Origin of the sequence: Marinospirillum insulare DSM 21763, assembly GCF_000686905.1 — a bacterium.
Lineage (GTDB): Bacteria > Pseudomonadota > Gammaproteobacteria > Pseudomonadales > Halomonadaceae > Marinospirillum > Marinospirillum insulare.
In genome coordinates, this window is sequence record NZ_JMLW01000016.1 from 1 (window position 1) to 55305 (window position 55305).

The 55305-nt window shown below is 43.3% G+C and carries 60 protein-coding genes (1 of these 60 only partly in view); 33 read left to right on the forward strand and 27 right to left on the reverse strand.

Annotation, left to right across the window (positions count from 1 at the left end):
- Positions 1 to 184, forward strand: a 184-nt coding sequence (locus BP27_RS15645) for a transposase (RefSeq protein ID WP_036239762.1), incomplete at its 5' end; no start/stop codon positions are given.
- A gap of 142 nt (positions 185 to 326) precedes the next feature.
- Here BP27_RS15645 and fliB read toward each other — a convergent pair.
- Positions 327 to 1415 (reverse strand): flagellin lysine-N-methylase, encoded by a 1089-nt coding sequence (gene fliB / locus BP27_RS0107760; RefSeq protein WP_027851070.1) that lies wholly within the window; start codon positions 1413 to 1415, stop codon positions 327 to 329.
- A gap of 297 nt (positions 1416 to 1712) precedes the next feature.
- On the opposite strand from fliB, the gene BP27_RS0107765 reads away from it, so the two are divergent.
- The 6 genes from BP27_RS0107765 to bfr (BP27_RS0107790) all read left to right on the forward strand — a co-directional run bounded on the left by BP27_RS0107765 (position 1713) and on the right by bfr (BP27_RS0107790) (position 5720).
- Positions 1713 to 1958 carry a type II toxin-antitoxin system CcdA family antitoxin gene (locus tag BP27_RS0107765; RefSeq protein WP_027851071.1) on the forward strand — a complete coding sequence of 82 codons (246 nt, stop codon included), beginning with the start codon at positions 1713 to 1715 and terminating at the stop codon, positions 1956 to 1958.
- Positions 1958 to 2275 (forward strand): CcdB family protein, encoded by a 318-nt coding sequence (locus BP27_RS0107770; RefSeq protein WP_027851072.1) that lies wholly within the window; start codon positions 1958 to 1960, stop codon positions 2273 to 2275. The genes BP27_RS0107765 and BP27_RS0107770 overlap by 1 nt, the downstream gene beginning before the upstream one ends.
- Positions 2276 to 2556: 281 nt before the next feature.
- Positions 2557 to 4284 carry a DEAD/DEAH box helicase gene (locus BP27_RS0107775; protein ID WP_027851073.1) on the forward strand — a complete coding sequence of 576 codons (1728 nt, stop codon included), beginning with the start codon at positions 2557 to 2559 and terminating at the stop codon, positions 4282 to 4284.
- 183 nt (positions 4285 to 4467) lie between these two features.
- Entirely contained in the window at positions 4468 to 4665 is a 198-nt protein-coding gene (locus BP27_RS0107780; protein WP_027851074.1) for a bacterioferritin-associated ferredoxin, read from the forward strand.
- 101 nt (positions 4666 to 4766) lie between these two features.
- The gene (bfr, locus tag BP27_RS0107785; RefSeq protein ID WP_027851075.1) at positions 4767 to 5249 is read left to right on the forward strand and encodes a bacterioferritin; all 483 of its coding nucleotides are present in this window, start codon (positions 4767 to 4769) and stop codon (positions 5247 to 5249) included.
- Positions 5250 to 5252: 3 nt separating this feature from the next.
- Entirely contained in the window at positions 5253 to 5720 is a 468-nt protein-coding gene (gene bfr / locus BP27_RS0107790; RefSeq protein WP_027851076.1) for a bacterioferritin, read from the forward strand.
- A 192-nt stretch (positions 5721 to 5912) separates the two neighbouring features.
- On the opposite strand, the gene BP27_RS0107800 is transcribed toward bfr (BP27_RS0107790), so the two are convergent.
- The 6 genes from BP27_RS0107800 to serB form a co-directional block, all read right to left on the reverse strand.
- Positions 5913 to 6527, reverse strand: coding sequence for a hypothetical protein (locus BP27_RS0107800; protein ID WP_027851077.1), 615 nt, complete (start codon positions 6525 to 6527; stop codon positions 5913 to 5915).
- Positions 6528 to 6619: 92 nt separating this feature from the next.
- A complete protein-coding gene (gene hemP, locus BP27_RS16970; protein WP_084324545.1) occupies positions 6620 to 6766 on the reverse strand; it encodes a hemin uptake protein HemP in 147 nt (48 codons plus the stop codon).
- Positions 6767 to 6862: 96 nt separating this feature from the next.
- Positions 6863 to 8059 carry a BaiN/RdsA family NAD(P)/FAD-dependent oxidoreductase gene (locus tag BP27_RS0107810; RefSeq protein ID WP_027851078.1) on the reverse strand — a complete coding sequence of 399 codons (1197 nt, stop codon included), beginning with the start codon at positions 8057 to 8059 and terminating at the stop codon, positions 6863 to 6865.
- 94 nt (positions 8060 to 8153) lie between these two features.
- Positions 8154 to 8357 (reverse strand): cold-shock protein, encoded by a 204-nt coding sequence (locus BP27_RS0107815; protein ID WP_027849391.1) that lies wholly within the window; start codon positions 8355 to 8357, stop codon positions 8154 to 8156.
- 251 nt (positions 8358 to 8608) lie between these two features.
- Positions 8609 to 8899, reverse strand: coding sequence for a GIY-YIG nuclease family protein (locus BP27_RS0107820; protein WP_036239765.1), 291 nt, complete (start codon positions 8897 to 8899; stop codon positions 8609 to 8611).
- Positions 8892 to 10136, reverse strand: a complete 1245-nt coding sequence (gene serB / locus BP27_RS0107825) for a phosphoserine phosphatase SerB (RefSeq protein WP_027851080.1) — start codon at positions 10134 to 10136, stop codon at positions 8892 to 8894. The genes BP27_RS0107820 and serB overlap by 8 nt, the downstream gene beginning before the upstream one ends.
- A gap of 163 nt (positions 10137 to 10299) precedes the next feature.
- Between serB and BP27_RS0107830 the strand changes: the two genes are divergently transcribed.
- From BP27_RS0107830 to rsgA, 3 genes are all read left to right on the forward strand, one after another.
- Positions 10300 to 10761 carry a GAF domain-containing protein gene (locus BP27_RS0107830; RefSeq protein ID WP_027851081.1) on the forward strand — a complete coding sequence of 154 codons (462 nt, stop codon included), beginning with the start codon at positions 10300 to 10302 and terminating at the stop codon, positions 10759 to 10761.
- A gap of 63 nt (positions 10762 to 10824) precedes the next feature.
- Entirely contained in the window at positions 10825 to 11412 is a 588-nt protein-coding gene (orn, locus tag BP27_RS0107835; RefSeq protein WP_036239768.1) for an oligoribonuclease, read from the forward strand.
- Positions 11409 to 12452 (forward strand): small ribosomal subunit biogenesis GTPase RsgA, encoded by a 1044-nt coding sequence (gene rsgA / locus BP27_RS0107840; protein ID WP_027851083.1) that lies wholly within the window; start codon positions 11409 to 11411, stop codon positions 12450 to 12452. Before orn ends, rsgA begins: the two co-directional genes overlap by 4 nt.
- Here the strand turns inward: rsgA and BP27_RS0107845 are convergent.
- The 3 genes from BP27_RS0107845 to BP27_RS0107855 form a co-directional block, all read right to left on the reverse strand.
- Positions 12449 to 13465, reverse strand: coding sequence for a hypothetical protein (locus BP27_RS0107845; RefSeq protein WP_027851084.1), 1017 nt, complete (start codon positions 13463 to 13465; stop codon positions 12449 to 12451). The genes rsgA and BP27_RS0107845 overlap by 4 nt on opposite strands.
- Positions 13466 to 13718: 253 nt before the next feature.
- Positions 13719 to 14465: a metallophosphoesterase gene (locus BP27_RS15650; RefSeq protein WP_051610451.1), complete on the reverse strand. Its 747-nt coding sequence runs from the start codon at positions 14463 to 14465 to the stop codon at positions 13719 to 13721.
- Between the two features lie 23 nt (positions 14466 to 14488).
- Entirely contained in the window at positions 14489 to 15133 is a 645-nt protein-coding gene (locus BP27_RS0107855) for an NUDIX domain-containing protein (RefSeq protein WP_027851085.1), read from the reverse strand.
- Positions 15134 to 15177: 44 nt separating this feature from the next.
- On the opposite strand from BP27_RS0107855, the gene greB reads away from it, so the two are divergent.
- Positions 15178 to 15708, forward strand: a complete 531-nt coding sequence (gene greB, locus BP27_RS0107860) for a transcription elongation factor GreB (protein ID WP_084324546.1) — start codon at positions 15178 to 15180, stop codon at positions 15706 to 15708.
- A gap of 1 nt (position 15709) precedes the next feature.
- On the opposite strand, the gene BP27_RS0107865 is transcribed toward greB, so the two are convergent.
- From BP27_RS0107865 to BP27_RS0107875, 3 genes are all read right to left on the reverse strand, one after another.
- Positions 15710 to 17302: a methyl-accepting chemotaxis protein gene (locus BP27_RS0107865; protein ID WP_027851087.1), complete on the reverse strand. Its 1593-nt coding sequence runs from the start codon at positions 17300 to 17302 to the stop codon at positions 15710 to 15712.
- A 207-nt stretch (positions 17303 to 17509) separates the two neighbouring features.
- Positions 17510 to 18457 carry a chemotaxis protein CheV gene (locus BP27_RS15655; RefSeq protein WP_051610452.1) on the reverse strand — a complete coding sequence of 316 codons (948 nt, stop codon included), beginning with the start codon at positions 18455 to 18457 and terminating at the stop codon, positions 17510 to 17512.
- A 26-nt stretch (positions 18458 to 18483) separates the two neighbouring features.
- Positions 18484 to 19509 (reverse strand): quinone-dependent dihydroorotate dehydrogenase, encoded by a 1026-nt coding sequence (locus BP27_RS0107875; RefSeq protein ID WP_027851088.1) that lies wholly within the window; start codon positions 19507 to 19509, stop codon positions 18484 to 18486.
- A 198-nt stretch (positions 19510 to 19707) separates the two neighbouring features.
- Between BP27_RS0107875 and exaC the strand changes: the two genes are divergently transcribed.
- Positions 19708 to 21228 (forward strand): acetaldehyde dehydrogenase ExaC, encoded by a 1521-nt coding sequence (gene exaC, locus BP27_RS0107880; protein ID WP_027851089.1) that lies wholly within the window; start codon positions 19708 to 19710, stop codon positions 21226 to 21228.
- A gap of 113 nt (positions 21229 to 21341) precedes the next feature.
- Here exaC and BP27_RS17395 read toward each other — a convergent pair whose 3' ends face one another.
- From BP27_RS17395 to BP27_RS0107895, 3 genes are read right to left on the reverse strand one after another with little or no spacing between them, the layout of a single operon-like run.
- Positions 21342 to 21521, reverse strand: a complete 180-nt coding sequence (locus tag BP27_RS17395; protein ID WP_342665796.1) for a type II toxin-antitoxin system mRNA interferase toxin, RelE/StbE family — start codon at positions 21519 to 21521, stop codon at positions 21342 to 21344.
- Between the two features lie 3 nt (positions 21522 to 21524).
- A complete protein-coding gene (locus BP27_RS17400; protein ID WP_245597826.1) occupies positions 21525 to 21623 on the reverse strand; it encodes a type II toxin-antitoxin system YafQ family toxin in 99 nt (32 codons plus the stop codon).
- Between the two features lie 3 nt (positions 21624 to 21626).
- Positions 21627 to 21887, reverse strand: coding sequence for a type II toxin-antitoxin system RelB/DinJ family antitoxin (locus BP27_RS0107895; protein ID WP_027851090.1), 261 nt, complete (start codon positions 21885 to 21887; stop codon positions 21627 to 21629).
- A gap of 263 nt (positions 21888 to 22150) precedes the next feature.
- Between BP27_RS0107895 and BP27_RS0107900 the strand changes: the two genes are divergently transcribed.
- Positions 22151 to 22444, forward strand: a complete 294-nt coding sequence (locus BP27_RS0107900) for a helix-turn-helix domain-containing protein (RefSeq protein WP_027851091.1) — start codon at positions 22151 to 22153, stop codon at positions 22442 to 22444.
- Positions 22445 to 23056: 612 nt separating this feature from the next.
- Here the strand turns inward: BP27_RS0107900 and BP27_RS0107905 are convergent.
- A complete protein-coding gene (locus BP27_RS0107905; RefSeq protein WP_036239770.1) occupies positions 23057 to 23362 on the reverse strand; it encodes a helix-turn-helix domain-containing protein in 306 nt (101 codons plus the stop codon).
- Between the two features lie 111 nt (positions 23363 to 23473).
- On the opposite strand from BP27_RS0107905, the gene BP27_RS0107910 reads away from it, so the two are divergent.
- A complete protein-coding gene (locus BP27_RS0107910; RefSeq protein ID WP_051610453.1) occupies positions 23474 to 23989 on the forward strand; it encodes a hypothetical protein in 516 nt (171 codons plus the stop codon).
- A gap of 48 nt (positions 23990 to 24037) precedes the next feature.
- On the forward strand, positions 24038 to 24631 hold the full coding sequence (locus BP27_RS0107915; RefSeq protein ID WP_027851094.1) for an outer membrane beta-barrel protein: 594 nt from the start codon (positions 24038 to 24040) through the stop codon (positions 24629 to 24631).
- A gap of 380 nt (positions 24632 to 25011) precedes the next feature.
- On the opposite strand, the gene BP27_RS0107920 is transcribed toward BP27_RS0107915, so the two are convergent.
- Together BP27_RS0107920 and BP27_RS15665 are read right to left on the reverse strand one after the other, a co-directional pair.
- Positions 25012 to 25236, reverse strand: coding sequence for a DUF2835 family protein (locus BP27_RS0107920; RefSeq protein WP_027851095.1), 225 nt, complete (start codon positions 25234 to 25236; stop codon positions 25012 to 25014).
- Between the two features lie 18 nt (positions 25237 to 25254).
- Positions 25255 to 29601 (reverse strand): NAD-glutamate dehydrogenase, encoded by a 4347-nt coding sequence (locus tag BP27_RS15665; RefSeq protein WP_051610454.1) that lies wholly within the window; start codon positions 29599 to 29601, stop codon positions 25255 to 25257.
- Between the two features lie 91 nt (positions 29602 to 29692).
- Here BP27_RS15665 and BP27_RS0107930 point away from each other — a divergent pair, with 91 nt between their 5' ends.
- The 6 genes from BP27_RS0107930 to BP27_RS0107955 are packed head-to-tail and all read left to right on the forward strand — an operon-like array spanning position 29693 to position 36004.
- Positions 29693 to 30655 (forward strand): AAA family ATPase, encoded by a 963-nt coding sequence (locus BP27_RS0107930; protein WP_036239773.1) that lies wholly within the window; start codon positions 29693 to 29695, stop codon positions 30653 to 30655.
- Positions 30652 to 31569, forward strand: a complete 918-nt coding sequence (locus BP27_RS16745) for a DUF58 domain-containing protein (RefSeq protein ID WP_051610455.1) — start codon at positions 30652 to 30654, stop codon at positions 31567 to 31569. Before BP27_RS0107930 ends, BP27_RS16745 begins: the two co-directional genes overlap by 4 nt.
- Positions 31570 to 31619: 50 nt before the next feature.
- Positions 31620 to 32105, forward strand: coding sequence for a DUF4381 domain-containing protein (locus BP27_RS15675; protein ID WP_084324549.1), 486 nt, complete (start codon positions 31620 to 31622; stop codon positions 32103 to 32105).
- On the forward strand, positions 32084 to 33076 hold the full coding sequence (locus tag BP27_RS0107945) for a VWA domain-containing protein (RefSeq protein ID WP_027851097.1): 993 nt from the start codon (positions 32084 to 32086) through the stop codon (positions 33074 to 33076). The genes BP27_RS15675 and BP27_RS0107945 overlap by 22 nt, the downstream gene beginning before the upstream one ends.
- Positions 33069 to 34658: a vWA domain-containing protein gene (locus BP27_RS0107950; protein ID WP_027851098.1), complete on the forward strand. Its 1590-nt coding sequence runs from the start codon at positions 33069 to 33071 to the stop codon at positions 34656 to 34658. The genes BP27_RS0107945 and BP27_RS0107950 overlap by 8 nt, the downstream gene beginning before the upstream one ends.
- On the forward strand, positions 34655 to 36004 hold the full coding sequence (locus BP27_RS0107955) for a BatD family protein (protein WP_027851099.1): 1350 nt from the start codon (positions 34655 to 34657) through the stop codon (positions 36002 to 36004). Before BP27_RS0107950 ends, BP27_RS0107955 begins: the two co-directional genes overlap by 4 nt.
- Before the next feature lie 18 nt (positions 36005 to 36022).
- On the opposite strand, the gene BP27_RS17505 is transcribed toward BP27_RS0107955, so the two are convergent.
- Positions 36023 to 37165: a methyl-accepting chemotaxis protein gene (locus tag BP27_RS17505; RefSeq protein WP_027851100.1), complete on the reverse strand. Its 1143-nt coding sequence runs from the start codon at positions 37163 to 37165 to the stop codon at positions 36023 to 36025.
- A 169-nt stretch (positions 37166 to 37334) separates the two neighbouring features.
- Between BP27_RS17505 and norR the strand changes: the two genes are divergently transcribed.
- A complete protein-coding gene (gene norR, locus BP27_RS0107965; protein WP_027851101.1) occupies positions 37335 to 38855 on the forward strand; it encodes a nitric oxide reductase transcriptional regulator NorR in 1521 nt (506 codons plus the stop codon).
- Positions 38856 to 38914: 59 nt separating this feature from the next.
- Here norR and BP27_RS0107970 read toward each other — a convergent pair whose 3' ends face one another.
- The 3 genes from BP27_RS0107970 to BP27_RS0107980 all read right to left on the reverse strand — a co-directional run bounded on the left by BP27_RS0107970 (position 38915) and on the right by BP27_RS0107980 (position 42137).
- Positions 38915 to 39190, reverse strand: coding sequence for a hypothetical protein (locus BP27_RS0107970; protein ID WP_027851102.1), 276 nt, complete (start codon positions 39188 to 39190; stop codon positions 38915 to 38917).
- Between the two features lie 83 nt (positions 39191 to 39273).
- Positions 39274 to 41196, reverse strand: a complete 1923-nt coding sequence (locus tag BP27_RS0107975; RefSeq protein WP_027851103.1) for an ATP-binding cassette domain-containing protein — start codon at positions 41194 to 41196, stop codon at positions 39274 to 39276.
- Positions 41193 to 42137, reverse strand: coding sequence for a chemotaxis protein CheV (locus tag BP27_RS0107980; protein WP_027851104.1), 945 nt, complete (start codon positions 42135 to 42137; stop codon positions 41193 to 41195). Before BP27_RS0107980 ends, BP27_RS0107975 begins: the two co-directional genes overlap by 4 nt.
- A gap of 145 nt (positions 42138 to 42282) precedes the next feature.
- Between BP27_RS0107980 and BP27_RS15680 the strand changes: the two genes are divergently transcribed.
- Genes BP27_RS15680 through ung form a run of 5 tightly spaced genes read left to right on the forward strand, consistent with a single transcriptional unit; the run spans position 42283 to position 45579 of the window.
- Positions 42283 to 43167 (forward strand): TatD family hydrolase, encoded by an 885-nt coding sequence (locus BP27_RS15680; protein ID WP_051610456.1) that lies wholly within the window; start codon positions 42283 to 42285, stop codon positions 43165 to 43167.
- Positions 43168 to 43169: 2 nt separating this feature from the next.
- Positions 43170 to 43652, forward strand: coding sequence for a hypothetical protein (locus BP27_RS0107990; RefSeq protein WP_027851105.1), 483 nt, complete (start codon positions 43170 to 43172; stop codon positions 43650 to 43652).
- A 41-nt stretch (positions 43653 to 43693) separates the two neighbouring features.
- Positions 43694 to 44272, forward strand: a complete 579-nt coding sequence (locus BP27_RS15685) for a 2-hydroxychromene-2-carboxylate isomerase (RefSeq protein ID WP_051610457.1) — start codon at positions 43694 to 43696, stop codon at positions 44270 to 44272.
- Positions 44273 to 44276: 4 nt separating this feature from the next.
- Entirely contained in the window at positions 44277 to 44891 is a 615-nt protein-coding gene (locus BP27_RS0108000) for a riboflavin synthase (RefSeq protein ID WP_027851106.1), read from the forward strand.
- On the forward strand, positions 44881 to 45579 hold the full coding sequence (gene ung, locus BP27_RS0108005; RefSeq protein ID WP_281172140.1) for a uracil-DNA glycosylase: 699 nt from the start codon (positions 44881 to 44883) through the stop codon (positions 45577 to 45579). Before BP27_RS0108000 ends, ung begins: the two co-directional genes overlap by 11 nt.
- Positions 45580 to 45584: 5 nt before the next feature.
- On the opposite strand, the gene BP27_RS0108010 is transcribed toward ung, so the two are convergent.
- Entirely contained in the window at positions 45585 to 47282 is a 1698-nt protein-coding gene (locus BP27_RS0108010; RefSeq protein WP_027851108.1) for a flagellar assembly protein A, read from the reverse strand.
- A 225-nt stretch (positions 47283 to 47507) separates the two neighbouring features.
- Between BP27_RS0108010 and BP27_RS0108015 the strand changes: the two genes are divergently transcribed.
- From BP27_RS0108015 to BP27_RS15690, 3 genes are read left to right on the forward strand one after another with little or no spacing between them, the layout of a single operon-like run.
- On the forward strand, positions 47508 to 47837 hold the full coding sequence (locus BP27_RS0108015; RefSeq protein ID WP_027851109.1) for a hypothetical protein: 330 nt from the start codon (positions 47508 to 47510) through the stop codon (positions 47835 to 47837).
- A 32-nt stretch (positions 47838 to 47869) separates the two neighbouring features.
- Positions 47870 to 48670, forward strand: a complete 801-nt coding sequence (locus tag BP27_RS0108020) for a response regulator (protein WP_036239777.1) — start codon at positions 47870 to 47872, stop codon at positions 48668 to 48670.
- 38 nt (positions 48671 to 48708) lie between these two features.
- Entirely contained in the window at positions 48709 to 51321 is a 2613-nt protein-coding gene (locus BP27_RS15690; protein ID WP_150112033.1) for an EAL domain-containing protein, read from the forward strand.
- Between the two features lie 19 nt (positions 51322 to 51340).
- On the opposite strand, the gene BP27_RS0108030 is transcribed toward BP27_RS15690, so the two are convergent.
- On the reverse strand, positions 51341 to 51538 hold the full coding sequence (locus BP27_RS0108030) for a DUF2788 domain-containing protein (protein ID WP_027851111.1): 198 nt from the start codon (positions 51536 to 51538) through the stop codon (positions 51341 to 51343).
- Positions 51539 to 51641: 103 nt separating this feature from the next.
- Here BP27_RS0108030 and BP27_RS0108035 point away from each other — a divergent pair, with 103 nt between their 5' ends.
- Positions 51642 to 52106 (forward strand): flavodoxin domain-containing protein, encoded by a 465-nt coding sequence (locus tag BP27_RS0108035; RefSeq protein WP_027851112.1) that lies wholly within the window; start codon positions 51642 to 51644, stop codon positions 52104 to 52106.
- Here BP27_RS0108035 and BP27_RS0108040 read toward each other — a convergent pair.
- Both BP27_RS0108040 and ppnN read right to left on the reverse strand, forming a co-directional pair.
- Positions 52090 to 52383, reverse strand: a complete 294-nt coding sequence (locus tag BP27_RS0108040; RefSeq protein ID WP_027851113.1) for a hypothetical protein — start codon at positions 52381 to 52383, stop codon at positions 52090 to 52092. The genes BP27_RS0108035 and BP27_RS0108040 overlap by 17 nt on opposite strands.
- Positions 52384 to 52524: 141 nt before the next feature.
- Complete coding sequence (gene ppnN, locus BP27_RS0108045; RefSeq protein WP_027851114.1) at positions 52525 to 53904, reverse strand: nucleotide 5'-monophosphate nucleosidase PpnN; 1380 nt, start codon at positions 53902 to 53904, stop codon at positions 52525 to 52527.
- A 311-nt stretch (positions 53905 to 54215) separates the two neighbouring features.
- Between ppnN and BP27_RS0108050 the strand changes: the two genes are divergently transcribed.
- Positions 54216 to 54629 (forward strand): hypothetical protein, encoded by a 414-nt coding sequence (locus BP27_RS0108050; protein ID WP_027851115.1) that lies wholly within the window; start codon positions 54216 to 54218, stop codon positions 54627 to 54629.
- Between the two features lie 108 nt (positions 54630 to 54737).
- On the forward strand, positions 54738 to 55305 hold the 5' portion of the coding sequence (locus BP27_RS0108055) for a LysR family transcriptional regulator (RefSeq protein WP_027851116.1). It continues 323 nt past the right edge of the window; 568 of the gene's 891 nt are visible here — the first part of the coding sequence; it begins with the start codon at positions 54738 to 54740; its stop codon lies off the right edge, out of view.

The window sequence follows — 55305 nt, forward strand, 5'->3', positions numbered from 1 at the left end:
GATTGAAACGGTAAAAAGCCAGATACGCTCCAAGGTTGAGCATCCCTTCTACTGGCTGAAAGTACAATTTGGTCACCGCAAAGCTCGTTACCGTGGTTTAGAGAAAAACACCGCGCAGCTCTATAGCTTATTTGCATTAGCCAATCTATTTTTATCGAGGCGATGCATGCCTAAGGCGGGATAAATCCGCCTAAAAAACGGGCTTATGCCCTAAAAGCAGCAAAAACCGAGTCAATATACCCATAATTAGGCTTTTTTTTGTAAAAAACAGAAATCTCAGCGCAAATATAGAAAATTAGTGAATTAGCTCATTTTAAAGCTTTTGTTCAGAGGCTCCCTAGTTTTTTCTGTTCTGCACCTATGGCACTTAGTAAGGTTCTAAGCAGCAGGTAACGCGCCATAAGATTAGTCCAGCCATCCATAAGGTTGGTATTTTTAATCGGGAAAAGGCTGCCTAGTAGCCAATTAACCAGTAGGTTTTCTAGTGAGTGTGGGTGCTTTTTCTCAAAGTTGGTTAGGTACTTTTTGCGTGCTTTATCTAGCTGATTTAAATGGCTTATATCTAACTGGGTTTTGTCGGTAATGTTTAAGCCTTTTAATGCTCGGCTTAGTTCTTCATTAAAAGCAGCATTATTTTGTTTTTTCTCGCGTCTTAGGGTGCCAAGAATAACTAAGCCTAGGCTTCCATCGCTTTTTTTGTTGAGTGCTTTGGCTTGCTCTTCAAAATAACCTTCGTTTACTAGGCTGTAAAATAGCCCCAAGGTTTCTTCTAGTTTTTCTTCTAATTGGTCTGTTGGGCTTTTATCAAAGAGTGGCTGTATTTTTTGAATGAGTAGCCCGCATATAAATAGACGCATTTCTAAGCTTTGTTCACGGTGGCGCAGCAGTGTAAGCAAGCCTTGTAGTAGTTGGTAGCGGGCATTAAACGCATTGGGTGCATCTACGCTAGTTGCTAAGGGGTTGGGCGGAATGGCCACGGGTGCAAAGTCGAGTTCTAGTGCATCGGGTTGGGTAATCAGCGATTTAGCAGCAACAGGGCAGGAATCACTTAGGGTTATAAGTAGGTCATCACCTAGTTGTTGAATGCTACGCGGGTAGGTGGTGCAAGTTTGGCAAAGGGCGTTAGGACCAAAGTTTTTAACTAGCTGGCAAAGTCCGCTGGTATCTTGCAGGCTGCAACGGTTGGTTTTGGGGTCCATCTTAAAAAAACCAGGGGTTATATCTTTGGTTGTTAGGTCGTGGTTTTCTGCAATTTTATCTTCTACTAAAGGGATAACTGCTGGGTTGGTTCGGTAGCCACGGTAGGTTTCTGCATCAATTGCAACTTGCCAAGTATGACAGCAGTTATCTGGGCATTTACTGCCAGTACAACTAAAGTTGCGTACATAACGTGGGGCTAGGGCATCGCGTTGCATGAGCTGATCCTGAATTTAGAAGAAATGTATATTTTAAACACGCTACCGCCCCAGGATTTAAGTGCATTCCTGAGGACTTGTAGAAATTTAAAAGACGCTGTGGTGCTAGCCAAGAGCCTAAACTATCGGCTGGTAAGACAAAAACTTAATTAAAGTTAAGGTCGGGATTGTAGCAGGAAAAGAGAAGGGGTTTTTATATGGGATTACGAAAAGATTGCCAAGTCGTTTCACTCCTAGTAAAAACTTATTATGTGTTGCTATACTAATGCGCATACCGATACGCATGGAGTTATAACAATGCAGACTTTATACAACTATGATGCTCCTAAAAAAGCCACTAACCTTAGTATAAACAGTGACTTACTAAGTAAAAGTAAGGCTTTAAACATAAACTTATCAGCAACACTAGAGCAAGTGCTTAAAACAAAACTAGCTGAAACCAAAGCCGATGCTTGGAAAAAAGAGAATAAGGGAGCGATATTGGCCTATAACGATATGGTTGAAGAACAGGGTTTATTTGCAGATGAGCATAGGCAGTTTTAATGGCTCAATTTGATATTTACAACAACCCGAGTAAAACCACACAGAAAGCCTACCCCTATATATTAGAGCTGCAAAGCGCTGTAATTTCGGAAATCGCCACCCGGATTGTTGTACCCTTAGCTGACTATAAGTATATGCGTAATGAAGAGTTTGAACGGTTAACACCGAAGGTTAGCTATGATGGCAAAGAGTTATTAGTGCTTGTGCCACAGATAGCCTCAATGAGCACTAAATTATTGCAAAACCCTATCGGCTCACTCTCTCACCTACGTGATGAAATAATATCTGCGCTAGACTTTGCCATTACAGGCATTTAATACTTTATTGGCAGGTAAAACCTAGCCTCAGAGTGCGTGCCTTCTGTAAGCAATTCGATAGTAGCTGCAGCTTGGGTTGGCAGGTGTGTTCGATCAGTTTTGATAAGCTGCTCTAATTTTAAATTTTATTTTCTAGCACTAGCTTAAGTTTTCTGCTATACTCTGCGCTCAAATTTCGGCACGCTGTGTGCGTGTTCCCTGCATTGGCTGACGTTGCCCCTTCTGTTGTGTATCGGGCCCACGCCCGCCCCTGCGTTTCTTAAGTACCACAGGTATTATTAATGTCTAATGACGTGACTTTACCAGCTTTTAGCGAGCTGGGTCTTCCTGATTTTCTTCTTTCTGCAGTTGAATATCCTACTCCTTCTCCTATCCAAGCACAGACCATTCCTTTGTTATTGGAAGGTTGTGACATGATTGGTCAAGCGCAAACAGGTACCGGTAAAACTGCTGCTTTTGCCTTGCCTTTGCTTGCTCGTTTAAATTTATCCGCCAAATTACCTCAGGTTTTGGTTTTAGCACCTACGCGTGAATTAGCGATGCAGGTTGCTGAATCCGTTGAAAAATACGGCGCCAATATGAAGGGCGTTAAAGTAGCTAACTTGTATGGTGGTGCAGAGTACCGTGACCAAATTCGTGCGCTACGCTCGGGTGCTCAGGTGGTTGTAGGTACCCCTGGCCGTGTTATGGATCACATGCGCCGTGGCAGCCTCGATATTTCTGCTTTGCAAACTTTGGTTTTAGATGAAGCCGATGAAATGCTGCGTATGGGCTTTATTGATGACGTTGAATGGATTCTTGAACAAACCCCAGCTGAGCGTCAGGTGGTTTTATTTTCTGCCACCATGCCAGACGTTATTCGTCGCATTGCTCAGCGCCATTTAAAAAACCCAAAAGAAGTACGCATTGCTGCGAAGGCGCGTACTGCTGATACTGTAAGCCAGCGTGTGTGGATGGTGGCTGGTTTACCTAAGCCTGAAGCTTTGGTGCGTATTTTAGAAGCCGAAGAAAGTGATGGCATCATTATTTTTACCCGTACCAAGGCAACCAGTGCCGATTTGGCTGACTTCTTAAATAAGCGTGGTTTGCGTGCTTGTGCACTGCATGGTGATATGGCGCAAAATCAGCGTGAACAAGCGGTTGATCGCCTGAAAAAAGGCAGCCTAGATATTTTAGTGGCTACCGATGTGGCAGCGCGTGGCTTAGATGTTGAGCGCATTAGTCACGTTATTAACTATGATCCACCTCATGACAGCGAGTCTTATGTACACCGTATTGGTCGTACCGGGCGTGCTGGTCGTAGTGGTCAAGCCATTTTGTTTGTGGGTCACCGTGAAAAGCGTTTGTTATTTAACCTAGAGCGCAGCACTGGCCAGCGTATTGAGCCTATGGAATTACCTAAGGCTGAAGTGATCAACGCTAAGCGTAGTGAGAAGTTTAAAGAGCAGGTTGTTCACTCTATGCAAGCGCGTGATATAGAGCAGTACGAAAAGCTTTTGAAAGAAATTCAAGCTGAAACAGAAGCTGATCCACTACGCATTGCGGCTGCCTTGGCTAAAATGTACCAGGGTAATACACCTTTATGGGTTGAAGACGTTAAAGTGCGCGCACCGCGTGGTCGTGGTGAGCGTTCAGACTTTGGCGGTGATCGTCCTCGTCGTGAAGGTGGTCGTGGTCGTTCGCGTGAGCTAGAAGCAGGCATGAAGCGTTACCGTATGCCAATTGGCCGCACTCACGGTGTTAAGCCAGCGAACATTGTTGGCGCTATTGCTAACGAAGCGAATATTTCTAGTCGTAATATCGGTCGTATCGATATTCAGCAAGACTTTAGCACCGTTGATTTGCCAGAAAGCATGACTAAGTCTGTTTTCCAGGCTTTAGCACGCGTTAGGGTATGTGGTGTGCCTATGAACCTAACTAGCAGCAACTCACCTTCGGGTTCTTCTAGATCAGGCAATGATGAAGCGGGTCGTCGCCCTTTGCGTCGTAGAGCGCCTGCTTCTGCTTAATTCTGGTTGCCTAAGCAGCTAGTTTAAAGCTAACCGCTAGTGGTTAATCTGTTAGCGGTTTTTTTGTACCTAAATCTTTACAAATAATAATAGTTCGCACTTGTTTTTTGGTGTTGATCAAGCTAATCTTACTGAGAATTGTTAGTGTTCGCACTGGCTTAAATTGACTCTAGGATTAATGCCATGTTTGTTTGTATTTGCAAAGGTATTACTGAAAAACAAATTAAAGCTTCCGTTGCTGAAGGGGCTTCTAGTGTGCGAGATTTATACCGTGAACTAGAGCTAGGCAGCCAATGTGGCAAGTGTGTAGGTTTTGCTAGAGAGGTTTTAACCAGTGAACAAGCAATGTGTGACTATTACGATGCTGCCAGTTTTGCTTAATTAGTTTTAAGCCGTTATTATTAACCCTGAGATTGCCAGCCAGCCCTCCTAGGCAAGCCAGCTCCCATGCAACTGCAACTCTCTTTCAGGGTGCTTTTCTTATGCAAGGTAACACAAGTATTTTAACTCAGCTTAACAAGGTTCTAACCCTTGAGCTAACGTCTATCAATCAGTATTTTCTTCATGCACGTATGTGTGGTAATTGGGGTTTTGAAAAGCTTAATCAGGTGGCTTATAAAAAATCCATTAAAGACATGAAGCAAGCCGATAAACTAATCGAGCGTATTCTTTTCTTAGAAGGCCTTCCTAATCTTCAGCATTTAGAGCGTCTGCGCATTGGTGAAAATGCCGCAGAGGTATTTGTGTGTGATGCTGAACTTCAGCAGGTTCAATTAAAGCTTCTGCGTGAATCCATTGCTTTGTGTGAAGTTGAGCAAGACTACATTAGTCGCCAGCTTCTAGAAGATATTTTGGAATATGAAGAAGAACATTTAGATTGGATAGGCACGCAGCAGCATTTAATGGCTGAAATCGGTATCGGAAAATACTTACAGACCACCCTTAATACGGGTAATGGAGACTAGACAATGCAAGGTAATCAACGCGTTATTGCTGGCTTAAATAAGTTATTGGCGGGCGAATTAACCGCAATGGATCAATACTTTATTCATTCTGCTATGTATGAAGATTGGGGTTTAGGTAAGTTGCACGAGCGTATTGCGCATGAGTTTGACGATGAAAAACAACACGCCAATATGTTGATTCAGCGTATTTTGTTTTTAGAAGGTACGCCCGATATGGTCACCCGTGAGCCTATTAATGTAGGTAAAGACGTAAAAGAAATGCTGAATAATGATTTGCAGCTAGAGTATTCTGTCACGGCTTTACTGAAAGAAATTATGGCTTTGTGTGAAGAAGAGCAAGATTACCAAACCCGTGAAATTTTACGCATTATGCTCGATGATACAGAGATGGATCATGCTTACTGGCTAGAAAAGCAGTTAGGTTTAATAGAGCGTCTTGGTCTTCAGAATTATCAGCAGGCTATGATGTAGTTTTATACTCTGTTTAAATAAATCCTGCTTGAATAAACCCTAGTAACCGTTTGGCTGCTAGGGTTTTTTATTGGGCCAGCACTAGCTTTAATAGGCGCTGATCAGTAATTGTGCCATTAGGCTTAAAAATATGGCTAGTAGTGATAATTGTAACCAGAGCTTGTCTTGCATTCTATTACTCCTGTTTACTGGCTAAACCAATGAGCTAAATATTTCGCGTAGTTTTAAATTTTCTGCCTGTTGATCTTCACAAGAGCCTTGAATTTGTAGCAGTAATTCGCCATCAGCTCCGAATATTTCTAATGAGTTAATCCAGCCACAACCATCGCTACAAGGTACACGGCTTATAAAGGCGAATTCGAATTGGCTAGGTTCAAGTTCTGCATGGCCTTCTTGCCAGTTTAAGCAAAGGCAGTTCTTTTTTATCTGCTTTGAAATAATCGCTTGGTGGGTGGTGTGTTTGCTGCCTTTACAAAATAACGTAAGGCTAAGGGGCAGGCCTGCTGCTTTAGCTTGAGTAATAAGCTGCTCAAAACTGTTTAAGGAAACCGAGCGAGCTAACCTAGGGCTAAAAGAGCAGAGGGCAGCAAAGTAAGTTGTTTCATGCTGGTTTAGTAAAATGGGTATTTGTTTAACGTGAGTAATGGCTAACCATTCTTCTTCTAGTTTTTTAAGGTTTTTTGCTACCCTGTGTTCTGCTTGCAACTCGAACAGATGCGTTCCAAACAGGGTGTTTTCGAAAAAGCTGTTTTCAAAAAATGACCTTAAAAAAATTTCTTTCTCTTGCATCTTTGCCAAAGCATTCATTCTTAACTCCTTGGAATTTCCTTTAGAAAAAAATACGCTGGCTGGCTTTAACTGAGTTTGGCTTGCTGGGCGCTTATTTTATTGGGTGTTAATTACTTGGTTAGAATTAACTTGCCACGGCTGGTAATACGCAGTGTGTAGGTTTCACCTTGATGGTGAATAAAAATTTGTCGCTTTTCACCAAATAGCTGATCACTGGTTATGCAAGGGGGTTGTTCGTTTGTAATAGGGCTGCTCATAACCTGTCACTCTTTAACTGTTTGGTGGGTGCATTAAGTTTGAGTGATTAGCTTAGTTGCAAATGATAATGATTGTCAAGTGTGTTCGTGTTTAACTTAAAGACTTCTAGCACATGCCACGGCTGATGCCCAAGCCCACTGAAAATTATAGCCACCCAGTTGGCCGGTAACATCTAAGACTTCACCAATAAAGCGTACCTGTTCTAAGTTTTTAACGGCAAAGGTTTGTGAAGAAATTTGCTGGGTATTAATGCCACCTAGGGTTACTTCTGCAGTTCGGTAGCCTTCTGTACCTGCTGGTTTAAATGTCCAGTTTTCTAAGGCGTAAGCCAGAGCTTCTAACTGGTTATTGCTGGCATCGGCATTGCGTTCGGGTAAAAGTATGCCTTGTTCTTTAAGTAGGCTGACTAAAACAGTGGCTAGGCGCTTGGGGAGTTGTTCTGCCAGCCAACTACTAAAATGAGTACGGGGCTGTTCTTGGCGGAGCTTGGCTAGGGTTGTTTTCAGGTTGAATTGCGGCAGCCAGTTAATGCTGAGTTCATCACCTGCTTGCCAGTAGCTAGAAATTTGTAACATGGCGGGGCCAGATAAACCTCGATGGGTGATTAGCATGGGTTCGGTAAAGGTTTGGCCGTTACAGCTAACGCTAACATCACAACTTAAGCCGGAAAGGGGGGCTAGTTGTGCTTTCAGTTCTGGGTGGAGGGTGAAAGGTACTAGGCCTGCTTGGGTAGGTAAAACTTCTAAACCCAGTTGTTGGGCTAGGTCATAACCAAAACCTGTAGCGCCCAAGGTAGGAATGGATAAACCACCCGTAGCAACCACTAGGGCGCCTGCATCTATTTTACCTAGGCTGGTGGTGAGTTGAACCCTGTCTGCGGTGGTGCTTACTTTTTCTATGCTGGTGTTCATTTGCAGATCAACACCTGCCCAGTCGGCTTCGGTTAATAATAGCTGTTGAATGTCTTTGCTGGTGTTGGCACAAAATAGTTGCCCAGGCGCTTTTTCTACATAGTCGATGCCATGACGTTCAACTAGTTCTAAAAAATCTTGGGGTGTATAGCGTTTTAATGCAGAAATACAAAAATGTGGATTAGCCGATAAAAAATTAGCAGGGGTGGTATTAAGGTTAGTAAAGTTGCAGCGTCCACCACCTGACATAAGCACTTTTTTGGCAGGCTTATTGCTGTGATCTAAAAGTAATACGCTTTTGCCTTGGTAGCCTGCGGTGGCGGCACACATTAAGCCAGCAGCTCCAGCGCCAATAATCACTACGTCTGCTGTTTTGCTCATCTATTTAAGTATCTCTTTTGGTTTGTCTTTAAGATAGAACGAAAAAACCCACCTTTCGGTGGGTCTTTTTAGCTTCTTAACAACCTAGGGTTGATTAGATAGCTTCAATTTTCGCAGCTTGCTTGCCTTTAGGGCCAGTAGTCACTTCGAAAGATACTTTCTGGTTCTCTTGTAGAGATTTGAAGCCTGAAGCTTGAATCTCAGAGAAGTGAGCAAAAAGATCGTCGCCACCATCGTCTGGAGTGATGAAGCCGAAACCTTTAGTGTCGTTGAACCATTTAACGGTACCAGTTGCCATATCAAAAATTCCTATATTTCTGTTTAGTATTTTTGAGTCTATCTGTTGATTTATCGATAAATCGCCTAGATTTTGACTCGGTGTTGCGGGAATCAAGATAGTACGAATGACGAACCTACTGTTACCGATATTTCGATTACAACTGCGTTACGACACTTCTTTCTTGCTACCTTGCTGCCTACGAATCCTAGACTGCGTCATATTGAGTGGTTAGTCAAGTGCTTTTAGTTTTATTAGTGCTTTAAAGTATTTTAATCAAGATTTGAGAGGTCAAATTCACCAGAAATAATTGCAAGCTTCTTATTTCTAGGCAGTTTTTTTATTTTGTATTCTAATTTCAAGGCTTGGCTATGACTCGCTACAGGGCAGGAAAAAACTAACTTCAGTGGCCCTTTGCCTCTTAGGCTACGCGCCGTTTTATGGTTATTGGCTTGGTGTTCAGCAAAGCGCCGCTCAAGATCACGGGTAATACCTGTGTAGAGCGCTCCAGACGCTTGCTCTACCAGGTATAAATACCAGTTAGCTTTTGCTTGGCTAGGCATCCTGATCTTGATTTTGGTCTAGGTCGCGATCTGAAAAACCGATGAGGTAAAGAATGGCATCTAGCCCTAGGGTTGAAAGTGCATGGCGTGCATTCTCTCTGACCACTGGCTTAGCGCGGAAAGCAATACCTAGGCCAGCTAAACCCAACATGGGTAGATCGTTAGCACCATCTCCGACGGCTATGGCTTGTTCTAAGTCTATGCCTTCTTTATTGGCTATTTCTTGCAACAACTGTGCTTTACGTTCGCCATCTACCACCTGGCCAACCACTCGCCCTGTTACCTTGCCATCTTCAACTTCTAGCTGGTTAGCATGTACTTCATCTATACCTAGTTTGTTTTGTAGGTATTCACCAAAGTAGCTAAAGCCACCTGAGAGAATGGCTGTACGGTAGCCAAGGCGTTTAAGTGTGCTGACTAGCTTTTCTGCACCTTCAGTCACGGGTAGGCGTTCAGCTACCTTGGCAAGAACCGAAGCATCTAGGCCTTTTAGTAGGGCAACACGCGCACGGAAGCTTTCGCTAAAATCTAGCTCACCACACATAGCACGCTCAGTAATGGCTGCCACTTGATCACCTACACCTGCTTCTATGGCTAGTTCATCTATCACTTCGGCTTCTATCAGAGTGGAGTCCATATCAAAAACCACTAGGCGGCGATTGCGACGGTAGATATTGTCTTCTTGTACGGCTATATCTACTTCTAGTTCGCCAGCTAAAGCTAAAAAGTGACGGCGTAACTCGGCGGTGTCTAGGGTGTCACCGCGTACAGAAAACTCAACACAGGCACGGCCTTGTTGTTCAATATGCGACATGCTGACCCGTCCAGATAGGCGGTGAATGCGGTCAATGTTTAAGCCGTTTTCTGCCACGGTTCGGGTGACACGGGCAATTTGTTCCGCAGTAATACGACGGCCTAAAAGGGTCACTATGTAACGACCTTTACCCTGCCCCCCTACCCAGTGTTCATAACTGGTTTCTGAAACGGGAGAAAAACGAATTTGCATACCCCATTCGTGGGCTTTAAAAAGTAATTCTTGCAACACGGGGGAGTTTTGGGCTGAAACGGGTAGGTGAGCTAGCAACCCAAGCGCAAGGGTGTCGTGAATAACTGCCTGGCCAATGTCTAGGATATCCACACCATAGCTAGCAAGAATTTCACTAATGGCTGAGGTTATGCCCGGGCGATCATGTCCGGAAAGATTGATCAAAACAATACTGCGATCCTGGGTTTTCATCGAGTGCCTGTAAAATAGTTCTTAAATCACTAAGCAAAGTTGTTAAGACTTTCTATACTTAGCAGGAAATAAACAGAGTGGTTAGTTACTTGGGGCGATTATAACGCTCCTTAGGCCTAGCTTGCACCTTTGTAAAAGCTTATATACCAGTGGGAACCTAAATATGTCTTTTTACCCTAAATATAATCTTGATGATTTAACTCCCCACCTAGGGCGTTTGTGTGCGCCTAACTTCCATAATACCGCTAGCGAATGTCGGCAGATTTTTAGCGTGCCAGTTGCGGCGGTGGGTTTACGTGAAGGGCGGCATGTTCGGCTTTTTTATTCAGGTGAAGCCAGCCAAAAGCTGTTAATAGATGATGCTCTCTGCGCCTTGCCCTTGTGTGTACCAGGTGAACAAATTTTAGTGTCAGATTTAAACGAGGTCGATGAAGCTCTTTTACCACCCCTAGCTTTAGCTTTAGGAATGCGAAGCTATGCAGGGGTACCTATTTTTGCTGCTCGGCAACTGGTGGGTAGTTTAAGTTTAGCTGACCGTAAACCAAGGATATTTAGCCATTTTGAAATACAAAACCTACAAATAATGGCCGCTAAAATGGGCGCTTTGATGGAACAGTATTTATAGCAAGGTGTGTTAATATCTAGGAAATGATTTTTTAGCCACTCACTCGCAGGAAGTAAATTGAGTATGACTGAAGTTACCACCAACAAAGCAGCCAAAAAGCCGTCTAACCTAATCTGGATAGATTTAGAAATGACCGGCCTAGACCCCAACAAAGAACGCATTATTGAAATAGCCACCATCGTTACAGACTGTGATTTAAACGTTATTGAAGAGGGGCCTGTATTAGCGATTAACCAGCCAACAGCCTTACTCGATGCTATGGATGAATGGTGTACTCGCACGCATGGCGCTTCAGGCTTAACTCAAAGAGTTAAAGACAGCAAAGTCACTGTTGCTGAGGCTGAAGCAGCAACGCTAGATTTTCTACGTCGCCACATAGAAGAAGGAGCTAGCCCCATGTGTGGTAATAGCGTTCACCAAGATAGGCGTTTTATGGTGAATGAAATGCCAGAGCTAGAAGCTTTTTTCCATTACCGAAACTTAGACGTTTCTACCCTTAAAGAGCTGGCAGTGCGTTGGCACCCAGAGCTGCCTAAAAAATTCAAAAAAGCCGGCACGCATTTGGCTTTAGATGATATTCGTGAATCCATTGCTGAACTGCGTTTTTACCGCGATGAGTTTATTCGTTTACCAGAAACGCCTAATGCATGAGTAGCCGTAAGCTAACCCGCCAGCAGCAGTGGCGTATTACCAAAGTTCAAGAAGAACGCAATGCGCGAGCCCTGCGAAAAGATGAGCGGCTAGATGCCAGCCAGCAAGAAGGCCTAGCAACCGAGGCTCAGCAGGGTTTGATCACCGCGCATTTTGGCCGTCAGGTTGAAGTTGAAGCGCAGGAGGGTGCTTTAAAAGGGCAGCGGCAGCGTTGCCATGTAAGGGCCAATGTCGAAAACCTAGTTACGGGTGACTATGTTAGCTGGCGACCCAACCAAAACCCTAATGAAGAAGGGGTGGTAGAGTCGCGCCAAGCTAGGCGTAGCTTGTTAGCCCGCCCTGACATGCGTGGGGTAATGAAACCCATAGCTGCCAATGTTGATCAGCTTTTGCTGGTGATTGCTCCAGAGCCCCAACCTCATGCTAATTTAATCGATCGTTACCTAGTGGCTGCTGAACATACGGGTATAGAGCCTGTAGTAGTTATCAATAAATGGGATTTATTAGAAAAGGGTGCTTTAACGCCAGAACAAGAAGCACTAATAAAAGGATTGTTAGCAACCTATCAGCAGTTAGGTTATCGAGTGTTAATTAGTTCGGCCTATCAAGAAAAAGACTTAACAGAATTACAAAAGCAATTAAAAGATAAGGTGAGTGTTTTTGTTGGTCAGTCGGGTGTAGGTAAGTCATCACTCATTAATTACCTGTTACCTGGTGTGGATTTGCGGGTTGCTAGTCTTTCTGAAGATACGCGTAAGGGGAGACACACCACCACTACGGCAAGGTTGTTTCATTTTCCTTTGGGTGGTCAGTTAATTGATTCGCCAGGGGTGAGAGAGTTTTCTTTAGGCTATTTACAGCCAGAGCAAATAGCCCAAGGCTTTCTTGAATTTCGACCCTTTTTAGGTCTGTGTCGTTTTCGAGACTGTAAGCATCAACAAGACCCAGGCTGTGCTTTAAAAGAGGCCGTGGCAGAGGGCAAAATAGCTGCAACTCGCTTTGCAAGTTACCACCACCTAGTTAATAGTTTAGACAGCTAGTCCATTAGTTTGCGCATTTCTTCGTGTAGCCGAGCATCAAATAATAAAGGTGCTTGGGCTAACCAGCGGTCACTGGTCATTAACTCTTTTAATAAAGCGACCGATAAAACTGGCCCACGCCAAGCAGCGCCCTTGCTGTTTTTCTTGTCATGGGTGTTGGCTGAAAAGTGTTCTAAGTAATCTTGCCAAAAGCTAGGAATAAATCGGCGCACGGGGCGTTGGCTATAAAGTGCTAACCGCTCGGCAATAACTAAACCTTGATGGTCTAGGTCGCCAAAATGCACATGCGGCACAAACTGCGGTAAAAAACGTAAAAAGTCACCTGCTAACTCTAGGTGTTCAGGTGCAACCCAAATAGCGAGTAGGTTAGCTGGCAGGTCTATATCTAAAAACACCCCTCGGTCTTCAATGGTCATCACTAGGTAAGGCAGCTCGCCTTCTAGCTCTTTTATTTGATGAAAGTCTCTTTCGGGTAGCACGGCTTCACTTAGCTGGCGCCAAATCTTTTTTAATTCAATGGCAGAGCCATGTTTGCGCGTTAGTTTTAAATCGATATTGCCACGCAAGTGCAAGCAACGGTCTTCACTTAAGGTAACTGCTGGCAGCTCTTCTAATAGGTGTTCAGGAAGTTCAGTATGACGCTTGCCCAATAAAGCCAGTTGTAGGCTATTTTTATTCAGTATTCTGGGTAGGTCTGCTCTTAGCTGGTCTTTTAAATAACCCCAGCGTTGGTCAAAAACTTCGGTAGTTAATAACCGGTCACCTTCAAGCACTTCTTGCCAATCTCGCCAGTCGGGAAGGCGCAAATCTAGCAGTTCAACTAAACCAGCCCGACCACGCGCACTGAGCATAAACCCATCTTCCGTTTCTTCGGGTAATAACCAGTTGCTAGTGACGAGTTCATCAACTAGGGGAGCATTGGCAGGCTTGCGATCTATTCGCTCATGTTTATAGAGGGTGAGTGCGGCTTCGCGTATGGCGAGTGCCTGCCAGTTAATCTGAGCTTCAAACATGCAGAATCCTTGTATCCTCGCTCATCAGTTGCTTAGTCGTTTAGGTATTGCTTTATAACTGCTCACTTTATCACCTCTAGCCTAGCCTTGTGTAGAATTGTGTAGCCAGCAGGCTGGTTATAATTTAACCAAGTCTCTGTAAGCTAGCTTGGCTAGGTCGCATAAAAACTTGTACTAAAGTTATCCACATGCCTATCCACTCCGGGTGTGGATAACCGCTTGGCTTTTAGCCTACTAACTTAGACCAAATGAATTATTCATAATGAATTAAACGGCTAGAAAATTGGCCCTCTGGCTTTAAGCGGATAAGTCTAAGGGCTGCAGGTGCAGAGGCATTAACTGAAAACTTATTAGTGTTGGCTGTAAACTGAATTGATGTTGCAGGCGTGGCAAGGTTAAGGCTGTGGTGTTTATAACAGCTAAAGGCTTGATGCACATGCCCAAACACTACCAATTTTGCTTGTGGCTGATCTTTTAATAATTCCCAAAAATCCTCAGCATTCTGTAAAGCCAAAGCATCTTTCCACTGGCTACCCACCTCAACTGGTGGGTGGTGTAAAGCAATAAGTAACGGCTTGGGATTGTTTAACGCTTGTTCGATTAGCCTAAGCTGCTGTTTGTCTAACCTGCCTTGGGTTGCCCCAGCTAGGTGACTATTTAACCCTAATAGCTGCCAATCTTGGGTTTGTTGATGAAAGTTTACAGGGCTAAATTTGGCCATTACAGCAGGCTGGTCATGGTTGCCAGCCAGCCATTGCCAAGCTAGTCCACTTGCCTCGAGTTGTTGATAAAGCCAAGTATAGGTTGCTTCTTGTTGGTCTTCGGCTAGGTCGCCTGTTAATAACAAAAGGTCTGGATTAAGACGGCCCGCTAGTTTGAGGCTTTTCAAAAAGCTAGCGCGGGTGTTTTTACCACGGTATTTTTCTTTAGGGCCGGCTAGCAGGTGCAAATCAGTTAGCTGCACCAGGCGAAAAGTATTTGGCTGTTTTTGGTTAAGCATCAATTTTATAGCTGTTTTAAGGGTTAGACTGGTTTTGGGGCTGGGTGTTTAGACCAAGCCTTCTTTAGCTGCTGGTGGTTTAAAGCTAACCACTGTAAAGCAATAAGGCTCATTGAATTGGCCGCTCTACCTTGAGTTGCTTCTTTTAATGCGGCTTCTCTGGAAAGTAATCTTACTCTTAGGTCTTCATTTTCAGTGGCTAAACCGCAAAGGGTGCCATCTTTAACTTGGCTAGAATCAACAATGCCTAGGTAAAGTAGAATTTGTTCATCGCTTCCACCTGGGCTGGAATAGTAGGTATAAAGGTGTTCTAAGTGTAAAATTGTTAAGCCAGCTTCTTCTTGTGTTTCACGGTGAGCAACACCTTCAGCTTCTTCACCTGCTTCTATCATGCCAGCAATCACTTCGAGTAACCAAGGGCTAGTGGGGTCTTGTAAAGCACCAACCCGAAACTGTTCTACCATAACCACTTGGTCTAGCCAGGGATCGTAGGCTAGCAAACCAACGGCTTGGCCGCGTATAAAAAGTTCACGGTTAATACTAGGCGTCCAGCCACCAGCAAATAGCTTGTGCTTTAGCCGGAGTTTAGCCAGTGAAAAGAAACCTTGGTAGGCAGTCTGTTCTTCTAGCAGTGTATAATCAGCCTTAGTAAAAGCTGTGTTAGTCATGGCTAATCCTTATTGAATGAATGTTTTATCAAGTGGTATTGATTATGAAAGGACGAAATATGTCACGCTGGCGCGATCCTGCCACTGACCCTCGTGCTGAAGAAAAAACTAACTTAATAACCCCTGAAGGCCATGCAAGGCTGCAATCGACTCGTGACTTTTTATGGCAAGTACGCCACCCAGAATTAGCAGTTAAGGTGCGCGAAGCAGCGGCACAAGGCGATCGCTCTGAAAATGCAGATTATACCTACAATAAGCGGGAGTTAAATCGCACTTTATCGCGTATTCGTTTTTTAGATCAGCGTTTAGATGTTCTAAAAGTGGTGGATCGTATGCCAGCAGATACGCAGCGGGTATTTTTTGGTGCTTGGGTTACCTTAGAAGATGAAGAAGGCGAAGAAGAAACTTTTCGTATTGTTGGCCCAGATGAATCGGATGCCTCTACTAACTTAATCAGTATTGATGCACCCCGCTCACGACTCTTATTAGGTAAAAGTTTAGATGATGAAGTTGAGTTACCCACCACAGAAGGGTTGAAGCCCTTCATCATCACTGAGATTCGTTACCAGGTTTAAACTAGCTACTGCTTTGTTTGTTAAGACTAAAAATAAAGTTAGCGGCTAGTAGATGTAGGTTGCCTACTTGCATGTCTAACTTGTTAGATTGGTCAGCCGCTGCCTTGCCAGCGGTTACTGAATGTTTGGCTAGTTCTGAAAGCTCGGTCACCTGCTGGCTGGTTTGTTCGCTTAACACAGATTGATGATTGGTCATGTTAGCTACTTCGGCTGCTAGCTGGTTAATTTCTGCTACGGCTAATAAAATTTCTTCAAGAGAAACACGCATGGTTTCAGCTAGCTCTACTGTTGCCTGCGAAGCGACTACGCCTCTATCTATAGCAGCGACTGAGGCGTGAGTATTTTCTCTAAGCTGCTCTATTATGCTGCGTACTTGTAGGGTTGAATCATGGGTACGCTGTGCTAAGCCGCGCACTTCATCGGCTACTACTGCAAAGCCGCGCCCTGCTTCACCTGCTCTAGCTGCTTCTATAGCCGCATTAAGTGCAAGCAGGTTGGTTTGTTCGGCTACATTGGTAATAACATCAATGACGGTACCAATTTGCTCACTACTCGCTGCTAAACTAGCTACTTGTTGTTTGGCTGCTTCTAACTCAGATGACTGGTGAGCTATGGCTTGGCTGACTTCTTCAATTTTTTGCTGCCCAACTTGGGTTGCAACTTGTGACTGATTGGCCGCGGTTGCCGTGCGTTGTGTGCTACCTAATACCTGTTCAAGACTAGCAAGCTGTGTTTGCATGGCTTGTTGAATTTCTGCAACACGGCTGTCTTGGCGATTTATGTAGCCAAAGGCGGCTTCTAAGCATTCATCTGAACGAGTTTTACTGCGTTGTAAGTAGCCGCTGTTGTTAAATAATCGTGCAACTACAGCGCGTAATTCTGAGCTGCGGGTACGGAGTGCAAAAGAAATAGTGCCTAGCTCATCTTGGCGGCCTGTATAAATATAGGTCATAACACGGTTGTAATTAACTTTGCTGGCTGCGGTTTCTAATTGTTTTAAACCACAAAGCTGAACACGCGTAAGGCCGGTGGTCAGTAGTCCTGCTAACAGAGGTGTTAGGCAAGCCAACCAACTAAAATTTAGTGAAAATAAAATAAGGCTTGCTAAGCTGGCTGGAAGAAGTCCGGCTAACATTAGTTTGCTAGTTAGCGAAAGCCTAGGTCTTTGTAAAAAGCTGGGTAGCTTACCTTTTAGCCAGCTTGCATACACCTTTTCTGCTCTACCAATCGCTTCTTTGGAAGCAAGGGTTCTTACTGACTGGTACTCTACAATTTTGCCATCGCGTTGAATGGGGGTGACATAGGCATCGACCCAGTAAAAATCACCGTTTTTACAGCGGTTTTTTACTAGCCCCTTCCAAGATTTTTTACCTTGCACTGTTTGCCATAAGTTTTCAAAAGCACCGGGTGGCATATCTGGATGGCGTATTAGGTTGTGGTTTTGACCGATTAGCTCATCTCGCGCAAAACCTGAGACTTTTACAAAGTCATCATTAGCAAAGGTAATAATGCCTCGTAGGTCTGTGGTTGTTATAAGTTGAGTGTTGCTATCAAAGGTATGTTCTTTATTAGTGACGGGCTGGTTAATGCGCATGCAGTAGCTCCTTGATTTTTTTTGTTCTTATCCTTAGCAATAACCCTTCTAATAAAAATTGAAGACTGTAAAGGACTGACTTATATCAAAGTTAACTTGCTATTGGCTTGAGTGCTATTGATGCAGATCAATTTAAGCTAATAAAGTTTGTGCTAATCATGCGATTAAATAGCATCTTTTATGCTGAATGCGACTTAAAAGAAGGGTTTATTGCGGGGTAGGTAAACTGCGTTTACGGAAGTGATCAAGCACTGCTTGGGCTAGATCGTCAGCATCAAACTTAGCAATAAAGTTATCTGCTCCAACACGGGTAACCATGCTTTTATTAAAGACACCCGATAAAGACGTGTGTAGCAAAATATAAATGTCTTTTAAGCTAGGGTCTTCTTTTACTTTACGGGTGAAGGTGTAGCCATCCATTTCAGGCATTTCTATATCTGAAATAACCATCAGGTATTCTTCGTTTAGTTTTTTGCCATCTTTAACTAGTTCTTGCAAATGCTCTAAGGCTTGTTTGCCATCTTTCAGCAATACAGACTCTAACTGAACCTCTGCAAGGCAGCGTTTAATTTGATTGCGCGCTACTACTGAGTCGTCAACAACCAGTACCGTACGAGGGGTGGTTGACTGACTTAATTCTGCAAAGCCATCGGTTAGTTCGCTACTCATGGTTTCTGAGGTGGGGGTGACTTCGGCAATAACTTTTTCAACATCAATAATTTCTACTAGCTGGTTATCTATGCGGGTAATGGCAGTTAAATAGTGGCTATGGCCTATGCCTTTGGGTGGCAATAAAATATCGCTCCATTGCATATTCACTATGCTTTCTATTTTGTCGACCAAAAAGCCTTGCTGGCGGCGATTGTATTCACACACAATCACGCTTTGTTTGCTAGGGTTGCTGACCCTGCCAGATTGAATAGCACTGAGTAGATCAAGAATGGGTAGTGGGCCTTCAGCCGTATTAGCTACCCCCACTACATTAGGATGATGATAAGGCAGTTGGGTCATGGGTGGGCAGGGAATGATTCTTTTAACTTTAAAGACGTTAATACCATACAACTGACCATTTTGTAGCCTAAAGAGCAGCAGTTCTAAACGGTTCTCACCGGCAAGCTGAGTGCGTTGGTTGACGTTGTGAAGTAAGCTGCTCATCTACACTACCTTTTATTGTTAGTTTTTTAGCTGGTTTTTATACTTGCGATAGCTTCCGCGCATTCATTAATAAGGCTAGGGCCACGGTAAATAAAGCCGCTGTAAAGCTGAATTAAACTAGCACCTGCTTGAATACGTTCAACTGCATCTTCAGCAGAGAAAATTCCCCCTACACCTATAATAGGTAGGTCACCTTCTAAAGCATCGGCTAATTGGTGCGTAATTTCATTAGCCTTTTCGGTTAAGGGGCGACCCGATAAACCACCCGCTTCATCACCAAAGCGTAAACCTTCTACCGCTGATTTATCTAAGGTGGTATTAGTGGCTATAACACCATCTAACTTAAGCTGACGTAGGCAAGCGGCAAGACTTTGCAGTTCATCTTCATCCATATCGGGCGCTACTTTCACCACCAAAGGCACATAGCGTTGGTGCTGGTCTGCTAAACGTTTCTGGGCTTCTTTTAAGGGCTGTAATAAGTCTTTTAAGGCTTCACCGTATTGTAAGTTACGCAGGCCCGGGGTGTTAGGTGAAGATATATTAACCGTGACATAATCGGCAGATTGATAAACACCTTCTAGGCCAAGTAAGTAATCACTCGCTGCTTCTTCAACGGGTGTGGTTAAGTTTTTACCTAGGTTAATACCCAATAAACCCTGGATAGAGCTTTGCTTAACTTGCGCCACTAGGTGGTCTAAGCCTTTGTTGTTAAAACCCATGCGATTGATAATGGCTTCTTGTTCAGGAATGCGAAATAAACGTGGCTTAGGGTTGCCTGGTTGCGGCTGGGGCGTAACGGTGCCTACTTCAATAAATCCAAAACCTAAACTATCTAAGCCAAATAAATGGTCGGCATTTTTATCTAGGCCTGCCGCTAGGCCAACGGCATTAGGAAACTCTAACCCCATTACTTTTACAGGTGCTTGCAATCTTTTACTGACAAAAGGTTTGGTTAAACGCAACCTTGCTGCGGCATCTAAGCTTTCTAAAGCTATTTGGTGTGCAGCTTCACCTGAAAGAGTAAAAAGAAGTTTTCTTGCCAATGAATACATGAAGTGCCCCGTAAAAATGAGTTATTTAGCTATCCGTTTATTGCTAAAGCATATTCTATGCTGCGTTACCTAGAAATAGCAAAGTAGGCTGTTATTTTTTGTGTTGGCATTACTTCTGTTTACTACTATGCTGAGTTAGGTCAGCTTTTTGCTGAGTGTTTGCTTAAAACAATGATAAAAGAATAAGAGGTCAACACTATGATTTATATTCAGCCTGGTAAACCTGGTTCAAAGGTTGATGTAATGCCCCAATATGAAAACTTTATTGGTGGTGAATGGCTAGCCCCAGTGAAGGGTGAATACTTTGATAATATTTCACCTGTAACGGGCGAGGTGTTTTGTAAGGTGGCGCGTTCTTCAGTAGAAGACATAGAAGTAGCTTTAGATGCAGCTCATGCTGCTAAAGATGCTTGGGGTAAAACGTCTGTAACCGAGCGTTCTAACCTGCTTTTAAAAATAGCTGATCGGCTAGAAGAAAACCTAGAAGTTATGGCCATAGCTGAAACTTGGGATAATGGTAAAGCGGTGAGAGAAACGCTCAATGCTGACGTGCCTTTAGCGGTCGATCACTTCCGTTATTTTGCTGGGGTTATTCGTGCCCAAGAAGGTACTATTAGCGAAGTCGATGGCAATACCGTGGCTTATCACTTCCAAGAACCTTTAGGTGTAGTAGGGCAAATTATTCCTTGGAACTTCCCACTATTAATGGCGACTTGGAAGCTTGCTCCTGCCTTAGCAACGGGTAACTGCATTATTCTAAAACCGGCTGAACAAACCCCTTGGTCGATTTTAAAGTTCATTGAAATTATTGAAGACCTGCTGCCCGCTGGTGTTTTAAATGTGGTGAATGGCTTTGGTACAGAAGCAGGTGAAGCCTTAGCTAGCAATAAGCGCATTGCCAAAATTGCTTTTACTGGCTCTACTCCAGTAGGTTCGCACATTATGCAACGTGCCGCGGAAAACATTATTCCTTCTACGGTGGAATTGGGTGGTAAATCGCCAAATATCTTCTTTAAAGACGTAATGGACTTTGAAGACAGCTATTTAAGTAAGTGTGTGGAAGGGGTGGTTTTAGCCTTCTTTAACCAAGGTGAGGTGTGTACTTGTCCTTCACGCTTGCTAATTCAAGAAGATATTTATGATGAGTTTATTGCTTTAGTCATTGAGCGTAGCCAGCAGATTAAACGCGGCAACCCGCTAGATACTGAAGTCATGGTGGGTGCTCAGGCTTCGCAAGAGCAATTTGATAAAATCATGGGTTACTTTGATATAGGTAAGGCTGAAGGTGCCCAAGTGCTGATGGGCGGCGATAAGGCAGAGCTAGAAACTGAATTTAGCCAAGGTTACTACATTCAGCCCACTCTGCTGAAAGGCGATAATAAAATGCGGGTTTTCCAAGAAGAAATTTTTGGGCCAGTCGTTGCTGTAACCACCTTTAAAGATGAAGCCGAAGCTTTGGAAATTGCCAATGACACTGAGTTTGGTTTGGGTGCAGGCTTGTGGACGCGAGATATGAACCGTGCTTATCGTATGGGTCGTGGTATTCAAGCAGGCCGTGTTTGGACTAACTGCTATCACCAGTATCCAGCACATGCCGCCTTTGGTGGTTACAAAAAATCAGGCGTGGGTAGAGAAAACCATAAGATGATGTTAAGCCATTACCAGAATACTAAGAATATGCTGGTGAGCTATGACACTAACCCGATGGGTTTCTTTTAAATAGTTTTTCTAGCTACTTAAAGTACTAACTCCATTAAGCATTTTGTTTAGGTTCGTTTTGGCTGTTTCGTAAGGCAGCAGGGCTAAAAAAATTAACTCGCAAGCAAGCTTGCTCAAACAGAGTTTTTTATTAACGCACTGCTTTGCCTAACTCCACAACGCCAAAGCCTCAACTGCACAAAAAAGCTTAATTGGAGTTTGTAATCTGGTTCGATATGTGAGTCTCTGAATGTTTTCCACTGCCCTTTTAAAGGGTGGTCAAGGTAGTTTGAAGGCAGCGACTTACCATCAATAAGTCAACTCAATAAGGTCTTAAGTTTTTCCATATCCTTGCCACGTTTCTGCATTTGCTTAACATCACGCTTAAACTGGCTGGAATATTGTGGCTGTCGCATCGGCTAAATACCTAGCTGATCAAACAAATCATCAGCATCCTTTGCTTGGTGCAAGTCTTCACCTTTATTGCTTTTTTCCAAGGTTTCTATTGTTTTGGTATTTGGTACTCGCATATCAAAGGGTAAGGCTTTTTCCTTGGCTATTTTAGTCAAGGCGATTCGCACCACGTCTGAAACAGTTAACCCCATTTCAGCCAGCACTAATGCCGCTTCATTTTTTAACTTTTCGTCAATTCTTGCACGAACAAATGCGGTTGAAGTCATTTTTTGTTCCTCGTGAATTATTTGTAGCTCAATAAAGCTACATTAGCAATCTTGCTGGTTGTATGCAATATAGGTGTGCAGGTATGAGTCTATTGCTAAGTCTAGTTTTATTTATTTAAGCTTATTGTTTGCCACATGGCGATTTATAGAGGTGATTTAAAGGCTGCTGATTGTTTTCATGGATACTATAATGTCTAAAATAGTCTTTTTTAGGTTATAATAGCTACTCTAGTATCTAAGTTGATTGGGTGGTTGGATTAGGTATGGTAAATTTTTTACTGCTGGATGATATGGATGTACAGCAAGCTTTTGCTGCGCATTTACGCGGTTTACGTGAAGAAGCTAAACTTTCGCGTGCAGCTTTAGCGGAACGTAGCTGTGTGCCTGCTTCAACGATTAAAAAGTTTGAATTAACCGGGCAAATTTCTTTTCGGCAATTATTACTGCTTTGGCAAAGCTTAGATGACCTTAAACGCCTTTATGACTTAACTCAGAATCTACCAAAACAACAGGCGCTTCCTACTTCAATAGAAGAGGTGCTTAAAGATGGTTTTTAAGCCAGTTCAAAAACCTGGATAGCAGCTAAATTAAGCGATTTAGCATATTGCAATAAAATTGTGCTTTTCTCCGCACCACGCGCACCTTAATACCGATTAGGCGTGTATTAAAGTCTATCTGATGATAAAGGTACCTTTTATACAGGGGCGCATTACGATCAAGAATTTGTGAAGGTTTTTTGTAATGTAGAGGGGTTTAGGCTAGTCATAGGGTTGTTGCTAAGTGTGGTTTATACTAAGTATGGTCTTATTATAAAGTGCGTTTTATAGCAAGGCTGGCCTACTGATTGCACATCGCTGAATCATCAACTGCACAAAAATGCTACTGGACACTTATTTCGCTTCGGTATTTTCGTATCTAGTGAACCTTAGCAGTACTTTGTTTAGGTTCGCTTCGGTATTTTCGCATTTAGTGAACCTTGGCAGTACTTTGTTTAGGTTCGTTTCGGCTGTTTCGTAAGGCAGCAGGGCTAAAAAAATTAACTCGTAAGCAAGCTTACTCAAACAGAATTTTTTATTAACACCCTGCTTTGCCTAACTCCACAACGCCAAAGCCTCAACTGCACAAAGCCTCTGCTAAGGTTCTGTAAAGTCAGAAAAAACTAGATAGGGTTAATATTTAGAAGCAATTTTTAGTAAAGCGGCTTTATCTTCAGCGCTAAGCTTATAGAAAACTTTGTTTAACAAAGCTAAATCATCTTCAACGCAATAAAGGAAAGAAACTGGAACACCTAAAACAGCACAAATTCTTTTTGCTGACGATAAATCTGGTTGATGCTTACCCGTTTCATACTGGTTCATCCTTGCACTAGCAGAGAATTCATCTATGCCTGCTTCAATACCAAGCCGACGCTGGGATAGCCCAGTGACTATTCTTGCTTCTTTTAATCTTTTAGCAACCAGCTTGTACTCAGACATCGTAGAACCTCTAAACAAGGCTCAGATACTCTTAGCTTTCGTATTGCATTTATACTAAGGAATGCTTAGCATCTGTTTGCTAAGTAATTCTTAGCAAAAACAAACCAAAACATGGAAGAAATTGAAATGAACTTTAATTTTATTAAACCTTTAGTTGTAGTGGCTGCATTAATGTTTATCTTAACTGGTTGCGCGTCAATAGTTAGTGATAATGATTATCCGGTATCTTTTAAGTCAAACCCAAGTGATGCTGAAATTGAAATCACTAACTTGAAGGGTGTTTTGGTACACTCTGGAAAAACTCCAATGACTGTTACTCTGGATAGTGGTGCAGGTTTTTTTAAGTCGGCTAAATACAAGCTAGTATTTAAAAAAGAAGGTTACAAAATATTAGAAGAAACACTGGAAGCTAAGTTAGATGGTTGGTATGTTGGTAACATACTGTTTGGTGGTCTAATAGGAATTTTAGTAGTTGATCCTGCAACTGGTGCTATGTGGAAATTACCAAAAGAATATAGTGTTGATTTTATTAACAATGGTAAAAAAATTACTGATGTCAGTTTAGAAGTTCTTGATTTTAATGAGGTGGTTGAGGAAGATAGGCAGCATTTAGTAAAATTAAATTAATTTTTATTGCCTGCATTTTAAATGTGGGCTTTTTTCAAGGAAAGTAGAATGAAAAGAAGTATTTTTTTATTTGTTTTTAGTGCTTTGCTTTTTAATTCAGCAGTAGTATTTGCAGATAAGACCACTTTTTTTGGGGTAGCTATCCAGAATGGTTCTGCTACACATAGTTTAGATGGTATTGATGATATAGATATGGACTCTAGCGGATTTTCATTATACCTGGGTTCTGAAATAAATGATTTTTCAAGAATTAAAGGCGGAATGCATTTTTCAAACTATGAAAGCAAAGATAGTGAGGGCTTAGATATTGATAACTTTGGATTTGAAATTGACTATTTGCTTTTTTTTAAAGTTAATAGATTAAAGCCTTATTTATCTGTAGGTATGGATTCTGCATCATGGAGTTACGATGAAGAGTACTTTGGAGAGTTAAGCGAAAGCTCTATTTTAGGTGTTGGGTTAAGGTTAGGTACTGGTGTTCTTTTTCATGTTAGTGATTCAATTGAAATCGATGCTGGTGTTCTTTATAAGAAAATAAAGTGGCAAGATATAGAATATATAAGATTTTTTGGTGATAATGTAACTCTAAAGCAAGATACTAGTGTATTGAATTTTCAGCTAGGGCTGAATTATAAATTTTAACTATCTTATAACTATGATTTTATAAGCGGGTTTTAGCTTTAAATCAATTACTAGCCTTTGCTTTCTGCTTAAAAGTTAAGAGTATTAAGTTTCCTATTAACGTTAGGTTTGTAATAAGCCTATCTGTTTATTTTGTGTCTTAGGCGTGGGGCGTTGGGTTTCTTACCAAGCTAGGCGTCGAAAAGAACCTGTTTGAGCAAGCTTGCTTGCGAGTTGTTCTTTTTAGCCTACGCGGTTTAGAAACCCAGCCACTAAGACTTTAAACAAAATAAACAACTAGGGTTGGGATATAGGGCAGCCTTCAAGCCACTAAGCCTTTAAACAAAATAAACAACTAGGGTTGGCAATCAGCCACTAAGCCCTCAAACAAGCCCAGCCACCTAACTAGCCACTCTCTCTATTGAAATAAACTGCCCAGTGTCTGAATAGGTCATTCTATACAAGCCCCTGATACCCTCATGGCCAACCATGCCTTTAATAACACGGCGAGGAAAAATCACACTACGTCCATCCACTGTATGGGCTTTTACATTAGGTGCTTGGCTGTTGTAAAAATCCAAGCACTCAGCTGCAGAAATATTCAAACGCAAATACACACTGGGCATGTTTCTTTTCTAAAGTAGTTACTCGTTGCTGGTTTGCAGCTTACTCAAAGCAGCTTCAAGCTGGTTAATTCCTGCAAGGTTTTCTAAAGCTTCCTTATCCTTAGCGCTAAGGTTTTTTATGCTTTGCTCCGCATTGTTAGTGAAGCCCTCTTTAGTTAACATCTCGGCCACTAACCAACCTATAGACTTTTCCACACCAACGGTTAGCTGTTGCATTAGTTCTAGCTGCAAGCTGGCTTCTACTTGGTAGTCTAAGTCATTAATGGCTTGCCAAGTAGCTTCTAGGTTAAAGATGTCACGGCTAGCAGCATAACCACGAATAGTATCACTAATGCTTAATTCGCTGGTAGCTTGCAACTGGTGCACAAAAGTAATCCCTAAATGGTCAACCAGCTGATTAACCAGCATGGTCGCAACTAGCTCACGCTTTAAGCGGTGATTAGCCAGCAGAGTTGGGTAGCGTTCAACCAGCACTTCTGGGAAAGCTCGCTTCATTGCCTTAGCCAACCAAGGGTCTTCAGGCAGATCTGAATCTAAAATTTGCTGTTTTACATCGGCTTTAGCATAGGCTAAAACTATGGCTAGCTCAGGGCGGGTTAAGCCAAGTTGTTGACCTGCTCTTGCTTCAAGCTGTGCTTCGCTAGGAAGGAACTCGAGTTCACGATTTAACTTACCTTCAGCTTCTAGTTGATTAATTAGGTTTTGAAAAGGTGTTAAGTCTTTACGGCTTGTTTGTTCAGCAATGGCTAGGGCTTGGCTTTGAGTGTAGTTGTCGCGCAAAACTAACCGAGAAACCTCATCAGTCATTTCAACTAAAAGTTCGTTACGCTGCTTTAAAGTTAGGTCGCCTGCCTGCATCACTTCTTGTAGAAGAATTTTAATGTTTACTTCATGGTCAGAGCAGTTCACACCGCCAGCATTATCAATAAAGTCAGCATTAATACTCACACCAGTTAAAGCAGCATCAATACGCCCTAGCTGAGTAAAACCTAAGTTGCCGCCTTCGCCCACAACACGGCAACGCAGCTGGTTTCCATCTACACGCAAGTTATCGTTAGCTTTATCACCCACGCTGGCATGGCTTTCTTCGCTTCCTTTAACATAAGTGCCTATGCCGCCATTCCAAATTAAATCAACGGGTGCTTTTAATAGAGCAGAAATTAATTCAGTGGGTGTTAGGGTGTCTTGTGTAATGGCAAAACGAGTTTGCATTTCTGGGCTGATTTTTATGCTTTTAGCATCCCGTGAGAAAACACCGCCACCTGCTGAAATTAAATCTGGCTGATAGTCTGCCCAGCTAGAACGGGGTAGGTTGAATAACCGCTGGCGCTCGTTAAAACTAGCCACTGAGTCAGCAGGGTTGGGGTCTACAAAAATATGCAGGTGGTTAAAAGCAGCGGTTAGTAGAATTTTATCCGATTGCAACATGCCATTACCAAACACATCGCCGCCCATATCGCCTATGCCAATCACGCTAAAGGTTTCTTCTTGCACATTAATGCCCAGTTCGCGGAAGTGACGTTGCACATTCACCCAGGCACCGCTGGCGGTAATGCCCATTTTTTTATGGTCGTAACCAGCGCTGCCACCCGAAGCAAAAGCATCGCCCAGCCAGAAGTTATAATCAGCGGCTAAGCCATTGGCAATGTCTGAAAAGGTGGCTGTGCCCTTATCGGCGGCAACCACTAGGTAAGTATCGTCACCATCTTGGCGAACTAAGCGCTGGGGTGGCACCACTTCGCCATTCACTAGATTATCGGTCACATCTAACAGGCAGCTAATAAAGGTTTTATAACAAGCAATGCCTTCTGCCATAAAATCTTCGCGGCTGGGGTTGGTCGGCATTTGTTTGCAGATAAAACCGCCTTTAGCACCCACTGGCACTATGACAGCATTCTTAACCTGCTGGGCTTTTACTAGCCCTAATACTTCGGTACGGAAATCTTCTTGGCGATCAGACCAGCGCAATCCGCCCCTTGCTGCTTGGCCGTAACGCAGGTGAACACCCTCCACACGCGGTGAGCTTACAAATATTTCAAACATGGGTGCAGGCTGTGGAATATTGCTAATAGCACCAGGGTTAAGCTTGTAGCTAATGGCAGGTTTAGGCTTGCCTGCATCATCTTGCTGGTAGAAGTTGGTTCTTAGGGTGGCCTGAATTAGCTCAAGATAACGACGCAGAATTTGGTCTTCGTTTAGGCTGGAAACTCCTTCAAGCTCTGCTTCAATTTTAGCTAGGCAAGTAGTAGAAGCTGTTTTGTTAGCAGTTAAGTCTGGGTTGAAGCGCAGTTCAAAAAGCTCGATCAGTAGGCGTGTAATAGACGCTTGGTTAACCAGCGTGGCAGCAATAAAGTCTTGAGCAAAGTGAGTGCCAATTTGCTTCATATAACGGGCATAACCACGCAGCATAGCCACTTGGCGCCAGTCTAATTGGGCTGCCAGAATAAGACGGTTAAAAGTATCACTTTCAGACTTGCCTAGCCAAGTTTGTAAAAAAGCGGTTTGGAAGTTTTCTTTAACGGCTTCTAAGTCTACAACTGAGCTTTCTTCTAGCGCTAGGTCTAAAGAGAAGTCGTGAATCCAGCTAATCTTTTCATTGCTGGTGACCTTGTAGGGGTCTTCACCCATGACTTTAAGACCAAGGTTTTCTAACACGGGCAGCATGTCAGACAACCATAACCTTTGGTTTAGGTGAAAGATTTTAAAACCTAGCTGCTCGCTATTATCGGCACGGCGGTAAAGGTTCATAGCTAAGGGCTGCTCATCACTCAACGCTTCTAAAAAGGCCAGGTCTTTAACCGCATGTTGTGGAGTAAAGTCTTCGCTATAGGCAGCAGAAAAACCCTGGTGATAGCGACGCATCAGTTGTGAGGCAGCTGCTTCCCCTTGGTCTTCGCTTAAAGCTGTATGCAGTGAGTCTTCCCAAGAAGAAGCAACATTAATCACCTGTTGTTCAATAGCAGCTTGGTCGTACTCAGGGGGCGTTGCTTGGTTGTAGTGAAAGATAAACTGCATACGGCAAAGTGCTGAAGCAGAAAAATGTACAAAAAAATCAACAAATTCTGCCTCTAATACTTCGCTAAGCAGCTTTTGTGTTTTTAGCTGTAGGCTGGTAGTAAAACTATCTTTAGGCAGGTAAACCAATACGGAATAAAGTTTACTTAGCTGATCTTGGCGAATAAAAACACGGGTTTTGCGTCCTTCACGCAGGTTAAAAATACTCAGTGCCGTTGAGGTCAGTTCTTCTAACCCTATTTGGAAAAGGTCATCCCTTGGGTAGCTATCTAAAATTTGCAGCAATTGACGACCATTATGGCTACGCGGCTGCATTCCAATACTTTTAACGACACCGGTTACTTTTTTACGTAATACAGGGATGTCTTGTGGAATTTTGTTGTAAACAGCGGAAGTGTATAACCCAACAAAGCGCTTTTCCCCTATGACTTTACCCTTGGCATCAAAGGTCTGAACAATGATTTCATCTGGAAAAGCCGCCCGATGTACACGAGCAAGCCTAGAGGCTTTGGCAAAGGTGAGTAGGTCAGTTGTAATACTACTTAGGGGTGTGCAGGGGCTGGTTAGGCTGTCGTCTAGTTTGAGTAAACCTAATTCTGAACCGGCTAGTTTGCAGAGGTGTTGCTGCTGGTCTTTTTCTTCTAGGCGGTATTCATCATAACCTAGAAAAATAAAGTGTTTGTCTGCTATCCAGCTAAAAAACTCACTGGCTTCGCTTAGGCTAACTAGCTCATCACCTAGTTGAACTTGTGCTTCTGCAGCTTCTTTTAGTTGCTTGCTGATAGCTAAGGCTTGATTTTGCATGGCTGTAAAATCGGTAACAGCTAAGCGAACTTCATTTAGTGCAGTCAGTAGCTCTTCTTGAATTTGATTTCTTTCTTGCTCATCGGTAATGGCATCTATTTCAATTAAAATCAGCGATTCAGTTTTCTGGCTGGTTTCTTCATTCGCTGCTGTGAACATTTCTAGTTCACCTTCGCTAGTACGTTGCACAGCAAAAATTGCATTGTGTAGTGAGTGAAGCGTTAAATGACGGCGGTTAATCAGTAGGCGTAATGAATCCACTAACAGCGGCATATCGGTGTTTAATAGTTGAATAAAAGTATGCGGTGACTGCCAGCCATCTAGGTTTATATCAGGGTTGAATAACCTGATTTTTGGGGTGTCGCCATTAAAACTTTGTAAAAACTTCCAGGTAGACAGGGTAGCGCCATTGAAAATATCTTCTGACCAGCTGGTAAGCTCTTCAAGTGCAGCAAATTTGTAAAAATGTTCAGCAAAATGCATAACATCTTTGGGGGCTTGTAAGCGGTTAATAACTTCCTTGAGTGCCGTTTGTTGAGTTTGCATACTTGCTCCTAAAACTTGTTTTTTGTGCTATTGATGTCAGCTGTTACACTGAAGCGAATTTTTTAATCAATAAAAAGGTAGGCTTGCGTTAATGACTGTTCATGCCAGTTTTATACAATTACACCAACAGCTGAGCCAAGCAGTTATAGGGCAGCAACAACTTGTTGAGCACTTGCTGGTGGCTTTGTTAGCTGATGGTCACCTTCTAGTAGAAGGTGCGCCAGGTCTTGCTAAAACGCGTGCTATTCAATCTTTAGCTGAACAGTTAGATGTATCATTTCAGCGTATACAATTTACCCCAGATTTGCTACCTGCCGATTTGACGGGTTCTGAAGTCTTTAATGCCCAAACCAGTCAGTTTGCTTTTAGGCCAGGCCCAGTTTTTAGTCACTTTGTTTTGGCTGATGAAATTAATCGCGCCCCTGCCAAGGTGCAGTCGGCACTTTTAGAAGCCATGGCTGAGCGTCAGGTGAGCGTTGCAGGAAAAACCCGCGCCTTACCAGAAGTGTTTATGGTGATGGCTACGCAAAACCCTTTAGAACAAGAAGGTACCTACCCTTTACCTGAAGCACAGTTAGATAGGTTTTTATTGCATACCTGGGTTAATTATCCTAATGCAGAAGATGAACTCACAATTATGCGCCTAGTACGTAATGAGCAGGCTAAGCAGGAAGATAAAGCGAGTCATTTTAAGCTTCCAACTAGCAGTATTCTTGAAGCACGCCAAGCAGTACAAGCAGTTCACCTTGCTGAACCTTTAGAAAAATATATTGTTGATTTGGTTCAGGCGACACGCCAAGCAGGGCGCTACGATGAGCAGCTAGCACGCTATATTCGCATGGGTGCTAGCCCTCGTGCTTCGCTTGCTTTGGATCGTTGTTCGCGTGCTTTGGCTTGGTTGAAAGGCAGGGCAGAAGTTTTACCAGAAGATATACAACAACTAGCGCCTGATGTATTGCGCCATAGGTTGTTATTAAGTTATGAGGCTGATGCCGATGGGGTTAGGCCAGATGCTGTGATTCAACGCCTGCTTGCTTTAGTGGTTTGCGCGTGACAGCTGAAGTTGAACTCAGTGTAAGCTTGGCAGAGCTTCAGGCTTTACATGGCTATGCCAAGGGTTTGCATCTAAATAACCTGTTAATTAAAAACCGCTCCTTTTCAGGCGACCGAACCAGCTCAAGCTTGGGGCGTGGGCTGGAGTTTAATGAAGTACGCAGTTATCAAGTAGGTGATGATCTGCGTCATTTAGACTGGAAATTAACTGCACGTTTAGGCCAGCCTTACACTAGGGTTTATCAAGAAGAACATCAGCGCCCCGTTATGTTATTTGTAGACTTGGCTTCTCAATTACAGTTAGGCCAAGCAGGCAGTAAAGCCGTTTTGGCAGCTAAGCTGGCAGCACTGCTGGGTTGGTCTGCCCTGCAGGATAAAGACTGGGTGGGGGGCTGGATAGAAACAGACCAACAAAGTTATTGGCAGCCGCCCATTAAGCAGGCCAGAGAATTTAGCCCCTACCTAGCGCGCCTTGCAAGGCTCACCCAAAATCTAGGTGAACTAAAACCTCGTGCGCCAGAGCAACTAGATAAGTCCTTAGATGCTTTTGCACGGCGCTTACCTAAAGGTGCTTTAGCTGTTGCAATCAGTGATTGGGTGGGCTGGACTAACCCAGATGTATTAAAACGTTTAGCTCAGCGAGGTTCGCTACTACTAGTGCATTTAACCGACCCTTTAGACCAAAATTTACCCACTAATGCAGGGCCAGTTATATTGCAAGGTAAGTTACAGCCAGTAACAGCAAATTTACAAGCTGCTTGGCAAGCTGCCTTTTTAAAGCGAGTGGCCGACCTTAAAGCCGCAGTAGGGCAGCAAGCAAGTTACTTACAGTTAAGCACCAGCCATCAAGAAAGCTGGTGGAAAGCGCTTCTACCTAGGTCTGGTTACGCTGAAACAACAGGAATTAATCTTTAAAAGGGGTAGAATGGCGCGCTTAACTTTAGGGATAGTAATAGAAACCACCTATGAATCTTGAAGAACTTAAACAATTAGTTAAACCTTTAATACCGCCTTCAACTGCTGATGTTTGGCCTCCTGCACCTTGGGTTGGCTGGCTAGTGGGTGGTTTGGTAGCTTTAATGCTGCTGGTGGCTTTTATTCGTTGGTACCGTCGCACCCATGTTAGGCGTTATGCTTATGCTGAATTAGAAGCGATTCAAACCAGGTACCAGCAAAGCCAAGATGCCGCACGTTATTTATACGAAGTAAACCTCTTGCTTAGGCGTATTGCTGTGCGTAATTTTAGCCGTGACAAGGTAGCAGCTTTAACCGGTGAAGAATGGCTAGAATTTTTGGATTGGAGTCGTGGCCGTAAGCGTGGCGATGACCCAGGCTTTATGGAAGGCAGTGGTAAAATTCTTGCTTGGGGAGCTTACAAAGCACAGCCAGAAAGTTTTGAAGTTGAACGCCTACAAAAGCTAGTTCGTGCATGGATACGCCGACAAACTTAGGCTTTGCGTGGCCTTGGGCAGTGGTATTACTAGCCCTGCCTTGGCTGATGGCTGGTTGGTTAAAAAAACGATCCAGTGGTTTTTTTAACCAACCCCCTGTTACTTCTAAAAAAGCACTTAAGCTGCCAAACTTAGACCTGAATCTTAATGCTTCTGATAACAGCTCTAACCCCCAGTCCACAGAAAAAATCTCCCAAGCCTCTTGGTTAACTAAGCTGAGCTGGCGCAGTTGGTTGTGGATTCTACTGGTTTTAGCTTTGATGCGTCCTGAATGGCAGCAGCCTGAAATTGAAGTGACTTACCTAAGCCGGCAGTTACTTTTGGTTGTCGATATTTCTGGCAGTATGAAAGAGCTAATGCAGGAAAGAACTCGCTTAGATCAAGTGAAATTAGTCGTTAAAAACTTTATTGAAAAACGCCCCAAAGATCATATAGGTTTGGTGGTTTTTGGCGGGGAAGCCTACCTTTATGTACCCAGAACACTTGATCACCAGCTATTAATTCAACAGCTACAAAGTTTACAACCTGGCATGGCTGGCTCGGGCACAGCCATAGGCGATGCTTTAGGCGTGGGCATACAAAACTTACGTTCAGAAGAAGGTAAGCCAGCTCTACTGCTTTTAACCGATGGGGCCAATAATGCGGGTCAATTAAAGCCTGAAGAAGCTTTAGCCATGGCAGCAGCTGCTGAAATCACCACGCATTTAATTCTAGTCGATTTAGACAAGGAGCCAGCGTTTACAAATAGCATTAAGCAAACTGGCGGCAGGGTTTTTAGTGCTTACTCACAAGAAGAACTGGCACGAATTTATGAACAAATTCACCAGCTAGAAGCACCTACTCAGGTCAGCTATTTACGCCCTTCCGTTTCCTTAGCTTTTATTCCCTTATTAATGGCGTTAATTTTAGCCCTAAGCCAAACTCAATTAATACAAACCCTTTGGATTAAAGTTAGGCCTACAAATGAGTGACTTTCTTGCAAGGCCTTGGTTACTACTGGCTGCTCCACTTATTTATTGGGTGTTGAATGAAACTTTGCGCTCGGTAGGCTCAACCAGTTGGGCAGATATCTTACCTGCTGAACTGGCAAAGCGCTTGCTTACTCAAGGAACAGAAAGCAGCCCACCACTCATTAAACTTGGCTGGCTGCTGGCTGGTTTAACTTTTTTGTTTACCTTAGCTTTAGCGGGCGTGGGCTATGTTTTAAAAGCAGAAGAGTTACCAAATGAGCAGCATGAGTTGGTCATTCTTCAACAGCTTTCACCAGCCATAACGGGTAGCACTGCCCCTCAGCAACAGTTAGAGACAAGTCAGCGTGTTTTAATGCCCTTATTAAATGCTCGTAAACTGGGTAAAACGGCTTTAGTTTACTATGCAGGTAGTGCTCACCTAGTTAGCCCTATGACCGATGATACAGCCACACTCAGGCAGCTATTAAGCTTAACTCACCCATCAGTTATGCCCCTAGGCGGTAATAACCCTGAGGCTGCTTTTAAATTAGCTGCTAGTTTGGGTAAATTTGCTCAGGGTAAACAAGCTGGGCGTTTAGACTGGTTGGTTTTAACCGCTAACCTACCTGGTCCAGCCGATTTACAGCGATTATTAAACCTAAAGCCTGCCACTGCTAAAGTGTATCTAGTGTGGTTAACCACTAGCCTAAAGGCTGTTAGCCAACAACAAAAAAGCTTCTCTGATTTAGGCATTCACTTGCTGCACCCAGATGACTTGCCAAACTATACCGCGCAATTAAATCGTTCAGCCGGCAGCCTTGCAGAAGAAAACCTGCAAGCCCTTCGCTTTTTTCAAGAGTTAAGCCACTGGCCTTTATTATTAGGCATGCTGCTTTTGCTTTGGCAGTATTTTGAACAGCCTAGGTTCAAGCTGCCGTTTAAACTAGGTTTTTGGTTGTTTTTATTAGTAGTAGGGGCTAGTAGCCAGCAACCCTTGCAAGCAGCTGCTTGGCAAAATTTAGACTACCAAGCTTGGCTAGCACTTAAAGCGGGTGAGGCTGAACAAGCACAAAAGCTAGCTAAACGAACTGACTTAAAAGCTCATGCGGAATTTTTATTAGGTAACTATGCCAAGGCAGCTGAGTTGTTTACCTTATGGCAGGCAGAAAACCCCACCCAAGATAAAAAACTTCAAGCTGAAGGTTTGTATAACCGAGGCACGGCCTGGTTGATGGCAGGGCTGCCAAAACTGGCACTTGATGATTTTAAACAGGCTGAAGCTTTGTACCCAGACTGGCCAGAAAGTTGTTTTAATCGTGAACTAGCTAAAACTCTATTGGCTAAGCAACCTACACCTACAGAAGAATCTCTAGTAGAAGAATGTGCTTCTGTTAGCAGTGAACCGGTAGCTAGCCAGCCAGAAGAACCCAAGGATAACAATCAAGAAGCTGAGCAAGATTGGCAACCCCAAGAAAACCCAAGTTGCACTGACTGTATAGAATTAAATGCCACCCAAGAAAAGCAGTTGCAACAATTACAAGAAGATCCTTGGCGTTTATTAAAATACCGCTTTAAAAGTGAGCTTAAGGAACAGCGGCCATGAGGTTAGTTAAGTGGCTAGTGGCAGCCTGTTTAATGCTAGGGGTGGGTCAGGCTCAAGCCGTTTTAATTACATTGAATCAAACAAAACTACTGGCAGGTAGCCAGTTAGAAATTTTAGTTGAAGCCCCCAGTAGCCAAGCAGAGGCTCCCACTTTAAAACTACCCGCTAGCTGGCAGGCACACTTTAAACTAATTGAAAAAACACATTGGGTTGAAGCTAGGCCAAGGGGTGACTATATGCACCGCTGGTCCTTGGTTTTACAGCATTTGCAGGCAGATAGCATTAGTCGGCAACTAAGCTTGGCACCCTTAAAAGTTAACGGCCAGAACTCACAACCCTTGTTGCTAAATTTAGTAGCGGTTAGAAAAAAACCAACCCCTAGCAAGCAGCGTATAAAACAGCCTTTAGAAATGCAGCAGCAAGTTGATTTTACCGATGCTTATGTTGGTCAAACACTGGTGTATGAATTGTTAATTCGCTATCAGGGTTTTCCTATTGAACCACGCTTAAGTCAATTAGAAGTTGAAGGTGCAACAGCACGCCAACTCGGTGAAGGGCGTGAGCAGGGGTTTAAGCAGCAAGGAGTGCATATTCAAGAAGCACGTTGGCAGGAATTGCTTCAGCTACATAAAACAGATGTAACTATTGCACCGCGTTTTTTTTCTAGTCGCTTGGTTTTTACAGGGCAATCAACCGGGCAGCTTTATGAAACTCAAACGCCAGAATTAAAAGTTAAGGTTCGTCCTATTCCTGCTAGCTGGCCAGCAGAGCAACCTTGGCTGCCTGCTTTGGGTGTGAACCTAGAGGCAGCTTTTTTACCTAAGCCTAAGCAGTTAAAGCAAGATGAGCCTTTAGAATTACAGATTCATTTAGATGTGGTTGGTCAACAAGCTCGTAACCTACCTCAGTTTAAATCTTTGGTATCCGATAACTGGCGTATAGAACCCTTAATAGAAGAACTTAGTGACCGAGTTGTTGATGGGCTCTTAGTAGGCAGTTTAAAGCAGCGTTTTTTACTTTATCCGCGCCAAGCAGGTCGCTTGCAACTACCTAACCTCACTTTGCACTGGTGGGATGTTTCTAAACATCAAGCAGCAAAAACTCAAGTTAACTTAGGTCAGCTGAGTGTTTTACCCAAAGGTAATTTAAATCCCTCGGCTGTTAACAAGCTAGATTCAACCATAGCAGAGCCTATGGATAAAAAAATTGAGGCTCAAACAAACAAGGGGTGGTTAGGTTGGTTGTTAATCATCTTGGGCTCTTTAACTGTTGCCGCTGCTTGTTTTTTTGCGTTGAAAGGCCAGCAAAAAAGCCTGGATTTACCACCTCTAAACCCTAACCAGTAAACCTACCAATTAAGCTAGTTATCTAGCCTGCTTAGTATCTCGCAGCCCTTCAAGTATTCGATTTAAGTGGCGGCTAACTTTAGCATTGGCATCTTCCATTTGTTGTAGCTCGGTGAGCGCTAAATCGTAATTTCTATTTTTACCTGCTATTAGGGTTTTTTGTGCGTATTCGTGTACTTGAGCATGGGGTTCGGCCATGGCTTTAAAGTCTGCTTGGTGTTGCATTTCTTTTCCTGTGCCTTTTTTATACCACTGACCTAACCGGCAGTGAGAATCATCAGGCAGCTCGTCTGCAGTCATTTGTATTTGTCCTAGTAGGGCTTGATAAACCAGCAACCTAATACTGATTTCATCTAAGTTGGCTAGCTCTACATCGGCTAAACTAGCAGCCACTGAACTAGATAAGGCAAGTTCTAAAGCGACATCGCCCAGACTCAAAACCCGTTGATGGTTGCTGCTAAAAGCAACCCCCAGCTTTTTAACCTGTTCTGTTTGCTGCTGCATTTTTTGTTGGGTATCGCGGCTACTTGCCTGAATGTTTTCAACTAAAGCATTAATATCTAGGGTAGCGTTATGCGTATCTAGGGCTAGGTTTCTTACCTCGTCTGCCACTACCGCAAAACCACGCCCACTTTGCCCGGCCCTGGCTGCTTCTATGGCAGCATTTAAAGATAAAAGGTTGGTTTGATCAGCTATGCCTTGTATTTGATTAGAAATACCGTCAATTTTTTCAACCTGCTGAGTTAGCTCGGTTAGAGTGATGGCCGTGTCATCCATATTTTCTTGCAGGCTGGTTAATTGCTTAGCTAAACCTTTGGCCTCTTGGTCATGTTGCAAAGTAATATCATGTACCGCTTCAGCTTGATTGCTGTTTCTGGCGACTAGGTTATTCAGGTATTCAAAAGAGTGAATAATGCCGTCGATAGACCTAGCAAAACTATGCCAGTGCACAGCTAAACCAGCATTAAGTAAACTAGAGGATTTTTCTTTTTCAAGCTGCTGGGTGACGGTTGCTAATTGGTTGTTGAGCTGGGTATTTTTTCTTTTTAAAGACAGGTTTTCTTCTTTTAACTGGTGTAACTCTTGGGATAATTTAATTGCTGGCTTGTTCCAGCGAGACAAGAAAGAGCCTTTGCTTTGCTGATTGACGGTGGTTTTCATTAGTAAGCCTTAAATAGAGAAAATAAAATAACTTAGCCAGTTCAAAGCAAAATTTAAGCCAAGTTTGCTAAACCCACTAATAGGGGGTTACAACTCATTTCAGCCTTTGTTATGGTTATATTTACCCTATGGTTTTGGGTTGTAAATACCCTTTAGAGGTTTATTCACCATGATTGATGCACTGCTTTTAGCTGATTTAACGACCGAACTCACCCCTGCTGTGCGTTATCAACGGCTGGTTTATGCGCTTAAAGAAATCTTTAACTCGGGTGCTGTGGTCTTGCTGAAGAAGGAAGCCGAGCAATTAAAGCCGCTGGCATTAGAAGGTTTAGTTAAAGAAGCGTTAGGTAGACGCTTTAAAATAGCTGAGCATCCACGTTTAGCCACTATTCTTGCTAGTCGTGACCCAGTTATCTTCGACCCTGCTAGCCAAATAGCTGACCCTTACGATGGCTTATTAGATGCTTTAGTGGGCGAACCTTTACCCGTGCATGATTGCATGGGTGTTAGCCTTTACGTTGAAGGAAGCTTGTGGGGAGCCTTAACCCTAGATTCTTTAGTGGCAGGAACTTTTAACCAAGAGTCGGCTTTGCTACTGAAGCGTTATGCCTTGCTAGCCGAAACTGTTATACGCGTCACTCAGTTAGAGCAAGAACGTTTGGGTTGGCGAAGCCTTTCTTTAGAGGCACAAGCTTTGCCTCAAGAAACAGAAAGCTCAGAAATTATTGCTCAGAGTGAAGCCATCACTCAGCTGCTTCATGAGCTAAAACTAGTGGCACAATCTGATTTACCACTGTTGCTCTTAGGTGAAACAGGTGTGGGTAAAGAATTATTTGCACGTTTTATACATCGCCACTCTAAGCGTAATAAGCAGCCTATGTTGCATATTAACTGTGCGGCTTTACCCGAGTCTTTAGCTGAAAGTGAATTGTTTGGGCATGTTAAAGGAGCTTTTTCTGGCGCAACACAAGATAGGCCCGGGCGATTTGAAGCAGCCGATGGCGGTACTTTATTTTTAGATGAAGTGGGTGAGTTGCCTTTAAGCGTGCAGGCTAAACTTTTGCGGGTATTACAAAGTGGTGAGATACAACGCTTAGGTTCTGATGCAACCAAAATAGTGGATGTGCGTATAGTGGCGGCGACTAATCGCCAGCTGCAAGAAGGTATTAAAAGTGGTGATTTTCGTGCCGATTTATACCACCGTTTATCTGTTTACCCTGTACCTATTCCACCGCTTAGAGAGCGACCTGAAGATATTTTATTACTTGCGGGGCACTTTTTAGAACTGAATCGAAGTCGCTTAGGTTTGCGCTGTTTACGCCTTTCGGCAGCAGCTGAGTACGCTTTATTAGACTACCCCTGGCCAGGCAATGTGCGGGAATTAGAGCATGTGATAAGTCGGGCAGCCCTTAAAACCCTAGCGCGGCAAACGGCTGCTAATGATTGGGTTTCGTTAGAGCCTGAAGAATTAGACTTAGCTCGCCCTAAAATGACTAAAATTTTAGAAGGTGGTGCTTTGCACCCAGAAGCTAACTTGCTACCTTTAAAAAGTCAGGTCGATTTATGCCAAAAGCAGGCTATACAACAGGCGTTAGAAAAAACTGGTGGGAATTGGTCTTTAGCGGCTAAGCAACTAGAAGTGGACTCTAGCAATCTACATAAGTTAGCTAAACGCTTAGCGCTTAAATAGTTGGTTAGCTAGGTGGGTAGTAAACCGCCCACCTAGCTAAAATTAAGCATTAGCTGGGTTTAGTAAAGCGCTTTGCTGTCTTCAATGACTTCTTTTAAAAGCTCTAAAAATAGTTTATCGGCTTCGGTGCGTTCTTCAGGAGCTTCAGGAATTTTAATTAAGGTTTCTGAAGTGATGTCGTCTGCTACCTTGTCCATCATCTTATGATCACCATAATGACGCTGGGCTATTTCTAGGGTTTTTTCTAACGTACCTGGCTCTAATAACAGTTTTTTTAGAAACTGGCGTAGTTCGGTGAGGGCGCGTGCTTTAGATATTTCAGATGAACTGCTCATGAACAGACTCCTTAATAGGTAATAGGCACAAGAGTGCCTAGCCTTAATATTAATAATGTTGGGTTAGTTAAGCAAAGCCAGTTTTAAGCTTCGGTTTCAGCTTCTAGCTCTGCCCAACGTTCAATTTTTTCTTCAAGCTGGTGTTGTAAATCTTCTAGTTTTTTTAACTCACTAGCAACCACATCAGCAGCTGACTGGTAAAAGTTAGGCTCAGCAATTTTACCTTCTTGGTTAAGGATACTGCTTTCTAGTTGCTCAATTTCTTCTGGAAGCATTTCCAGTTCACGCTGTAACTTGTAGCTCAGTTTTTTGGCTGGCTTTTTAGGTGCCTCTGCAGGCTTAGCTTCTTCTGCTACTGGGCTAGTAGCAGCGGTTTTACCTGCAGTTTTTAAACTGCCAGGGGCTGCTAAGCTGGGGAACTTACCACCTTGGCGGATCCAATCTTCATAGCCACCTATGTACTCTTTTACTTTGCCTTCACCCTCAAAAGCAAGAATGCTGGTAACAACACTGTCTAGGAAAGCACGGTCGTGACTGACTAACAAAAGCGTGCCATCAAAGTTAAGCAGTAGCTCTTCTAATAGCTCTAGGGTTTCTAGGTCTAGGTCGTTGGTGGGCTCATCCATTACCAAAAGGTTAGCGGGTTTAGCAAAGAGCTTAGCTAATAGTAGACGGTTTTGCTCACCACCCGATAAAGCTCGGACTGGCTGGCGCGCACGTTCTGGTGAGAATAAAAAGTCTTGTAGGTAACCAATAACGTGTTTATCACGGCCATTAATGGTAATGCTGGTACGGCCTTCGGCGAGGTTATCGAGTACAGTTTTTTCAGGGTCTAACTGGCCACGTAGCTGATCAAAATAAGCTACTTCAATTTTAGTACCAATTTTTACTTCACCTGACTGGGGCTGAAGGTCGCCCAAAAGCATTTTTAGCAGGGTGGTTTTACCCGCACCATTACGGCCCAATAAACCTATTTTATCGCCACGTTGAATACGCGTGGTGAGGTTGTTAATAATGGGTTTGCCTTCATAGCTAAAGCTGGCATGGGTTAATTCAGCCACTAGCTTGCCAGATTGGTCGGCTGTTTCTAACTGAATGTCTGCCTTGCCTTGGCGCTGCAAACGCTCTGAGCGCTGTTTGCGTAACTCTTGTAAGGCACGAGCACGGCCTTCATTACGCGTGCGGCGGGCTTTAATGCCTTGGCGTATCCAGACTTCTTCTTGGGCCAGTCTTTTATCAAAAGCAGCTTGGTGACGGGCTTCGACTTCTAGCTGGTGAGCTTTAAATTCTAAAAAGTCTAGGTAGCGGCCTTCCCAGCTAATAATTTCACCCAAGTCTAGCTCTAACATGCGTGTGGCAATGTTTTGCATAAAAGTTCTATCGTGGGTGATCAGCAAAACAGCACCAGGAAAGCTTTTAATTTGTTCTTCTAGCCATTGAATGGTTTCAATATCTAGGTGGTTAGTAGGTTCGTCTAAAAGTAATAAATCTGGCTCACTAACAAGGGCTTGGGCGAGTGCTACCCGCTTACGCCAACCGCCTGAGAGTTCAGACATTTTGGTGTCGCCATCTAGGTGTAAGCGCTTCATTAGCTGCTCAACAGTTTGGTTGAGTGCCCAGCCATTGCATGCATCTAGCTGATGCTGCAGTTCATCCATGCGCTCTAGATCAACTTGATCGGGGGGTAACTGGGTAATTTTGTCGAACTCTGCTAGCAAGGCTGCTGCTTCAGCTAAACCTAGGGCGATAACGTCAAATACTTTTCGTTCATCGGCAGCGGGTAAAACCTGAGGTAGAACGCCAATTTTTAAACCTGGCTTGCGCCATAGGCTGCCGCCATCGGGTTGAACTTCACCTGAAACAATTTTCATCAGTGAAGATTTTCCAGCGCCATTACGGCCTAGAATAGCAACCCGCTCACCCTCTTCAAGGGTGAGACCGGCATCATTTAATAAGGGAGTGTGGCCATAGGCCAGGTGCATATTTTCAAAACGCAGAAGTGTCATGTAGTTTCGGGTAGACCTGCTTTAATACGAACGCGGTTTTCAACCAGCTGGGCCAGCAACTTAGGCTGGAATTTAGAAAGGAAATCATCACAACCTACTTTTTCGACCATGGCCTTGTTGAAGTTGCCCGACATGGAGGTATGCAGTACAACAAACAAGTCTTTTAGGCGAGGGTCTTCACGCACGGCACTGGTTAGGCTATAGCCGTCCATTTCCGGCATTTCTGCATCGGTAATAAGCATTAGCAGCTTTTGGGGTACATCTTCGCCAGCATCAGCCCAGGCTTTAAGTTTAGCTAAGCCTTCTTTACCATTGGTGGCGGTGTGAACTGTAATGCCAATGGGCGTTAGGGTTTGTTTAACTTGTGAAATGGCTGTAGGTGAATCGTCAACCATTAATACTTCCATGTCTTTAGCCGCAGCAAGAATTTCGTCTTCTAGCTGTGAAGGGTCTAAAGCAATGGTGTAGGGGTTAATTTCAGCGAGCACCTTTTCTACGTCAATGATTTCAATAATTCTTTCTTCTAGGCGCGTGATAGCCGTTAAATAATGTTGGCGGCCTGTGGTGCGAGGTGGTGGCATAATATCTTCCCAATTAAGGTTGATAATACGGTCGACGCCACCCACTAAGAAAGCTTGAATAGACGAGTTGTACTCTGTCACTATTAGGTTGCTTTCAGGTTTGGGTTCTAGTGCGGGCATACCTACGGCTTGAGCAAGGTTAATGACTGGCACTGTTTGACCACGCAAATGAGCAACACCCACCACAAAGGGGTGATGCCCCGGTAAATTGGTCAGCTTGGGAAGACGTAGTACCTCCTGTACTTTAAACACATTGATGGCAAAAAGCTGGTTGGAATGCAGCTTGAACATTAATAGTTCAAGGCGGTTTGCACCAACTAAGCGAGTTCTTGAATCAACACTGGCTAATACCCCACCCATGGGCTCTATCCTCGTTTCATGTAGAATTATTACTGTTATGGCTAAAAAACTATTAACATACTAGTGAATATTTTGTTAATTGACTAGCTTTCTAGGTGGGTTGAATAGCCTTTATTCTAGGTTTTTAAATAAAAGGGTAAAACATTTGCAAGTTAAACTTCCTTATCCAGAAGCGGTTTTTCCTTTAATTGATCTGGGCGTTAATTTTTTTGATGAGGCCTTTGCTGACGACCTAGATGACGTTTTAGAGCGTGCTCAACTGGCTGGTGTTACCGGCATGCTGTTAACCGGTACAGATTTAACCCTTTCAGAAAAGTCACTCAACTTAGCTCACCAGTATCCTCACTTGCTTTGCTCAACTGCAGGTGTGCATCCGCATCAAGCTTCTGAATGGACTCAAACCACAGCTGCTAGCTTACAAGCTTTATTGGCCGAACCCGCTTGTGTGGCAGTGGGTGAAACAGGTTTAGATTTTAATCGAAATTTTTCTACCCCCGCCGATCAGCAAAAAGCCTTTGAAGCCCAGTTAGGGTTGGCTGTAGAAACAGGTAAACCTTTGTTTATTCATGAACGGGATGCTGGCGTTAAAATGTTAGAAATGTTGAGCGCTTGGCGAGATTCAATCAGCGGTGCGGTAGTGCATTGTTTTACCGGTGAGAAAAAGACTTTGTTTGGTTACTTGGATTTAGATTTGTATATTGGCATTACTGGTTGGGTTTGTGATGAGCGGCGTGGTACTCACCTTTGGCCTTTGCTACCTTCTATTCCACAAAATCGTTTAATGATTGAAACCGATTCTCCATGGCTATTACCCCGTAACCTAAAGCCCAGACCTAAAAAATACCGTAATGAACCGGCTTATTTACCTTGGGTTTTACAGCAGGTAGCAGATTTGTATCAATTACCTGTGGAAGAAGTGGCCGAGTTTACTAGCCGTAATGCTCAACAATTATTTAACTTACCTGCTGAACTACTCTTGCCAAAAGAGCGACTAAAAGAATTGTCAGATAAACCAAGAGAGAACAAATAACCATGAGTTTACCCAGTTTTATGGCAGTTGAAGCAGCTGCAATAGAGGAAGGTAGTTTTCCTGTGAGCATGGCTTGGTCTTTACCCGATGGCAGTATTAAACAAGCACTTATTCAGCCAGATGAAGACTGGCTAGAAGATGCGACCGACTTAACTGGCATTAGAGATTTAGATTTAACCATTGAAGCCTATTCTGCAGCTGAAGTGGTCAGAGAGTTACTTTATGATCAGCTAGATGATGCTTATTACGTTACGGCGATTCATCCGCAAGAAGGTTGGTTGCTTAAGCTCTTTGCTTCAGCTGGGCAAGAAATTGGCTTTGAACTACTTCCCGCTAGTGAACTCTGTGCTGATGTAGATGAATGGTCGGAGATTTATCAGGATAACCTTCATTTGCATGGGTTAGACCCTGAGCGAGCAGAAGATCAGGTACGCGCCTTATTAGAAACGCATGTATTGTTAACAGGTGATCAGCCAGATGAATAAGCTGGCATTTTATTTTTTATTGAATGTTATTGGAGTTAAGCATGACTGAGCAGGTGGATTTTTATTTCGATATAGTAAGCCCTTATAGTTTTTTAGCAGCCACACAAATTGCAGAACTAGAAGCAAAAACAGCTGCTAAGGTTACTTGGAAACCTATTTCTTTAGGCAGCTTATTTAAAAAACTTGGCAATGCTGCACCCTTATCTAATATGCCTAAAATCAATCATATGTTTGGGCAAGACCTGCCGCGTTTAGCTAAATATTTTAAGGTGGAATACAAAAAGCCAGAAGTTTTCCCTACCGATACACGTTTGGTTCAGGCAGCCTTGGCAGTTTCTTCTGCTGAGCAACGTGCCGACTTAACCCGTGCTTTGTATCAAGCCTATTGGTGTGAAGGTCGTGATGTTGCACCGCTTGAGGTGGCTGAAGAGGTACTAGGCAAAGAATTGACTGCTTTGGGTGGTTCAGATGAAGCTCGAGCTGCTTTAAAAGGGTTTACTGATGAACTGATAGAGCGAGGTGGCTTTGGTGCACCTATTTTCTTTTGGAAAGACCAGATGTACTTTGGATCTGACCGCCTACCCGTATTAACGAACGATCTACTAGCAGCTAAAGGATAAAACTATGTTCACCGGCATTGTGCAGGGTATGGCTAAGTTGCAGTACCTAGAACGAAAAACTAACCTTAGCACCTTCGGTGTGCATTTACCGACTGCTGCTAGGGAAGGTATGCAGGTGGGGGCTAGCGTAGCACTGAATGGTGTTTGTTTAACCATTACTCATTGGGATGAACAAGCGGTTTACTTTGATGCCATGATAGAAACCCTGCGCTTAACTAACTTAGGTGCTTTACAAGAAGGTGATTTAGTTAATTTTGAACGTGCAGCACGTTTTCAAGATGAAATTGGTGGTCATCTAATGTCGGGGCATGTAATTGACCAAGTTACCCTAACTGCTCGTCAAGAATTAGATGAAGAAAACCTGCGCTTAGAATTTACCGTACCTGAGCAATGGATGAAGTACATTTTTGCCAAGGGTTATATTGGCTTAAATGGCTGTAGCCTAACGGTGGGTGAAGTAGAAGAAAATTGCTTTAGTGTGTATTTAATTCCAGAAACTCGCCGTGCTACTACCTTTGGTGCAATGCCTGAAGGCACTCAAGTGAATTTAGAAATAGACCCACAAACTCAAGTGATAGTAGATACTGTAGAAAGAGTGATGGCTGCCCGTGGAATCTAAGCCCTTAAAGCAGCCTTTGCCAAAAGACTGGATGCACTATTTAGCAGCTGAGTTTGAGCAGCCTTATATGCTGCAATTAAAAGCATTTTTGCAGCAAGAAAAAGCTGCGGGCAAGGTAATTTATCCGCACTCTAACGATTGGTTTAATGCTTTTAACCTAACGCCTTTGACAGAAGTTAAAGTGGTGGTACTAGGGCAAGACCCTTACCACGGACCTAACCAAGCCCACGGCTTAAGCTTTTCTGTATTGCCGGGTGTTAAAATTCCACCTTCGTTACAAAACATCTATAAAGCCCAGCAGCAAGATTTAGGTATTGTTCAGCCTACTAATCAGGGCTGTTTAGAGTCTTGGGCAGAGCAGGGGGTGTTGTTGCTGAATGCCGTGTTAACAGTGGAAGCTAGCCAAGCTAACTCTCACCAAGGCAGAGGTTGGGAAAGGTTCACTGACCAGGTGATTAGTGTTATTAATCAGCAAGCAGCTGGTGTGGTGTTTATGTTATGGGGAAGTTACGCGCAAAAGAAAGCGGCTTTTGTTAATGCTGATAAACACCTAGTATTAACTGCACCTCATCCTTCGCCTTTATCAGCTTACCGTGGTTTTTTTGAGTGTCAGCACTTTTCAAAAGCCAATGCTTGGTTAGAAAAGCAAGGTAAAGCACCCATTAACTGGCAGTTGCCTGCCAGTTAATTGAGTTAGCGCATATTCACTTCGCCGTCGCGTAAGAAGAAGGTGACCTTACCTAAATCATTGCGGGGTGAAAAGCTGCCATCTTCTATTTCTATTTGGCTACCCGGATAGCAAGTTTTACGCACTTGTATTCTGGCTGTTTGCAGTTCAGTAAGCTGCTCGTCTAAATTTTTTAGCTCGTCGTAAGCTTGATCTTCTTTAACTTTGAGGGTGTCACGCGCAGTTAGAATCTGCTGTTTTTTCTCTTCAGTTATGGGTTTGCGGTTTTTCTTAATTTTTGCCACTAGCTCCATTAACTGCTGTTTTTGTATTTCTAGCTGCTTTAATTGGTTGTTAATAACTGCAGTTTGCGCTTTTATTTCTGAGGAGTCGCCCACTATAAGTCTAGTAGGCATGTTGGCTGGCGCACCACAGACTGCGATATCTATCAGTTGTTGAGCTTGAGTAATGCCACCTACTATTGCACCACGGCCTGGTAGATGGACTTTAATGCCTGCTTTAATTTCTGAATGTAGAATTTGCTTTTGTACGACTACTTCTTGCCCTGCAACTACTTCTGCTTCTTGAATAAAACGGGCTTTAACAATACTGCCTGCCTCAACATAGGCATCGTCTATTTTTTCTTTACTGTCTTTAGCTTCTTGCTCTTTTTCAGAGCGCTTACGGCCGATAATACCACCGCCTACTTCAACCATTCCGCCAGCTTTTATATAAGCAGCTTCAACTAAGCCGCCTACTTTAACGTCACCCGTTACCTCAATTTTCATACCCGGGTTTACGTTACCCTTAATTTGTACACTACCATCAAAGCGTATATGCCCTGTCTTTAAACCGACTTCATCAAGTTTAAGGGTTTGCTCTATATGCGCACCTTTTTCATGCACAACGGGCATACCAGAAACAGCCGACAGTAGTAGGTCGTTATCTCCAGGAGCTAGCTTAACTGTGTTATCAACAGCTTTTAGGTTGAGGTCTTTACCGTTACGGCCTTTAATTGTTTTGCCGGTAACTGTCCAGCCAGACTTGCCTTCGGTAGGAGGGTGGCGGCGAACTAAAACCTGATCTTCATCGACATGAGGAAAGTCGCCTAGCTCAAGGAAGTCGACCGTGCCTTCGTCATCCATTTGTGGGCGGCGGTCTGCAATTTCATCGAGTAGTGTTTCTAACCAGGCATCGTCACCATCGTAGGCTGATTCACCATAGGCAACGATCATGCAAAGTGGTTTACCAGTAGAGCGAATTTTTTTCTGGGTGGCTGGGTCAGTTAACTCATCGAGGCTTTCATCTAATAGGCCTCTAACTATTCTTGATTTTTTAAGTGCTTCATCGAGAGTTTCTCGAGTGAGGTCTTTGCCTCGCCCTTGGGCTGGGAAGATAACAACACCAGCTAACATTTTATCGACACTAGTGTAAACTTCTACTTGGGCATTAACAGGGCCACCCAAGCGCATATCTGTTCCTTGACCACGACGAATGGCCTCTAAGAGCGTTGCTAAGGCAGCAGAATCGACAGGGTGTTCCTCAACAGAGAAACCAGCGAGCAGCATAACGTGTGGAAACTGCTCTGCTTCTATAGGAAGGGCTAAGCCAGAAGGTTGATAGGTAACCCAAAAGTCACCATCTTCTTCCTCTCTAAAAGTCAGTCCCAGCTCTTCTGGCGTGGGTGTACTTAACATTAGCTCTTCGTCTGATAAGGGTGCCATCGTTTGTCCTTTTTTGCCTTGGATACAAGGTTTTAGTATTTTTATAATAGTTTTTTACTGCTAGTAAGTTAAGGATATACTAACCTGCCTAAGAAGCTTCTCCTATACTTGAATAAAAAGGTTTTGTGAACCTTTGTTGCAATTGTAAAATAATAATTTGCTACTGGCTGTAATTTTCTGAAGGTTTATCATAGCGATAATAATCTTAATGGGGTACCGCTTAAAATGACTAGCACTAACTTAGCAAAAATTCGCCGTGCCAGGCAGTTAATAGCACTCACTCTTTTAGCAGAGCTTAAAACCAATCAGCGTAACTTGTTAAGCCTAATACTTGATAAAGCAACTTTTTGGACAGAAGACCGTAAAGCCTTGCGTTTGCCGCCCTTACCTAAGGCTGTAGAATTACAGTTGGCCCGTAAACAGGGTGCACGCTTGTTTAGGTTGCGCGAAGCAGTCTTTAATTTAGCGCCCGAGCAGTCAATGGAAGCACGCCGACTTATTTACCGTGATGATGTATATCAACCAGGTTTGCCTAATAAGCAGCGTAAACACTAAGTTTCTAAGTTATTTAATTGGAGTTTGAAGATATGGAAGCTACCGCTCTTTCACTTGAGCAGTTAGGTATTTTGCTAGTTGAGCCCTCAGCTATGCAGCGTAAAGTTATTCGAGATTTACTGAGCGAACAAGGTATTCATACTTTAGAAGCTGTTGATAGTGCGCGTGAAGCTTTAAACAGAATGCGCAGCTTTGTGCCTGACTTAATCATTACCAGCCTTTACTTGCCAGATGCCGATGCTCACGAACTTTTTGCTTTAATGTCGAAAAACCCTAGCCTAGCCAATGTAGCAAAAATGGTTGTTTCCAGTGAGCAAAAACGTGAGAACCTAGAGGCTGTTAGGCAAGCTGGTGTATTAGCTCTCTTACCCAAGCCTTTTGACCGTAAAGACTTAGAGCGAGCCTTGGTAGCAACGCTAGAGTTTCTAACTCATGAAGAAGTAGAGCTAGAGCTTTACGATGTATCCACTTTAAGAGTGTTAGTAGTTGATGATTCCAGCATGGCTAGAAACCACCTTAAGCGGGTTTTAGAACAAATTGGTGTTGTCAGTATAGATTTAGCCGTTGATGGCCAAGAAGGCATTAACTGCCTAGAAAACGCAGCTTATGATTTAGTGGTTACTGACTACAATATGCCTGTGATGGACGGTGAAGCCATGATTAATCACATTCGCCAATCGGCAGACTATTCACATATTCCTATTATGATGGTGACTTCTGAAGATGAGTCGCGTCTTGCCTCTGTTCGCCAAGCTGGTGTGTCGGCAATTTGTGATAAACCTTTTGAAGTAAACCAAGTGCGCCAACTGCTAGTATCTTTACTTGAAGACTAATGCGAGTAAGCTTTTCTCTTGCAACTTAGGAGCTTTAATTGAAAGACTTTATCAACCTTGAGCCTGAAGTCGTAATGCAGTTAGGTGACGACCCGCAAGTTGGCGCTTTAGTTAGCGGTGGGCTGCTCACCTGTTCACCTGATTTACCACTGAAGGAAGTTGCTCGGCGCATGAGTCGTGCCAAGGTCAGTTGCATACTAATTACGCAAGGCGAAGAAATTTTAGGTATTTGGACTGAAGGCGATACACGCAAGCTAGACTTTTCACGCCAAGATTTAAGTAGCAAGCTAATTAGCAGCTTAATGAGCTCCCCTGTTATTAGTGTGACCTCTACTGCCCAGCTAAGTGAGACAGCCGCTTATATGAAAGAGCAGGGGCTACGCCGTTTACTGGTGACCAGTAAAGAAGGCAAGCCTTTAGGCATGTTAACTCAGTCAGATTTAGTAAGGCATCAGGGTGTTGAAAACTACCTACTAATGCGCAATGTGGGCTCAAGTGTTCGTCGTGCTCCTCTACGCTTATATGCCAGCCTAACCATTGCCGAAGCAGTGGTTAGGTTGCGTGAAGCTGGCGCTGAAGCGGCTATTGTAGAGCAGGGTAAAGGCCAACCTGCCAGTATTATTACTGAACGTGACCTTATTGCTTTATTGGCGGAAGAGATAAACGCCTTAACCTTACAAGACCTGGCCAAACACGAGTTATTCTGTGTGCCTAGAGACATGAGTCTGCTACATGCTGTCGATTTGTTAAGAGAAAAAGGCTTTCGTCATTTAGGTGTAGTTGAATGTGATGCTGAGGGTAATCCTACCGATGAGTTGTGTGGGTTGCTTTCTTTCACCGATATTCTATCTAGTATCGAATATGAGTATGTTAATCAATTAAGGGCTGCCCTAGAAGCTCGTGACTTAGCTTTAAAAACCTCGACTGAGCATCTGGTTTTAGCACAAAAGGTAATCGAAGCTTCCTTAGATGGCATTATTATTACCGATAGCAAAGGTATTATTCAGGCAGTTAACCCCAGCTTTACTACGCTGACAGGCTATAGCCCAGAAGAAGTGTTAGGTAAAACCCCCGCTGTGCTAAGTTCAGGTCGGCATGATAAAGAATTTTATCAGTCCATGTGGAACAGCATGTTGGCACAAGGTTACTGGCAGGGTGAGGTTTGGAATAAACGCAAAAATGGTGAGATTTACGCAGAATGGTTAACCATTACCGGCATACGCAATAGTAAAGGCAGCATTCGTCAATTTGCGGCTATTTTTAGCGATATTACCGACCGCAAGCTTAAAGAAGAGCAAATTCATAGTATGGCTTATTACGATGAGCTAACCGGTTTAGCTAATCGTCGTTTGTTGATAGATCGCCTTAAGCAAGCACTAGCTAATGCTCATTACCATAAGCATCAAATGGGTGTTTTGTTTTTAGATTTAGATTTCTTTAAACGTATTAACGATAGCTTGGGGCATCAGGCTGGAGATGATGTACTTCAACAAATTGCACGCCGGTTAGAAAAAAGTGTTCGTGAAGGTGACTCGGTAGCACGTTTAGGTGGCGATGAATTTCTAGTGCTAGTGCCCGAGGTAGAGTCTTTGCATTTATTAGAAGCTTTGGCCGCTCGCTTAATTAGTGTGTTAACCAAGCCTTTAAATGTTCAGCAAAAACACTTGGTTGTTTCAACCAGCATTGGTATTAGTGTTTTTCCTAGTGATGGCGAAACAGCCGAAGTGCTTTTAAAGCATGCTGACACTGCCATGTATCGAGCAAAAGAAACTGGGCGTAATAACTATTGTTTTTATAATGCACAAATGGGCGAGCGGAGTTATGCCGATTTAGCACTAGAGCATGGTTTGCGTAATGCACTAGAAAATCAAATTTTACATTTGGTTTATCAACCTAAAATTGATGTAGGTAACCGCAGTTGGGTTGGTATGGAAGCCTTGCTACGTTGGGATGACGAACAGCTAGGTAGCGTGTCACCCGGTGAGTTTATACCCCTAGCAGAGAAGCTAGGCTTAATAGAAGAGTTGGGCGATAGGGTGATAGAGCAAGCCTGTAAAGACTTACAAGCTTGGATTGCTGCAGGCTATAAACCGCCGCCTGTGTCTATTAATGTTTCTGCTAGACAGCTAGTAGACTACAGTTTTGCTCAGCGAGTGTTCAATTTGCTTGAGCTTTATGCCATTCCTGCCGAGCTAATTGAGCTAGAGTTGACCGAAAGCTGTTTAGTTATAGGCGATGAAAGCGATCAGTTCCAGCTGCTAAAAGAGTTTGATGCTAAAGGCATTAAACTATCAATAGATGATTTTGGCACGGGTTATTCTTCCCTGTCTTATCTGCGCAAGTTACCTATATCAACCATTAAAATTGACCAAAGCTTTATCTCAGAGTTGCCCGATAGCCATGAAGATGCACAATTGGTAAAAGCGATTATTGGTATGTCTTCTGCTTTGGGCATGAGTTTAGTGGCTGAAGGCGTAGAAACCAGTGCGCAAGCAACACTTCTGCATGGTTTGGGTTGCTCTGTTTGCCAAGGCTTTTGGTTGGCCAGACCTGCAAAGGTTGAACAGGTAACTGACTGGTTAGCAGCCATGACTAAAAATGAGTGGCCTGCCTTCCCCGAAGATTGGCAACCCATAGTATTTAGAGATTAGTCGTATTTACAGGTTGGCTTTATTCAATAAGCGCTACGGCAACGGTTTTTATAACAAATCCTACAACACCCAAGCCTAGCGCGAAGAAAAGTATGCTGGTACCAAAGCCACCAGCCTTAGATTTTCTAGCTAAGTCCCAAACAATAAAGCCCATAAATAACACTAAACCACTAATTAAAACAGGCATAGCTATGGCTTCTAGTTTCATGTAATCCATGTTTTTTCCTCTGTGTTAGAATCACCTACTAAATTACTAGGGTTTAACCTTTTTGCCTAGTAAGCAAAGCTTATCTTTTGTTAAACATTATAAGGAGTTAATAGTGGCAGATTTAGTTATTTTAGTTGGGAGTGTTTACGGTGGCTCTGTTGAAGTAGCCGAAGCGGTTGCTGAAGCCGTTGAAGCTGAAGGTTTAACTGTTGAGTTGAGTGAAGAACCAACCCTTGCCAGCTTAGAAAATTCTTCAGTTATTTTATTGGTTTCTTCAACAACGGGTAGTGGTGAACTGCCAGAAAATATTCAGCCTTTTTATGCTGCCTTGCAAGAACAGCCTCTAGCCTTAGCTGGTCGAGGCTATGCAGTGATTGCTTTGGGTGATTCATCTTACGGTGATAGCTACTGTGCAGGTGGCCTGTTATTAGATGAGCAGTTTGCAGGTTTAGGTGCTAAGGCACTGATGCCATTATTAAAAATTGATGCTTTAGAGTTTTTTCAGCCAGCTGATGGGGTTGCAGACTGGCTAGCTAGTTGGGTGGATGCACTAAAAAAGTTTAGCGGAAAGGGTTAAACATAATAACGACCACTATTAGCGCACCTAGTACAAGTAAAATATCTAGCACCCAGCGGCTTACCGAACGCTTACGCTTTTTAGGTTGAGGTCGTCTAGCCGCTAAAGCACGCTGTGCAGAAGGGTTACGTGCACCACCTCTTGCTGTGCTAGTACGTGAAGCAGAAGCGCGCCTAGCGGGTCTCTTACTGCGAGACACCTGCTTTCTTAACTCCTTTTCTTCATGTTGGCGTTTGCGCTGAAGGGCTTCTTCCTTCAGCTTTGCCATATCGACCATGCTAACTATCTCCAAAATAATACAAAACAGAGAAGTTCTCTGTAGGGACTGATCTAATGTCAGTTTAGGGCAAGTTTACCCTTTAAAATAAATAAGTACTGCAACCTGTCGTGTCTTTTCTGTCAGTATTTCGTAGCTGCCTTAGCTTATAAGTTGGTAACAGGGGTTGTAAGTTTTTCCTGCTAACTTCATTCGTCCTTGTTGAGCAAAAGCACTCAGAAGTTTATCTAACAGCCCAAGCAGTTCTGGGTCACCCTGGAGCTGAAAAGGCCCTTGCTCCTGAATGGCACGAATACCCGCTTCCTTAACATTGCCAGCAACTATGCCTGAAAAGGCTCTTCTTAAATTAGCTGCAAGTAAGTGTATCGGCTGATCACGGTGTAACTGGAGTTCAGACATAGCTTGATGCGTGGGGTTGAAAGGCTGCTGGAATACTTTATCTATTTTTAATTGCCAATTAAAGTAGAAAGCATCCTTGTGCTCTATACGGTGGAGTCTAACATTTTGCATGGATTGTTTCATGCTATGTGCGACTTCAATAGGGTTGTTGATAATTATGCTGTAGTAATCACGTATTTGTTCACCTAAGGCTGTCACAATAAAGTGATCAATTTGTTCAAAATAAGCGCGCGAAGATTCAGGTCCCGTAAAAATAACCGGAAAGGGTTGATCTTGGTTTTCTGGGTTGCTAAGTATTCCTAGCAAGTAAAGTATTTCTTCTGCGGTACCTACACCACCAGGAAAAACAATAATGCCGTGACCTAAGCGCACAAAGGCCTCTAAGCGTTTTTCTATGTCTGGCATAATCACCAGTTCATTAACGATAGGGTTAGGAGCTTCGGCAGCGATAATGCCAGGCTCTGTTATACCTATGTAACGCCTTAGCTGTGTGCGCTGCTTAGCATGAGCGACGTTAGCCCCTTTCATGGGTCCTTTCATAGCGCCTGGTCCACAGCCAGTGCAAATATCTAGCTCACGCAAACCCAGATGATAGCCAATCGCTTTGCTGTAATCATATTCTTCTCTTGAAATGGAATGCCCACCCCAGCAAACAATTAAGTTAGGTGGCAGGTTGGTGCGTAATACTCTGGCGTTTCTTAAAATATGAAAAACGGCATCAGTAATGCCGTCACTGGTGGTTAAGTCGTGGTTAAGGCTGCGCTTTATTTCATTGCTGACATAAACTAAATCGCGTAGTACCGCAAAAATGTGTTCACGCATACCGCGTATCATCACTCCGTCAACAAAAGCATCAGCTGGCGCTTGAGTGAGCTTTAAAAGAATGCCTCTGTCCCTTTGTATTATTTCAATATCAAAGTCGGGGTACTGCCTTAGCATGGCAGCTGTGTCATCTATAGGGCTGCCACAAGAAAGCACTGCTAAGGCGCAGTGACGTAAAATTTCATGGTGACCATCGCTGGATGTTTTTCTAAGCCGATTAACTTCATGTTGTGAAAGCACTTCTAAACTGCCTTCAGGTGAAACCAAAGCATTAATAGCACTAGTGTTGGGTGATTGCATTTAGGGGATCGCTCCTAGCGAAAATATTTATACCTTGCTTTACTCATGATAAAACATTCGCTTACTTTTTGCGGCTAGTTTTAGCCTTGCTAACAATTGATAACAAAACCTAGGGTGCTGCCTGTTTTTAATTGCATAATTATTGAATACTAGCAAAATAAGCTAAATAATCATGCTAGCCTAGTGGCTATTAGGTTAACAAAATTAAGTCAAGCTAGCAGTTGCTAGTTATATGGTCGAATTGGCATCTAGGTTAATTCAGCGTAAAAAGCACCTGCCTGAACGATCACACTTCCTTGTTTACAGGTGCTATGGCAACCATTGCAGAACGCTATCGTTATGGTCGTAGTGCTATGGATACTATCTATTCTGGTGCTTCGGTATTCTGGATTGTAGGTTTTATTGCACTCTTTATGCTGCCTTTAGTAACCCTGTTTAAGCCAGTGCTACCTATTGCCTTATCCATTACTCTACTGATTACTGGTTACCTATGTATTGCAGTAGCAGTAGAGAATATTAACAATGCTACGTCTATGGGTATTGCTGGAATTATGGGTGTGGTACTAGCTACTCATGGTGCGGCTTGGGGGTTGGGTGTAGGTACGGTGCTTTACTTTATTATTGAGTTTCGTGGCTTTGGTAAGGCTGCCGCAGAAAATGAAGACGAGCCTATTCAAGTGGTTGATAATATGGCGGTTGAAGAAGATGAACCACCTAAAAGTTAACTAGACTGATTTATTGAACAGTTTCGCTTAAACTATAAAGCCCTCAACTACTGGTTGGGGGCTTTTCTTTTACAAGTGCTTTTTTTAGGTGTAAAGGTGCTACCCATTATGTTTAATGCGCTTTACTTTCGTACTTTTATTTCACTCGTTGAAACGGGTAGCTTTACCCAAACTGCCCGCTTGTTAGATATGACTCAGCCGGGTGTAAGCCAGCATGTTCGCAAGCTAGAAGACTATTTTAGCTTGCCTCTGTTAGTGCGTATGGGAAAACGTTTTGAACTGACTGAAGCAGGTCGACAAGTTTATGACTATGCTTTGCGTTTGTTTTCTGAGCATGAACAGTTTCGGCATAGCTTAGAGCAAGACTTGCTTGAGGGTGGAGAGTGCCGTATCGCCAGTATTGAAGTTTTAGGTGTGCTGCTTTACCCCTTTGCGTTAGGTTTTATGAAAAACCACCCACGCTTACGTTTGCACCTGCGTTTTGCAGATAATCAAGAAGCCATTCAAGAAGTATTAAATCGTAAGGTAGATTTAGCTTTAGTGAGCGAAATGCAGCGCCACTCAGATTTAAAGTATGTTGAATACTTACAAGAGCCTTTAATTGTTGTAGTGCCTGCAGAGTATCAAGGCAATAACCTACAAGAGTTACTTGGTTTAGGTTTTATTAACCACCAGC

What these genes read in the sequence shown, in the direction of transcription:
- fliB (WP_027851070.1), bottom strand. Translation starts at nt 1,415, where the DNA reads ATGCAACGCGATGCCCTAGCCCCACGTTATGTACGCAACTTTAGTTGT.
- BP27_RS0107765 (WP_027851071.1), top strand. Translation starts at nt 1,713, where the DNA reads ATGCAGACTTTATACAACTATGATGCTCCTAAAAAAGCCACTAACCTT.
- BP27_RS0107770 (WP_027851072.1), top strand. Translation starts at nt 1,958, where the DNA reads ATGGCTCAATTTGATATTTACAACAACCCGAGTAAAACCACACAGAAA.
- BP27_RS0107775 (WP_027851073.1), top strand. Translation starts at nt 2,557, where the DNA reads ATGTCTAATGACGTGACTTTACCAGCTTTTAGCGAGCTGGGTCTTCCT.
- BP27_RS0107780 (WP_027851074.1), top strand. Translation starts at nt 4,468, where the DNA reads ATGTTTGTTTGTATTTGCAAAGGTATTACTGAAAAACAAATTAAAGCT.
- bfr (WP_027851075.1), top strand. Translation starts at nt 4,767, where the DNA reads ATGCAAGGTAACACAAGTATTTTAACTCAGCTTAACAAGGTTCTAACC.
- bfr (WP_027851076.1), top strand. Translation starts at nt 5,253, where the DNA reads ATGCAAGGTAATCAACGCGTTATTGCTGGCTTAAATAAGTTATTGGCG.
- BP27_RS0107800 (WP_027851077.1), bottom strand. Translation starts at nt 6,527, where the DNA reads ATGAATGCTTTGGCAAAGATGCAAGAGAAAGAAATTTTTTTAAGGTCA.
- hemP (WP_084324545.1), bottom strand. Translation starts at nt 6,766, where the DNA reads ATGAGCAGCCCTATTACAAACGAACAACCCCCTTGCATAACCAGTGAT.
- BP27_RS0107810 (WP_027851078.1), bottom strand. Translation starts at nt 8,059, where the DNA reads ATGAGCAAAACAGCAGACGTAGTGATTATTGGCGCTGGAGCTGCTGGC.
- BP27_RS0107815 (WP_027849391.1), bottom strand. Translation starts at nt 8,357, where the DNA reads ATGGCAACTGGTACCGTTAAATGGTTCAACGACACTAAAGGTTTCGGC.
- BP27_RS0107820 (WP_036239765.1), bottom strand. Translation starts at nt 8,899, where the DNA reads ATGCCTAGCCAAGCAAAAGCTAACTGGTATTTATACCTGGTAGAGCAA.
- serB (WP_027851080.1), bottom strand. Translation starts at nt 10,136, where the DNA reads ATGAAAACCCAGGATCGCAGTATTGTTTTGATCAATCTTTCCGGACAT.
- BP27_RS0107830 (WP_027851081.1), top strand. Translation starts at nt 10,300, where the DNA reads ATGTCTTTTTACCCTAAATATAATCTTGATGATTTAACTCCCCACCTA.
- orn (WP_036239768.1), top strand. Translation starts at nt 10,825, where the DNA reads ATGACTGAAGTTACCACCAACAAAGCAGCCAAAAAGCCGTCTAACCTA.
- rsgA (WP_027851083.1), top strand. Translation starts at nt 11,409, where the DNA reads ATGAGTAGCCGTAAGCTAACCCGCCAGCAGCAGTGGCGTATTACCAAA.
- BP27_RS0107845 (WP_027851084.1), bottom strand. Translation starts at nt 13,465, where the DNA reads ATGTTTGAAGCTCAGATTAACTGGCAGGCACTCGCCATACGCGAAGCC.
- BP27_RS15650 (WP_051610451.1), bottom strand. Translation starts at nt 14,465, where the DNA reads ATGCTTAACCAAAAACAGCCAAATACTTTTCGCCTGGTGCAGCTAACT.
- BP27_RS0107855 (WP_027851085.1), bottom strand. Translation starts at nt 15,133, where the DNA reads ATGACTAACACAGCTTTTACTAAGGCTGATTATACACTGCTAGAAGAA.
- greB (WP_084324546.1), top strand. Translation starts at nt 15,178, where the DNA reads ATGAAAGGACGAAATATGTCACGCTGGCGCGATCCTGCCACTGACCCT.
- BP27_RS0107865 (WP_027851087.1), bottom strand. Translation starts at nt 17,302, where the DNA reads ATGCGCATTAACCAGCCCGTCACTAATAAAGAACATACCTTTGATAGC.
- BP27_RS15655 (WP_051610452.1), bottom strand. Translation starts at nt 18,457, where the DNA reads ATGAGCAGCTTACTTCACAACGTCAACCAACGCACTCAGCTTGCCGGT.
- BP27_RS0107875 (WP_027851088.1), bottom strand. Translation starts at nt 19,509, where the DNA reads ATGTATTCATTGGCAAGAAAACTTCTTTTTACTCTTTCAGGTGAAGCT.
- exaC (WP_027851089.1), top strand. Translation starts at nt 19,708, where the DNA reads ATGATTTATATTCAGCCTGGTAAACCTGGTTCAAAGGTTGATGTAATG.
- BP27_RS17400 (WP_245597826.1), bottom strand. Translation starts at nt 21,623, where the DNA reads ATGCGACAGCCACAATATTCCAGCCAGTTTAAGCGTGATGTTAAGCAA.
- BP27_RS0107895 (WP_027851090.1), bottom strand. Translation starts at nt 21,887, where the DNA reads ATGACTTCAACCGCATTTGTTCGTGCAAGAATTGACGAAAAGTTAAAA.
- BP27_RS0107900 (WP_027851091.1), top strand. Translation starts at nt 22,151, where the DNA reads ATGGTAAATTTTTTACTGCTGGATGATATGGATGTACAGCAAGCTTTT.
- BP27_RS0107905 (WP_036239770.1), bottom strand. Translation starts at nt 23,362, where the DNA reads ATGTCTGAGTACAAGCTGGTTGCTAAAAGATTAAAAGAAGCAAGAATA.
- BP27_RS0107910 (WP_051610453.1), top strand. Translation starts at nt 23,474, where the DNA reads ATGGAAGAAATTGAAATGAACTTTAATTTTATTAAACCTTTAGTTGTA.
- BP27_RS0107915 (WP_027851094.1), top strand. Translation starts at nt 24,038, where the DNA reads ATGAAAAGAAGTATTTTTTTATTTGTTTTTAGTGCTTTGCTTTTTAAT.
- BP27_RS0107920 (WP_027851095.1), bottom strand. Translation starts at nt 25,236, where the DNA reads ATGCCCAGTGTGTATTTGCGTTTGAATATTTCTGCAGCTGAGTGCTTG.
- BP27_RS15665 (WP_051610454.1), bottom strand. Translation starts at nt 29,601, where the DNA reads ATGCAAACTCAACAAACGGCACTCAAGGAAGTTATTAACCGCTTACAA.
- BP27_RS0107930 (WP_036239773.1), top strand. Translation starts at nt 29,693, where the DNA reads ATGACTGTTCATGCCAGTTTTATACAATTACACCAACAGCTGAGCCAA.
- BP27_RS15675 (WP_084324549.1), top strand. Translation starts at nt 31,620, where the DNA reads ATGAATCTTGAAGAACTTAAACAATTAGTTAAACCTTTAATACCGCCT.
- BP27_RS0107945 (WP_027851097.1), top strand. Translation starts at nt 32,084, where the DNA reads ATGGATACGCCGACAAACTTAGGCTTTGCGTGGCCTTGGGCAGTGGTA.
- BP27_RS0107950 (WP_027851098.1), top strand. Translation starts at nt 33,069, where the DNA reads ATGAGTGACTTTCTTGCAAGGCCTTGGTTACTACTGGCTGCTCCACTT.
- BP27_RS0107955 (WP_027851099.1), top strand. Translation starts at nt 34,655, where the DNA reads ATGAGGTTAGTTAAGTGGCTAGTGGCAGCCTGTTTAATGCTAGGGGTG.
- BP27_RS17505 (WP_027851100.1), bottom strand. Translation starts at nt 37,165, where the DNA reads ATGAAAACCACCGTCAATCAGCAAAGCAAAGGCTCTTTCTTGTCTCGC.
- norR (WP_027851101.1), top strand. Translation starts at nt 37,335, where the DNA reads ATGATTGATGCACTGCTTTTAGCTGATTTAACGACCGAACTCACCCCT.
- BP27_RS0107970 (WP_027851102.1), bottom strand. Translation starts at nt 39,190, where the DNA reads ATGAGCAGTTCATCTGAAATATCTAAAGCACGCGCCCTCACCGAACTA.
- BP27_RS0107975 (WP_027851103.1), bottom strand. Translation starts at nt 41,196, where the DNA reads ATGACACTTCTGCGTTTTGAAAATATGCACCTGGCCTATGGCCACACT.
- BP27_RS0107980 (WP_027851104.1), bottom strand. Translation starts at nt 42,137, where the DNA reads ATGGGTGGGGTATTAGCCAGTGTTGATTCAAGAACTCGCTTAGTTGGT.
- BP27_RS0107990 (WP_027851105.1), top strand. Translation starts at nt 43,170, where the DNA reads ATGAGTTTACCCAGTTTTATGGCAGTTGAAGCAGCTGCAATAGAGGAA.
- BP27_RS15685 (WP_051610457.1), top strand. Translation starts at nt 43,694, where the DNA reads ATGACTGAGCAGGTGGATTTTTATTTCGATATAGTAAGCCCTTATAGT.
- BP27_RS0108000 (WP_027851106.1), top strand. Translation starts at nt 44,277, where the DNA reads ATGTTCACCGGCATTGTGCAGGGTATGGCTAAGTTGCAGTACCTAGAA.
- BP27_RS0108010 (WP_027851108.1), bottom strand. Translation starts at nt 47,282, where the DNA reads ATGGCACCCTTATCAGACGAAGAGCTAATGTTAAGTACACCCACGCCA.
- BP27_RS0108015 (WP_027851109.1), top strand. Translation starts at nt 47,508, where the DNA reads ATGACTAGCACTAACTTAGCAAAAATTCGCCGTGCCAGGCAGTTAATA.
- BP27_RS0108020 (WP_036239777.1), top strand. Translation starts at nt 47,870, where the DNA reads ATGGAAGCTACCGCTCTTTCACTTGAGCAGTTAGGTATTTTGCTAGTT.
- BP27_RS0108030 (WP_027851111.1), bottom strand. Translation starts at nt 51,538, where the DNA reads ATGGATTACATGAAACTAGAAGCCATAGCTATGCCTGTTTTAATTAGT.
- BP27_RS0108040 (WP_027851113.1), bottom strand. Translation starts at nt 52,383, where the DNA reads ATGGTCGATATGGCAAAGCTGAAGGAAGAAGCCCTTCAGCGCAAACGC.
- ppnN (WP_027851114.1), bottom strand. Translation starts at nt 53,904, where the DNA reads ATGCAATCACCCAACACTAGTGCTATTAATGCTTTGGTTTCACCTGAA.
- BP27_RS0108050 (WP_027851115.1), top strand. Translation starts at nt 54,216, where the DNA reads ATGGCAACCATTGCAGAACGCTATCGTTATGGTCGTAGTGCTATGGAT.